This window comes from Brachybacterium sp. Marseille-Q7125 (assembly GCF_023062615.1).
Taxonomy (GTDB): Bacteria; Actinomycetota; Actinomycetes; order Actinomycetales; family Dermabacteraceae; genus Brachybacterium.
Genome location: NZ_JALLAL010000015.1, coordinates 1 through 56,692 on the forward strand (window position 1 = coordinate 1; position 56,692 = coordinate 56,692).

Annotated in this window: 53 protein-coding genes and 1 tRNA gene; 6 read left to right on the forward strand and 48 right to left on the reverse strand. The window is 70.8% G+C overall.

The features are described 5' to 3' along the window. Positions 1-443: 443 nt before the first annotated feature. The 8 genes from tpiA to uvrA form a co-directional block, all read right to left on the reverse strand. Complete coding sequence (gene tpiA / locus MU407_RS05505; protein WP_246956008.1) at positions 444-1,217, reverse strand: triose-phosphate isomerase; 774 nt, start codon at positions 1,215-1,217, stop codon at positions 444-446. Then, complete coding sequence (locus tag MU407_RS05510; protein ID WP_102235945.1) at positions 1,214-2,416, reverse strand: phosphoglycerate kinase; 1,203 nt, start codon at positions 2,414-2,416, stop codon at positions 1,214-1,216. Before MU407_RS05510 ends, tpiA begins: the two co-directional genes overlap by 4 nt. A gap of 148 nt (positions 2,417-2,564) precedes the next feature. Next, positions 2,565-3,569, reverse strand: coding sequence for a type I glyceraldehyde-3-phosphate dehydrogenase (gene gap, locus MU407_RS05515; protein ID WP_246956010.1), 1,005 nt, complete (start codon positions 3,567-3,569; stop codon positions 2,565-2,567). A 105-nt stretch (positions 3,570-3,674) separates the two neighbouring features. After that, entirely contained in the window at positions 3,675-4,673 is a 999-nt protein-coding gene (whiA, locus tag MU407_RS05520; protein WP_102235943.1) for a DNA-binding protein WhiA, read from the reverse strand. Then, positions 4,657-5,772, reverse strand: a complete 1,116-nt coding sequence (locus tag MU407_RS05525) for a gluconeogenesis factor YvcK family protein (RefSeq protein WP_102235942.1) — start codon at positions 5,770-5,772, stop codon at positions 4,657-4,659. Before MU407_RS05525 ends, whiA begins: the two co-directional genes overlap by 17 nt. Further along, positions 5,769-6,662, reverse strand: coding sequence for an RNase adapter RapZ (gene rapZ, locus MU407_RS05530; RefSeq protein WP_246956012.1), 894 nt, complete (start codon positions 6,660-6,662; stop codon positions 5,769-5,771). The genes MU407_RS05525 and rapZ overlap by 4 nt, the downstream gene beginning before the upstream one ends. Positions 6,663-6,713: 51 nt before the next feature. After that, complete coding sequence (uvrC, locus tag MU407_RS05535) at positions 6,714-8,651, reverse strand: excinuclease ABC subunit UvrC (protein WP_246956014.1); 1,938 nt, start codon at positions 8,649-8,651, stop codon at positions 6,714-6,716. Positions 8,652-8,659: 8 nt separating this feature from the next. Next, positions 8,660-11,515 (reverse strand): excinuclease ABC subunit UvrA, encoded by a 2,856-nt coding sequence (uvrA, locus tag MU407_RS05540; RefSeq protein WP_246956016.1) that lies wholly within the window; start codon positions 11,513-11,515, stop codon positions 8,660-8,662. Between the two features lie 71 nt (positions 11,516-11,586). Between uvrA and MU407_RS05545 the strand changes: the two genes are divergently transcribed. Both MU407_RS05545 and MU407_RS05550 read left to right on the forward strand, forming a co-directional pair. Then, entirely contained in the window at positions 11,587-12,273 is a 687-nt protein-coding gene (locus MU407_RS05545; RefSeq protein WP_246956018.1) for an MBL fold metallo-hydrolase, read from the forward strand. Next, positions 12,267-14,030, forward strand: coding sequence for a bifunctional 3'-5' exonuclease/DNA polymerase (locus tag MU407_RS05550; RefSeq protein ID WP_246956020.1), 1,764 nt, complete (start codon positions 12,267-12,269; stop codon positions 14,028-14,030). Before MU407_RS05545 ends, MU407_RS05550 begins: the two co-directional genes overlap by 7 nt. A 5-nt stretch (positions 14,031-14,035) precedes the next feature. Here MU407_RS05550 and MU407_RS05555 read toward each other — a convergent pair whose 3' ends face one another. The 4 genes from MU407_RS05555 to MU407_RS05570 all read right to left on the reverse strand — a co-directional run bounded on the left by MU407_RS05555 (position 14,036) and on the right by MU407_RS05570 (position 15,924). Then, the gene (locus MU407_RS05555; RefSeq protein ID WP_102235936.1) at positions 14,036-14,293 is read right to left on the reverse strand and encodes a Txe/YoeB family addiction module toxin; all 258 of its coding nucleotides are present in this window, start codon (positions 14,291-14,293) and stop codon (positions 14,036-14,038) included. Position 14,294: 1 nt separating this feature from the next. Next, positions 14,295-14,552, reverse strand: coding sequence for a type II toxin-antitoxin system prevent-host-death family antitoxin (locus MU407_RS05560; RefSeq protein ID WP_102235935.1), 258 nt, complete (start codon positions 14,550-14,552; stop codon positions 14,295-14,297). 177 nt (positions 14,553-14,729) lie between these two features. Continuing rightward, complete coding sequence (locus MU407_RS05565; RefSeq protein WP_246956022.1) at positions 14,730-14,978, reverse strand: transposase; 249 nt, start codon at positions 14,976-14,978, stop codon at positions 14,730-14,732. 244 nt (positions 14,979-15,222) lie between these two features. After that, positions 15,223-15,924: a hypothetical protein gene (locus MU407_RS05570; RefSeq protein WP_246956024.1), complete on the reverse strand. Its 702-nt coding sequence runs from the start codon at positions 15,922-15,924 to the stop codon at positions 15,223-15,225. A 143-nt stretch (positions 15,925-16,067) separates the two neighbouring features. Between MU407_RS05570 and MU407_RS05575 the strand changes: the two genes are divergently transcribed. Beyond that, on the forward strand, positions 16,068-16,550 hold the full coding sequence (locus MU407_RS05575) for a pyrimidine dimer DNA glycosylase/endonuclease V (RefSeq protein ID WP_102235933.1): 483 nt from the start codon (positions 16,068-16,070) through the stop codon (positions 16,548-16,550). 212 nt (positions 16,551-16,762) lie between these two features. Here the strand turns inward: MU407_RS05575 and uvrB are convergent, their stop codons facing one another. From uvrB to MU407_RS05590, 3 genes are all read right to left on the reverse strand, one after another. Next, positions 16,763-18,874 carry an excinuclease ABC subunit UvrB gene (gene uvrB / locus MU407_RS05580; RefSeq protein WP_246956026.1) on the reverse strand — a complete coding sequence of 704 codons (2,112 nt, stop codon included), beginning with the start codon at positions 18,872-18,874 and terminating at the stop codon, positions 16,763-16,765. A 10-nt stretch (positions 18,875-18,884) separates the two neighbouring features. Next, the gene (gene coaE, locus MU407_RS05585; protein ID WP_246956028.1) at positions 18,885-19,532 is read right to left on the reverse strand and encodes a dephospho-CoA kinase; all 648 of its coding nucleotides are present in this window, start codon (positions 19,530-19,532) and stop codon (positions 18,885-18,887) included. A gap of 203 nt (positions 19,533-19,735) precedes the next feature. Next, on the reverse strand, positions 19,736-19,885 hold the full coding sequence (locus MU407_RS05590) for a hypothetical protein (protein WP_246956029.1): 150 nt from the start codon (positions 19,883-19,885) through the stop codon (positions 19,736-19,738). Positions 19,886-19,972: 87 nt separating this feature from the next. Here MU407_RS05590 and MU407_RS05595 point away from each other — a divergent pair, with 87 nt between their 5' ends. Beyond that, positions 19,973-20,881, forward strand: coding sequence for a TRIC cation channel family protein (locus MU407_RS05595; protein WP_246956031.1), 909 nt, complete (start codon positions 19,973-19,975; stop codon positions 20,879-20,881). Between the two features lie 16 nt (positions 20,882-20,897). Here MU407_RS05595 and aroD read toward each other — a convergent pair whose 3' ends face one another. From aroD to polA, 6 genes are all read right to left on the reverse strand, one after another. Further along, positions 20,898-21,674: a type I 3-dehydroquinate dehydratase gene (gene aroD, locus MU407_RS05600; RefSeq protein ID WP_246956033.1), complete on the reverse strand. Its 777-nt coding sequence runs from the start codon at positions 21,672-21,674 to the stop codon at positions 20,898-20,900. A 73-nt stretch (positions 21,675-21,747) separates the two neighbouring features. Beyond that, positions 21,748-22,830, reverse strand: coding sequence for a 3-dehydroquinate synthase (aroB, locus tag MU407_RS05605; protein ID WP_246956035.1), 1,083 nt, complete (start codon positions 22,828-22,830; stop codon positions 21,748-21,750). Beyond that, positions 22,827-23,441, reverse strand: coding sequence for a shikimate kinase (locus MU407_RS05610; protein ID WP_246956037.1), 615 nt, complete (start codon positions 23,439-23,441; stop codon positions 22,827-22,829). Before MU407_RS05610 ends, aroB begins: the two co-directional genes overlap by 4 nt. Then, positions 23,438-24,682, reverse strand: coding sequence for a chorismate synthase (gene aroC / locus MU407_RS05615; RefSeq protein WP_246956039.1), 1,245 nt, complete (start codon positions 24,680-24,682; stop codon positions 23,438-23,440). The genes MU407_RS05610 and aroC overlap by 4 nt, the downstream gene beginning before the upstream one ends. Before the next feature lie 198 nt (positions 24,683-24,880). Next, entirely contained in the window at positions 24,881-26,353 is a 1,473-nt protein-coding gene (gene rpsA, locus MU407_RS05620; RefSeq protein WP_246956041.1) for a 30S ribosomal protein S1, read from the reverse strand. Positions 26,354-26,696: 343 nt separating this feature from the next. Beyond that, the gene (gene polA / locus MU407_RS05625; RefSeq protein ID WP_246956043.1) at positions 26,697-29,417 is read right to left on the reverse strand and encodes a DNA polymerase I; all 2,721 of its coding nucleotides are present in this window, start codon (positions 29,415-29,417) and stop codon (positions 26,697-26,699) included. A gap of 65 nt (positions 29,418-29,482) precedes the next feature. Here polA and MU407_RS05630 point away from each other — a divergent pair, with 65 nt between their 5' ends. Beyond that, on the forward strand, positions 29,483-30,049 hold the full coding sequence (locus MU407_RS05630; protein WP_102235921.1) for a hotdog fold thioesterase: 567 nt from the start codon (positions 29,483-29,485) through the stop codon (positions 30,047-30,049). Between the two features lie 5 nt (positions 30,050-30,054). On the opposite strand, the gene MU407_RS05635 is transcribed toward MU407_RS05630, so the two are convergent. Both MU407_RS05635 and MU407_RS05640 read right to left on the reverse strand, forming a co-directional pair. Next, the gene (locus MU407_RS05635; RefSeq protein WP_246956046.1) at positions 30,055-31,434 is read right to left on the reverse strand and encodes an amino acid ABC transporter substrate-binding protein; all 1,380 of its coding nucleotides are present in this window, start codon (positions 31,432-31,434) and stop codon (positions 30,055-30,057) included. Positions 31,435-31,495: 61 nt separating this feature from the next. Beyond that, positions 31,496-32,155: a response regulator gene (locus MU407_RS05640; RefSeq protein WP_102236008.1), complete on the reverse strand. Its 660-nt coding sequence runs from the start codon at positions 32,153-32,155 to the stop codon at positions 31,496-31,498. A 104-nt stretch (positions 32,156-32,259) separates the two neighbouring features. On the opposite strand from MU407_RS05640, the gene MU407_RS05645 reads away from it, so the two are divergent. Beyond that, positions 32,260-32,342, forward strand: a tRNA-Leu gene (locus MU407_RS05645). A 95-nt stretch (positions 32,343-32,437) separates the two neighbouring features. On the opposite strand, the gene pyk is transcribed toward MU407_RS05645, so the two are convergent. The 25 genes from pyk to MU407_RS05770 all read right to left on the reverse strand — a co-directional run bounded on the left by pyk (position 32,438) and on the right by MU407_RS05770 (position 56,463). Further along, complete coding sequence (gene pyk, locus MU407_RS05650) at positions 32,438-33,907, reverse strand: pyruvate kinase (protein WP_102235919.1); 1,470 nt, start codon at positions 33,905-33,907, stop codon at positions 32,438-32,440. Between the two features lie 214 nt (positions 33,908-34,121). Continuing rightward, positions 34,122-35,048 carry a prolipoprotein diacylglyceryl transferase gene (lgt, locus tag MU407_RS05655; protein WP_102235918.1) on the reverse strand — a complete coding sequence of 309 codons (927 nt, stop codon included), beginning with the start codon at positions 35,046-35,048 and terminating at the stop codon, positions 34,122-34,124. Between the two features lie 56 nt (positions 35,049-35,104). Then, positions 35,105-35,941, reverse strand: coding sequence for a tryptophan synthase subunit alpha (gene trpA / locus MU407_RS05660; protein WP_102235917.1), 837 nt, complete (start codon positions 35,939-35,941; stop codon positions 35,105-35,107). Beyond that, positions 35,938-37,158 carry a tryptophan synthase subunit beta gene (gene trpB / locus MU407_RS05665; RefSeq protein WP_246956063.1) on the reverse strand — a complete coding sequence of 407 codons (1,221 nt, stop codon included), beginning with the start codon at positions 37,156-37,158 and terminating at the stop codon, positions 35,938-35,940. Before trpB ends, trpA begins: the two co-directional genes overlap by 4 nt. A gap of 46 nt (positions 37,159-37,204) precedes the next feature. Then, positions 37,205-38,038, reverse strand: a complete 834-nt coding sequence (trpC, locus tag MU407_RS05670) for an indole-3-glycerol phosphate synthase TrpC (RefSeq protein ID WP_102235915.1) — start codon at positions 38,036-38,038, stop codon at positions 37,205-37,207. Positions 38,039-38,104: 66 nt separating this feature from the next. After that, complete coding sequence (locus tag MU407_RS05675; RefSeq protein ID WP_233190678.1) at positions 38,105-38,539, reverse strand: DUF2752 domain-containing protein; 435 nt, start codon at positions 38,537-38,539, stop codon at positions 38,105-38,107. A gap of 32 nt (positions 38,540-38,571) precedes the next feature. Next, complete coding sequence (locus MU407_RS05680; RefSeq protein ID WP_102235913.1) at positions 38,572-38,871, reverse strand: HGxxPAAW family protein; 300 nt, start codon at positions 38,869-38,871, stop codon at positions 38,572-38,574. 53 nt (positions 38,872-38,924) lie between these two features. Next, on the reverse strand, positions 38,925-39,653 hold the full coding sequence (locus MU407_RS05685; RefSeq protein WP_246956048.1) for a Trp biosynthesis-associated membrane protein: 729 nt from the start codon (positions 39,651-39,653) through the stop codon (positions 38,925-38,927). After that, entirely contained in the window at positions 39,650-41,245 is a 1,596-nt protein-coding gene (locus tag MU407_RS05690) for an anthranilate synthase component I (protein ID WP_102235911.1), read from the reverse strand. The genes MU407_RS05685 and MU407_RS05690 overlap by 4 nt, the downstream gene beginning before the upstream one ends. Then, positions 41,242-41,643 carry a phosphoribosyl-AMP cyclohydrolase gene (gene hisI / locus MU407_RS05695; protein WP_102235910.1) on the reverse strand — a complete coding sequence of 134 codons (402 nt, stop codon included), beginning with the start codon at positions 41,641-41,643 and terminating at the stop codon, positions 41,242-41,244. The genes MU407_RS05690 and hisI overlap by 4 nt, the downstream gene beginning before the upstream one ends. Continuing rightward, positions 41,640-42,848: a methionine adenosyltransferase gene (gene metK, locus MU407_RS05700; RefSeq protein ID WP_246956050.1), complete on the reverse strand. Its 1,209-nt coding sequence runs from the start codon at positions 42,846-42,848 to the stop codon at positions 41,640-41,642. The genes hisI and metK overlap by 4 nt, the downstream gene beginning before the upstream one ends. Further along, positions 42,845-44,119 carry a bifunctional phosphopantothenoylcysteine decarboxylase/phosphopantothenate--cysteine ligase CoaBC gene (gene coaBC / locus MU407_RS05705; protein ID WP_102235908.1) on the reverse strand — a complete coding sequence of 425 codons (1,275 nt, stop codon included), beginning with the start codon at positions 44,117-44,119 and terminating at the stop codon, positions 42,845-42,847. The genes metK and coaBC overlap by 4 nt, the downstream gene beginning before the upstream one ends. 32 nt (positions 44,120-44,151) lie before the next feature. Beyond that, a complete protein-coding gene (gene rpoZ / locus MU407_RS05710) occupies positions 44,152-44,514 on the reverse strand; it encodes a DNA-directed RNA polymerase subunit omega (RefSeq protein ID WP_246956052.1) in 363 nt (120 codons plus the stop codon). Between the two features lie 82 nt (positions 44,515-44,596). Beyond that, complete coding sequence (gene gmk, locus MU407_RS05715; protein WP_102235906.1) at positions 44,597-45,196, reverse strand: guanylate kinase; 600 nt, start codon at positions 45,194-45,196, stop codon at positions 44,597-44,599. Next, complete coding sequence (mihF, locus tag MU407_RS05720) at positions 45,193-45,519, reverse strand: integration host factor, actinobacterial type (protein ID WP_102235905.1); 327 nt, start codon at positions 45,517-45,519, stop codon at positions 45,193-45,195. Before mihF ends, gmk begins: the two co-directional genes overlap by 4 nt. 214 nt (positions 45,520-45,733) lie before the next feature. Next, positions 45,734-46,579 carry an orotidine-5'-phosphate decarboxylase gene (gene pyrF, locus MU407_RS05725; RefSeq protein ID WP_102235904.1) on the reverse strand — a complete coding sequence of 282 codons (846 nt, stop codon included), beginning with the start codon at positions 46,577-46,579 and terminating at the stop codon, positions 45,734-45,736. Beyond that, positions 46,576-49,941 (reverse strand): carbamoyl-phosphate synthase large subunit, encoded by a 3,366-nt coding sequence (gene carB, locus MU407_RS05730; RefSeq protein WP_246956054.1) that lies wholly within the window; start codon positions 49,939-49,941, stop codon positions 46,576-46,578. Before carB ends, pyrF begins: the two co-directional genes overlap by 4 nt. Beyond that, positions 49,941-51,140, reverse strand: a complete 1,200-nt coding sequence (carA, locus tag MU407_RS05735; protein WP_246956056.1) for a glutamine-hydrolyzing carbamoyl-phosphate synthase small subunit — start codon at positions 51,138-51,140, stop codon at positions 49,941-49,943. Before carA ends, carB begins: the two co-directional genes overlap by 1 nt. Further along, positions 51,137-51,640: a hypothetical protein gene (locus MU407_RS05740; RefSeq protein ID WP_246956057.1), complete on the reverse strand. Its 504-nt coding sequence runs from the start codon at positions 51,638-51,640 to the stop codon at positions 51,137-51,139. The genes carA and MU407_RS05740 overlap by 4 nt, the downstream gene beginning before the upstream one ends. Beyond that, on the reverse strand, positions 51,637-52,962 hold the full coding sequence (locus MU407_RS05745; protein WP_246956059.1) for a dihydroorotase: 1,326 nt from the start codon (positions 52,960-52,962) through the stop codon (positions 51,637-51,639). The genes MU407_RS05740 and MU407_RS05745 overlap by 4 nt, the downstream gene beginning before the upstream one ends. Then, positions 52,959-53,915 carry an aspartate carbamoyltransferase catalytic subunit gene (locus MU407_RS05750; protein ID WP_102235899.1) on the reverse strand — a complete coding sequence of 319 codons (957 nt, stop codon included), beginning with the start codon at positions 53,913-53,915 and terminating at the stop codon, positions 52,959-52,961. Before MU407_RS05750 ends, MU407_RS05745 begins: the two co-directional genes overlap by 4 nt. Continuing rightward, positions 53,912-54,499, reverse strand: coding sequence for a bifunctional pyr operon transcriptional regulator/uracil phosphoribosyltransferase PyrR (gene pyrR / locus MU407_RS05755; RefSeq protein WP_246956061.1), 588 nt, complete (start codon positions 54,497-54,499; stop codon positions 53,912-53,914). Before pyrR ends, MU407_RS05750 begins: the two co-directional genes overlap by 4 nt. Before the next feature lie 168 nt (positions 54,500-54,667). After that, positions 54,668-55,210 (reverse strand): transcription antitermination factor NusB, encoded by a 543-nt coding sequence (nusB, locus tag MU407_RS05760; protein ID WP_102235897.1) that lies wholly within the window; start codon positions 55,208-55,210, stop codon positions 54,668-54,670. Further along, positions 55,207-55,767 carry an elongation factor P gene (efp, locus tag MU407_RS05765; protein ID WP_102235896.1) on the reverse strand — a complete coding sequence of 187 codons (561 nt, stop codon included), beginning with the start codon at positions 55,765-55,767 and terminating at the stop codon, positions 55,207-55,209. The genes nusB and efp overlap by 4 nt, the downstream gene beginning before the upstream one ends. Positions 55,768-55,845: 78 nt before the next feature. Continuing rightward, the gene (locus MU407_RS05770) at positions 55,846-56,463 is read right to left on the reverse strand and encodes a helix-turn-helix domain-containing protein (protein ID WP_102235895.1); all 618 of its coding nucleotides are present in this window, start codon (positions 56,461-56,463) and stop codon (positions 55,846-55,848) included. Positions 56,464-56,692: the final 229 nt, after the last annotated feature.

The following is a 56,692-nucleotide window of genomic DNA, read 5'->3' on the forward strand; positions in this document are numbered from 1 at the left end:
AGCCGCGCAGCGTTTCGGAGTTGACTCCGAGTTGCTCGCCGACCCGGCGGAAGACTCCGCGCTGGGAGCCGGGGTCGTCTTCGAGCGCATCGAGAACCATACGAACCGCTCGCTCACGCAGCTCGTCAGGGTACTTGCGTGGTGCAGGCATGACAGGGAAGTCCTTTCCGTGGCTTCACTGCCTCCATCATCCCCGGGGCGATCCACTCGGCTTCCGCAACCTCACCCACTACATCGCCCGCAGCCTCCTCGAAGCAGGCGGCTTCAGACCCCACCTACACCCTCAAATGTGAAGAGCCACAAAACGGCGGATTCGCCGGGGTGGCGGGCGCAGGGCACCGCGGGGCCGGCAGGGCACCGCGAGCGCGGGGCGCAGCACCCCTGCGCACACAAACAGGGCGGGCGCGGCGTGTGCCGTGCCCGCCCCGTCGGGGTCAGGGAGCTCAGCCCTGGAAGCCCGCGATCTTCGCGAACTCTTCGGCCTTGAGCGAGGCGCCGCCCACGAGGGCGCCGTCCACATCCTGCTTCTCCATGAGCTCCGCAACGTTCGCGGACTTCACGGAGCCGCCGTACAGCACGCGCACCGCCCCGGCGACCTCCGCGCCGTAGATCGCCTGCAGCGCCTCACGGATCGCGGCGCACACCTCCTGGGCGTCATCCGGGGTGGCGACCTCACCGGTGCCGATGGCCCACACCGGCTCGTAGGCGATGACGATCTGCTTCGCCTGCTCCACGTCCAGGCCCTCGATGCCGCCCTCAAGCTGCGCGAGGGTGTACTCGACGTGCTTGCCGGCCTTGCGCTCCTCGAGCGGCTCGCCGACGCACAGGATCGGGGTGAGGCCCGCCGCGAAAGCAGCCTTGACCTTGTTGTTGGTGATCTGCTCGGTCTCGCCGTGGTACTGGCGGCGCTCCGAATGGCCGACGGCCACGTATGTGCAGCCGAGCGCCGACAGCATCGGCCCGGAGACCTCACCGGTGTACGCCCCGGACTCGTGCTCGGAGATGTCCTGCGCGCCGTAGGCGATCGGCAGCTTGCCGGCCTCGACCGCGGTCTGCACGGTGCGGATGTCCACGAACGGGGGCAGCACGACGGTCTCGACCTTGCTGGTGTCGACGTCCTTCAGCTGCTCGCCGAGCTCCTCGACCAGGGCCAGTCCCTGCTTCCAGTCGAGGTTCATCTTCCAGTTGCCCGCCATCAGCGGGGTGCGGGTGCTCACTTGGTGCCCTCCTCAAGGATCGCGATGCCCGGCAGCTCCTTGCCCTCGATCAGCTCGAGGCTCGCACCGCCGCCGGTGGAGATGTGCGAGAACAGGGACTCGTCGAAGCCCAGGTTGCGGACCGCGGAGGCGGAGTCGCCGCCGCCGACCACGGTGTACCCCTCGGCCTGCGAGAGGTGCTCGGCCACAGCCTTGGTGCCGCCGGCGAACGCCTCGAACTCGAACACGCCCATCGGGCCGTTCCAGAACACGGTCGCGGCATCGGCGATCTTCTCGCCGAAGAGCTTCGCGGTCTCCGGGCCGATGTCCATGCCCTCCTGGTCCGCGGGCATCTGATCCACGGGGACCGCGGTGGCCGGCGCATCGGCGGAGAACTCGGGGGCCACCAGGGTGTCCACCGGCAGCACCAGGTCCACGCCCTGCTGCTTGGCACGCTCCATGTACTCGGCGACGACCTCGACCTTCGACTCATCCAGCAGAGAGTTGCCGACCTCGTGGCCGAGGGCCTTCTGGAAGGTGTAGGCCATGCCGCCGCCGATGAGGATGCGGTCGGCCTTGCTCAGCAGGTTGTCGATCACGGCGAGCTTGTCGGCGACCTTCGCGCCTCCGAGCACCACCACGAAGGGGCGGGCCGGATCATCGGTGACCTTGCGCAGGGACTCGACCTCGCGCAGCACCAGCTCTCCGGCCGCGGCCGGCAGCTCGGTGGCGAGCTCGTAGACGGAGGCCTGCTTGCGGTGGACCACGCCGAAGCCGTCGGAGACGTACGCATCGCCCAGGGCGGCGAGCTCGGCGGCGAAGGCGCGGCGCTCGGCCTCATCCTTCGAGGTCTCCCCCGGGTTGAAGCGCAGGTTCTCGAGGATCGCGACCTGGCCATCGGCCAGCGCCGCGACGGTCTCCTTCGCGGAGGCGCCGACGGTGTCGGTCGCGAAGGCGACGTCCTGGCCCAGCAGTTCGCCCAGGCGCGCCACGACGGGGCGCAGGGAGTACTTCTCCTCAGGGGCGCCCTTGGGGCGTCCCAGGTGGGAGATGACGACGACGCGCGCGCCGGCCTCGACCAGACGGGTCAGGGTGGGCAGGGCGGCGCGGATGCGGCCGTCGTCTGTGATGGTGGTCCCGTCCAGGGGGACGTTGAGATCGGCGCGGACCAGGACGCGTTTGCCGCGCAGGTCGCCGAGGGAATCGATGGTCTTCAGCACCGGGTGCTCCTAGCTGTCAGCTGACATGGGGGCCGCACTGTGCGCGGCCTGCGGTGGAACGGGCCGGAGCCCGCCGGAGGCCGACCTCGCAGGTGGCGTCCGACGGGCTCCGGGATGATCCGTGTCGTCGCGGGCGACGAGGCGGGAATCAGAGGGACTTGCCCACCAGGGCGGCGAGGTCCACCAGGCGGTTGGAGTAGCCCCACTCGTTGTCGTACCAGGAGACGACCTTCACCTGGTTGCCGATCACCTTGGTGCAGCCGGCGTCGAAGATCGAGCTGGCCGGGTCGCCGACGATGTCGGCGGAGACGATCGGGTCCTCGGTGTAGGTCAGAACACCCTTGAGCGGGCCCTCGGCGGCCTTCTTCACCGCGGCGTTGATCTCCTCGACGGTGACCTCACGGGAGGCCTCGAAGGTGAGGTCGGTGGCGGAGCCGGTGGGGACCGGAACGCGCAGGGCGTAGCCGTCGAACTTGCCCTTCAGCTCCGGCAGCACCAGGGCCACGGCCGCGGCGGCACCGGTCTTGGTGGGGATGATGTTCAGGGCGGCGGCGCGGGCGCGACGCAGGTCCTTGTGCGGGCCGTCCTGCAGGTTCTGGTCCGCGGTGTAGGCGTGGACGGTGGTCATCAGGCCCTTGACGATGCCGAACTCGTCGTTGAGGACCTTCGCCAGCGGCGCCAGGCAGTTGGTGGTGCAGGACGCGTTGGAGACGATGTGGTGCTTCTCGGCGTCGTAGTCGCCGTCGTTCACGCCGATCACGAAGGTGGCGTCCTCATTCTTCGCCGGAGCGGAGATGATGACCTTCTTGGCGCCGGCCTCGATGTGGGCCTTGGCGGCGGTCGCGTCGGTGAAGCGGCCGGTGGACTCCACGACGACATCGGCACCGAGCTCGCCCCACGGCAGCTTGGCGGGCTCCTTCTCGGCCAGGGCCTTGAAGGTCATGTCGCCGACAGTGATGGAGTCCTCGGAGTAGGTGACCTCCTCTGCCAGACGACCCGAGATGGAGTCGTACTTCAGCAGGTGCGCGAGGGTCTTGTTGTCGGTGAGGTCATTGACGCCGACGATCTCGATGTCAGCCTTCTGCTCGAGCGCGGCGCGCAGGAAGTTACGGCCGATACGACCGAATCCGTTGATTCCGACCTTGATGGTCACGAGTTCCTCCTCGATCCGCAGTGGTGTTGCGGAATTATGGATATGGCGCGCACGCCCTCGTACGCTCGGACGGCGCCGGTCGGACCGGCGTCCTGCAAAAGCCTATCAATGATGCGGATCGGGCGACGGAGGAAGATGGTCCTCATCCACCCCGTCTTCGGTGCCTGGGATCCCCATCTCCTCCGCGCGCTTGTCCGCCATGGCGAGCAGGCGGCGGATCCGCCCTGCGACAGCGTCCTTGGTCAGCGGCGGATCGGCCAGGCGCCCCAACTCCTCGAGCGAGGCCTGTCGGTGCTCGAGGCGCAGATTCCCCGCGGCACGCAGGTGGTCGGGCACGTCATCGCCGAGGATCTCCAGCGCCCGCTGGACCCGCTGTCCGGCGGCGACCGCCGCTCGGGCGGAGCGGCGCAGGTTCGCGTCGTCGAAGTTCGCGAGCCGGTGCGCAGTGGCCTTGACCTCGCGGCGGGAGCGGCGCTCTTCCCAGGTGCGGGCCGTCTGCACCGCCCCCATCCGGGTCAGCAGCAGGGAGATCGCATCGCCGTCGCGCAGGACCACGCGGTCCGCCCCGCGGGCCTCGCGGGCCTTGGAGGCGACGCCCAGACGACGGGCGGCGCCGACCATCGCGAGCGCCACCTCGGGGCCGGGGCAGGACAGCTCAAGGGCGGAGGAGCGACCCGGTTCGGTGAGCGTGCCGCGGGCCAGGAAGGCGCCGCGCCAGGCGGCTTCCGCATCGACCATCGCCCCGCCGACGACGACGGGCGGCATGCCGCGCACGGGTCGGCCGCGGGCATCCAGCAGCCCGGTCTGCCGGGCCAGCATTCCGCCTTCGCGCTCGACCCGCACGATGTAGCGGGTGGTGCGGCGGATGCCGGAGGGCTGCATAACCGCGAGCTCGGCGCGGTGCCCGTACATCTCGGCGATCACAGCGTGCAGGCGCCGAGCCACCGCCGCGGAGTCCAGCTCGGCCTCCACCACGATCTTGCCCGCCACCAGCTGCAGCCCGCCGGCGAAGCGCAGCATCGCAGCGGCCTCGGCCTTGCGGGCCGAGGGCCGGGTGATCTCCAGATGGCTGAGCTCCTCCTTGGCCTCACCGGTCAGCGCCATGGGTGTCCTCCTCGGATGCGGGGTCGGTGGTCCCGGCGGGACGGTCCTCCGTGGCGGGGGCAACGGAGGGGACATCGCCGTAGACGTCGTCGAACAGGTCACGGTACGCGGCGGCCAGGCGCACCGGATCGTGGAGCGGCTGGCCGTCGCCGACGCTGACCTGTCGCAGCAGGGTGCGGATTCCCATCTCCGTCGCGAAGTCGACGAGCTCCAGGGAGTCGTGCAGGACGGTGGGGTCCGCGACGAGGGCGTCGAAGCGGCAGCCGGGCGCGTACTCGGTCAGCACTCGCAGCAGGTCCGTGCTGGTCATGCCTTCTGCTTCCTGCATGCCGACGGACAGGTTCGCGGTGATGCAGCGCCGGGCAGGGCTGGTGCGGATCGCCTCGGCGATCTCGGGGATCATGAGATGGGGCAGCACGGAGGTGTACCAGGAGCCGGGGCCGACGATGATCCAGTCCGCGCGGCCGAGCGCCTCGATGACCTCCTCGGATACGCGCGGCCGCGGCGGGTCCAGGCGCACGTCGAGGACCTCCCCATCGGCGGTGGCGACCTGCCACTGGCCGCTCACGGTGCGTTCGGTGCCGTCCGCATTGCGCACGGTGGCCTCGATGTCCAGCGGCTCGAGCGCCATCGGCAGAACGCGTCCGCGGGCGCCCAACAGCTCAGCCATCTGGTCCAGGCCCTCCACCGGGTCCTCGAGGATCTGCCACAGCGCAACCATGAGGAGGTTCCCGAGGGCGTGACCGTTCAGCTGGCCGTCGGTGCGGAAGCGGTGCTGGATGACCTCGCCCCAGATGGTGCCCCACTCGGAGTCTTCGCACAGGGCCGCGAGGGCCATGCGCAGGTCCCCCGGGGGCAGCACGGGCATCTCGGTGCGGATGCGGCCGGAGGAGCCGCCGTTGTCGGCGACGGTGACAATGGCGGTGAGATCGTCGGTCAGCAGCCGTAGGGCCCGCAGGTTCGCAGCGAGGCCGTGGCCGCCGCCCAGAGCAACCACGCGGGGTGGCCGATGGGCGTCGTCCCGGCGGCTGCGGCGCCCGCCGATGGCCCGCTCACCGGAGGGGCGGGGATGGCGCTGGGGGCGGGGCACGATGCTCATTCGCGCCCCAGATCTCGGTGACGCACCCGCACCGGATGCCCGGCTGCACGCAGCGCCTCCCCGAGGCGTTCGGCGATCGCGACGGAGCGGTGCTTGCCACCGGTGCAGCCGATCGCAAGGGTGGTGAAGTGCTTGTTCTCCTCGCTGTAGCCGCGCAGGACGGGTGTGATCATCTCCAGGTAACGGTCGAGGAACTCCGCGCCGTTGGCGTCGGCCAGCACGAACTGGGCGACCTCGGGGTCGGTGCCGCGTTGGGGGCGCAGCTCGGGCACCCAGTACGGGTTGGGGATGAAGCGCACATCGCTCACGTGGTCGGCTTCCAGGGGGATGCCGTACTTGAAGCCGAAGGACAGCACGGTGACGGTCAGGCGCTGCTCGTCGTGGCTGCCGAAGGCGGCGCGCAGCTTCATGGTCAGCTCGTGGACGTTCAGCGGGGAGGTGTCCACCACGAGGTCTGCCATCCGCCGGTACGGGGCGAGCATCTCGCGTTCGCGGCGGATGCCCTCGAGGACCCCCTCCTCGCCCTGCAGGGGGTGGGGGCGGCGCACCGAGTCGAAGCGGCGAACCAGGGTGGATTCATCGGCGGTCAGGAACAGCACGCGCAGCCGCACCTCGGCCTGCCGCAGCTCGGCGATGACGTCGGGCAGTTCGGAGAAGAACGGTCCGGAGCGCGGGTCCACGACGACGGCGAATCGGGTGTCCTCCCCGTCGGCGCTCGCGCGCAGCTCGTAGAGGGTGGGGATGAGCTGGGGGACGATGTTGTAGCTGACGTACCAGCCCATGTCCTCCAGCGCGTGCGCGGCGGTCTCCCGTCCGGCGCCGGCCAGGCCCGTGATGATCACGACGTCGCCCTGCGGCGGTGCGCTGGAATTCTCGCTCCCGTGGGACACGTGTGCTCCTTCTCGGTGGCGGGCTCGATGGCGGGGTGCTCGTGCGGTCGCTCAGGGATCGAGGATCTCGCCGGTGGCGGTGTTGACCGCGACCTCGGACGCCCCGTCCGCGGCGGTATCCGCGGAGGTGGTGGCCTCCGGGGCCTGCTGGGATCGTAGCGCGGTGCTGATCTGCTGGGCGAGCGCAGGCCCGATCCCCGGCACGTCGGTGAGCTCTTCGACCTCGGCCTCGCGGATCGCGCGCACGGTCACGAAGCGGTCCAGGAGGGCGCGGCGCCGGGCCGGTCCCAGGCCCGGGATGCCGTCCAGGGCGCTGGCCTGCATGGCGCGGCCGCGCTTGGTGCGGTGGTAGGTGATGGCGAAACGGTGGGCCTCATCGCGCAGGCGCTGCACGAGGAACAGGGCTTCGCTGGTGCGCGGCAGGATGATCGGGTAGTCCTCGCCGGGCAGCCAGATCTCTTCGAGGCGCTTGGCGATCCCGGCCAGGGCGATATCGGTGATGCCGAGCTCGTCAAAGGCCCGCTGGGCGGCGGCGACCTGGGGCGGCCCGCCGTCGACGAGGATCAGCGCGGGCGGGTAGGCGAAGCGGCGCGATTCCTCCTCGGTCTGCTCGGGCGGGTCGAGATGGTGGCGCAGGCGCCGCGAGATGACGTCGTACATCGAGGCGGTGTCATCGCGCGCCGCCTCGCCGCGCACGGAGTAGCGGCGGTATTCGCTCTTCTTGGGCAGCCCGTCCTCGAACACCACCTGGGAGCCGACGACGTTCGTGCCGTGGGAGTGGGAGATGTCAAAGCATTCGATGCGCAGCGGCGGCTCATCCAGTCCCAGCGCCTCCCCCAGGTCCTCGAGGGCCTTGGTGCGGGCGGTGAGGTCGCCGGTGCGTTTCAGGCGGTGCAGCCGCAGGGCCTCCTGGGCGTTCTCCCCCACGGTGGCCAGCAGGTCTCGTTTCTCGCCGCGCTGCGGGACACGCAGATCCACGCGCGGGCCCAGCAGCTCCTGGAGCTGTGCGCGGTTGCTGGGCAGGACCGGGACGAGCACTTCGCGGGGCGCGTCGGCGTCGGTGTACAGCACGGTCAGGGCACGTTCGATGAGGTCCGGGGCGGTGGATTCATCGAGGATCTCCGCGGTCCAACCGCGCTGACCGCGGATCCGGCCGCCGCGCACGTGGAACACCTGGATCGAGGCCTCCAGCTCGTCCTGGGCGAGAGCAATCAGGTCCGCGTCCGTGGCGTCGGAGAGCACCACGGAGTTCTTCTCCATGACGGTGGTGAGGGCCTGCAGGTCATCGCGCAGGGTCGCGGCGGTCTCGAAGTCGAGGGCGGCGGCGGCCGCGCGCATGCGCTGTTCGATGCGGCGGGTGTACTTCTGGGTGTTCCCGGCCATGAAGTCGCCGAACTGCTCGGCGAGCTGGCGGTGCTCGTCCTCGGAGATCTCTCCGGTGCAGGGAGCGGAGCATTTGCCGATGAAACCCAGCAGGCAGGGGCGGCCGGAGCGTTCGGCCCGGCGGTACACGCCGGCGCTGCAGGAGCGGATGGGGAACACCCGCAGCATGAGGTCCAGGGTCTCGCGGATCGCGCCCACCTGCGGGTAGGGCCCGAAGGTGCGGTCACCCTTGGCGCGGGGCCGACGGGTGATGTGCACCCGCGGCACCCGCTCCCCCATCGTGATCACGAGGTACGGGTAAGACTTGTCGTCACGGAACTTGACGTTGAACCGCGGGTCGTACTCCTTGATCCACGTGTACTCGAGGGTGAGGGCCTCCACCTCGGTGCTCACCACGGTCCATTCCACGCTCGCGGCCGTGGTGACCATCCGCCGAGTGCGCTCATGCAGCGCGGAGAGGTCCTGGAAGTAGCTGGTCAGACGCTGGCGAAGGCTCTTCGCCTTGCCCACGTAGATGACGCGGCCGTGCTCGTCGCGGAACCGGTACACCCCCGGGCGGGTGGGGATGGAGCCGGTCGCGGGACGGTAGGTCGCGGGATCTGCCATGGCTGCGGTCAGCCCTCAGCGCCGCGCCCGGCGAGCATACGGGCCAGGAACTGGCCGGTGTAGGAGCCCTCCACCGCCGCCACCTGCTCGGGGGTGCCGGTGGCGACGATCTGCCCGCCGCCGGCGCCGCCCTCGGGGCCCAGGTCGATGACGTGGTCGGCGGATTTGATGACATCGAGGTTGTGCTCGATGACGATCACGGAGTTGCCCTTGTCCACGAGCCCGCCGAGGACCTCGAGCAATTTGCGTACGTCCTCGAAGTGCAGGCCCGTGGTGGGCTCATCGAGCACATAGATGGTGCGGCCGTTCGAGCGCTTGTGCAGTTCGGAGGAGAGCTTCACGCGCTGCGCCTCGCCGCCGGAGAGGGTGGTGGCGGACTGGCCGAGCTTCACGTAGCCGAGCCCCACATCCACGAGGGTCTGCAGCTGGCGGCGGATGGCGGGGACGGCATCGAAGAACTCGAGGGCCTCGGAGATGGACATGTCCAGTACCTGGGCAACGTTCTTGTCCTTGAAGTGCACCTCGAGGGTCTCGCGGTTGTAGCGCTGTCCCTTGCACACCTCGCACTGGACGTACACGTCGGGCAGGAAGTTCATCTCGATCTTCAACGTGCCGTCACCGGAGCAGGCCTCGCAGCGCCCGCCCTTGACGTTGAAGGAGAAGCGTCCGGCGGTGTAGCCGCGCACCTTCGCTTCGTGGGTCTGGGCGAACAGGGTGCGCACCCGGTCCCACACGCCGGTGTAGGTGGCGGGGTTGGAGCGGGGGGTGCGGCCGATGGGCGACTGGTCCACATGCACCACCTTGTCCAGGTGCTCGAGGCCCGTGACGCGCTTGTGCTTGCCCGGGAGGATGCGGGCGCGGTTCAGCTCCTTGGCGAGGACCTTGTAAAGGACCTCATTGACCAGGGACGACTTCCCCGAGCCGGAGACGCCGGTGACGGCCGTCAGCACGCCGAGGGGGAAGGAGACGTCCTGTCCGGTGAGGTTGTTGGCGCGCGGACCCACCACGGTGAGCATGCGGTCCTTCTGGACCGGGCGGCGCGTCTTCGGCAGCGGGATCGTGAGCTCCCCGGAGAGGTAGCGCCCGGTGAGGGAGTCGGGGTTGCGCTTGAGCTCGGCGACGGGCCCGGAGTGGACCACGCGGCCGCCGTGCTCGCCGGCCAGGGGGCCGATGTCCACGATCCAGTCGGCAGCTTCGAGGGTGTCCTCGTCGTGCTCGACGACGATGAGGGTGTTGCCCAGGTCCCGCAGCCGTTCGAGCGTGGCGATGAGGCGTTCGTTGTCACGCTGGTGCAGGCCGATCGAGGGCTCATCGAGCACGTACAGCACGCCCACCAGGCCCGATCCGATCTGGGTAGCGAGCCGGATGCGCTGCGCCTCGCCGCCGGAGAGGGTCGCGGCGGCGCGCGCGAGGGTCAGGTAGTCCAGGCCCACGTCGAGCAGGAAACCCAGGCGCGAGCGGATCTCGCGCAGCACCTCATCGGCGATCACCTTCTCCCGTACGCCCAGCTCGAGGTTCTCGGCGAAGGCGAGGGCGTCGGCGATGGACATCTCGCAGACTTCGGCGATGGACTTCCCGCCGACGGTGACGGCCAGCACCTCGGGCCGCAGGCGGGCGCCCTGGCAGGCGGGGCAGGGGACCTCGCGCATGAACTGTTCGTAGCGTTCCTTGGCCCAGTCGGACTCGGTGTCGCTGTGGCGACGCTCGAGGAAGTGCATGACGCCCTCGAAACCGGTGGAGTACGTGCGCTCCCGGCCGAAGCGGTTGCGGTACTTGACGTGGACCTTGAAGTCCTTGCCGTGCAGCAGGGCGTGCCGGGCGCGCTGCGGCAGGGCCCGCCACGGGGTGTCCATCGAGAAGCTGAGCTCCTCGGCCAGGCCAGCCATGACCTCCTGGTGGTGGTCGGAGTGCCCCATGGTCCAGGGGACGATCGCACCGTCGGCGAGCGAGAGGTCCTCATCGGGGATGACCAGTTCGGGGTCGACTTCGAGGCGCTGGCCGAGGCCCGTGCATTCCTGGCAGGCGCCGTAGGGGGCGTTGAAGGAGAAGGTGCGCGGTTCGATGTCGTCGATCGCGAGGGTGTGGCCGTTCGGGCAGGCGCGCTTTTCGGAGAAGCGACGTTCCCGGCCGGGGTCCTCGGAGTCGAGGTCCACGAAGTCCGCCACGAGGATGCCCTCGGCGAGCCGCAGCGCGGTCTCCACGGAGTCGGTGAGGCGACGGCGGGCATCGGGCTTGACGGCCAGGCGATCCACGACCACCTCGATGGTGTGCTTGTAGCGCTTGTCGAGGGTGATGTCCTCATCCAGGCGGCGGTTGGTGCCGTCCACGCGGGCGCGGGCGTAGCCCTGGGAGCGCAGGGAGCTCAGCAGGTCCGCGTGCTCGCCCTTGCGGCCCTGCACCACGGGGGCGAGCAGCTGGAAGCGGGTGCCCTCGTTCTCTTCGAGGAGGATGTCCACGATCTGCTCAGCGGAGGTGGAGGAGACCGCTTCCCCGCAGGTGGGGCAATGCTGCTGGCCGGTGCGGGAGAACAGCAGGCGCAGGTAGTCGTAGATCTCGGTGATGGTGCCGACGGTGGAGCGCGGGTTGCGGTTGGTGGACTTCTGGTCGATCGATACCGCTGGGGACAGGCCTTCGATGAGGTCCACGCTGGGCTTGTCCATCTGCCCCAGGAACTGGCGGGCGTAGCTGGAGAGGGACTCGACGTAGCGACGCTGACCTTCGGCGAAGATGGTGTCGAAGGCCAGGGAGCTCTTGCCGGAGCCGGACAGGCCGGAGAACACCACGAGCTTTCCGCGGGGGATGTCGATGTCGATGTTCTGCAGGTTGTGCTCGCGTGCACCACGCACTACCAGGGAATCAGTCACCGGGCCATCCTAGGGGCGCACCCCCACATCGAACAGTTGTTCGGACGTGGGGTGGGACTCATACTGGGGTCATGGCTGATCACGAGTACACCGGACATGTTGAGCCGGGCGGCGAGCCCGTCGCCCGCGACCTCGAGCATCTGCAGATCCGCAAGCTCTCCGTCGGCTCCATGGACAACAACGCCTATCTGCTGACCTGTCGGTCGAGCGGGGCGCAGTTGCTGATCGATGCGGCGGCGGATCCGGATGCACTGCGGCGGATGATCGCCGCGGGCTCGGAGCACAATGCCGTGGACATGGTGCTGACCACGCATCAGCATCACGACCATGTGGGGGCGCTCGCTCCGATCGTGGAGGCGACGGGGGCGCGCACGGCAGCGGGCGCCGCGGACGCGACGGCGATCACCGAGCAGACGGGGGTGCGGATCGACGAAAAGCTGGCCGACGGGGATGTGCTGCGCGTCGGCGAGGTGGAGCTGGAGATCATCGCGTTGCGCGGCCACACCCCGGGCTCGGTCGCCGTGCTCTACCGCGGCGGGGCCGACGGCGATCACCTGTTCACCGGGGACTCGCTGTTCCCCGGCGGCGTGGGCAAGACGAGCGGCCCCGAGGACTTCGCGCAGCTCATCGATGATGTGGAGCAGCGGATCTTCGACCGCCTGGAGGATTCGACCTGGGTGTATCCGGGGCACGGGGATGACACGACGCTCGGCGCGGAGCGCGGGTCCCTGCCTGCGTGGCGCGAGCGGGGATGGTGACCTCTCCCCCGTCGGGCGCCGCCGCGCCCGCCCCGGCGCGGTGCGTGCTCGGCCGCGCGGCGGGCGGAGCGGTCGTGCTGCGCGAGCTCGCGGCCGACGGCTCCGCCCTCGGCGAGCGGACCCGCGCCGTCCAGGAGCTCCCCTCCCTCGTCGCTGAGCTCGAGGCCGCGCACCGGCCGCGCTGGGTCTGGAGCGACGCCACCGCTTGGTACCCGCGTCTGCTCGGGGCCGGGGTCACCCTCGAGCGCTGCCACGACCTGCGCCTGGTGCACCGGATCCTGCGCCATTCCGAGCTGGTGACGGAGCCCGGTCCTCTGCGCGAGGCGACGGGGTGGGACACACAGCTCGAGCCGGAGGAGACGCGACGCGACCTCGGCGCGACCCTCTTCGACCTCGACGCCCGGCCATCGGCCGCCCACGGCGTGCCCGACGGGATCGAAGAGACCTGTGCGGAGCTCGAGCGGCAGCTCTCGGCGATCGCGAGCGCCGAGGACCCGGCGCGGCTGCGCCTGCTGCTGGCGGCGGAATCCGCCGGGGCACTGATCGCGGCCGAGCTGCAGGCGGCGGGGATCCCCTGGGACGTGGCCGAGCACGACCGGATCCTCACCGAGGCCCTGGGGCCGCGCCCCTCCCCCGGGACGCTCCCCGCGCAGATGGCGCAGGTCGCCGCCGAGGTGCGCACCGCCCTCGGGGACCCGACCGTGTCGCTGGACTCGCCGCCGAAGCTGCTGCGCGCCCTGCACCGCGCCGGCATCGACGTCTCCTCCACCTCCCAGTGGGAGCTGCAGGAGCACGAGCATCCCGCGATCGGGCCGCTGCTGCGGTACAAGAAGATGTCCCGCCTGCTGACCGCCAACGGCTGGACGTGGCTGGACGAGTGGGTGCGGGAGGGCCGCTACCGGCCCGTCTACGTGCCGGGCGGCGTGGTCACCGGGCGCTGGACCTCCAGCGGCGGTGGGGCGCTGCAGATCCCGCGTCGGCTGCGGCCCGCGCTCCGTGCCGATCCTGGCTGGCTGCTGGTCAGCGCCGATGTCTCGCAGCTTGAGCCGCGGGTGCTCGCGGCGATGTCCGGCGATCGCGCGATGATCGAGGCGGCGGCCGGGAAGGACCTCTACTCGGGCATCGTCGAGGCGGGCGTGGTCGCGAGCCGACAGGAGGCGAAGATCGGGGTGCTCGGCGCCCTGTACGGCGGGACCACCGGGGACAGCGGTCGCGTCGTGCCTCGGCTCCGCCGCACCTTCCCCGAGGCGATGGCGCTCGTGGACGGCGCGGCTGCGACCGGGGAGCGCGGCGGGACGGTCACGACCTGGCTCGGCCGCTCCTCCCCCGCCCCCGAGCCCGGCTGGGTGCAGGCGCAGCGCTCCGCGAACGGTCCCGACGCGGGCGCCGGCGAGCAGGAGCGGGCTCGTCGCTCGGCCCGCGACCGCGGCCGGTTCACCCGCAATTTCGTGGTGCAGGGCACCGCCGCGGAATGGGCGCTGTCCTGGATGGCGGCGCTGCGGCTGCGGCTCGCGCAGCTCCCTGAGGTCGCCCCCGACGAGCGGGCCGGCGCCTCGGGACCGGTGTTCGCCCCCCGCGCACACCTGGCGTACTTCCTGCACGACGAGGTGATCGTCCACGCCCCCGCCGAACAGGCCGAGGCTGCGGCCGCGGCGATCCGCGAGAGCGCCGACGCCGCGGGACGGTTGCTCTTCCCCGGTAGCGCGATCGACTTCCCGCTGGACCTCACCGTCACCGAGCACGCCGGCGAGGTGTGAGCGGTTCAGCCGTAGTGATAGCGGCAGGCGGCGATGCGGATGTCTTCGCCCGCGATCTTGTAGACGAGGCGATGTTCGTCGGTAATACGCCGTGACCAATACCCGGCGAAGTCGTGCTTCAGGGGTTCCGGCTTTCCGATGCCCTCGTTGCCGTTACGGCTGATGTCCCGCAGGAGGAGGTTGATCCTTTTCAGCACGCGGCGGTCCTGCGCCTGCCACCACAGGTAGTCCTCCCAGGCAGCCTCGCTCCACACCAGAGGCATGTCACTCCTCGTCGATCAGATCTCGGACCGTCCCCTCGCCGCGCTCGAGCTCCTCCATCGCCGTGAGCAGCCGCCGGGCATTGGCGGGCGAGCGAAGGAGATACGCCGTCTCGCGCAGCGACTGGTAGTCCTCGAGCGACACGATGACCGCGGACTCACGACCGGACCGGGTGATCACGACCTCCTCACGGTCATCGACGACTCGATCGAGCACCTCGGCATACCGTGCCCGAGACTCGCTATAGCTCATGGTCTGCATCGGGGACTCCTTCCAGCTGTCACCTACACATCACATACGTACAGAATATTGTACGCCATGACGTCAAGAGGTCGATGCTCAGCATCCTCTTACCAGCGCCCACGAGCACGGCGGTGCGTCCACCCTCGAACCCACGGGCGAGGCGTGAGGGTCCGTGCACAATGGCGCTGTCCCGTGTCACGTTGTTGGCAGGATTATGGGGCCAGCAAAGTTGGGGGTGTCGGGGCTGGCGTGCCCAAGGTGGACGTCCAGGGGCCGGTTCCAGGCGATGGCCTCGTGGGGCCGCACCGTGTTGTACTCCAGCCTGTACTCCTCGGAGTAGCAGGTCAGCTCCAGGGAGTCGTGGATCTCTTCTCGGTAGAGCCGTTCGTACTTGAGGGATCCGAATCCGCGTTCTCGTGAACCGTTCTGCCCGGGAGACTTCACGCGGGTGCGGACGTGCCGCCACCGAGGCCGCCGCCGTCGGGGTGATCTGCGGGCCCCTCACCATCGGGCTGATCCCCACCGTCACGGCGCTGGACGTGCCCGCGGTGCGCGAGGCGCGCCGGCGTACTCGGGATGACGGCAGGATCGAGATGCGTGCCGTGCGAGGTCTGCGAGGATACGCTCGACCATCTGCTCCTCGTCGAGCTCTTCGCTGAGGACCTGCTCCCCCGGGACGCCGCGGGTACTACGCGCCGGGATCCTCAGGGGCCAGCGCGGCGAGCTCCTCGAGCAGGGAGTCCATGCGTCGAGCGCCCAGCAGCGGGCTGAGCGGCTCGGAGAACCAGTGCTCCCAGAGCTCGTCGAGCTGTGCCGCCGTGGGCGCGACACCGGTGTCCAGCAGCTCCGCGATCGACTGCGCCTCAGGCTCGTACTCGTCCTCGGGCATGCCGTCCGTGCCCGGGGCGAGGCCCATCGGATCCTCGCGGGTCAGGAGGGCGAGGACTCGCGCCTGCGTCGACGTGGTGCCCGGCGCGGAGCCTCGCTCGTCGAGCAGGGTCGAGGCCAGGGTCACCGCGCCGGTGGCGAGGCCGATCCAGACGCGCGGCGCGGGTACGCCGCGGCGCCGGAGGAAGCTCTCTGCCCCGCGGTCCAGTCGCAGACCCGCCACACCCGCCCCGGCCATCAGGCCGCCGAGGGCGAGCGAGAGCGCGGTCTCGAGCCCCGTCGGCGGCCGCAGGGCGTGAGCACTCGGCTCGTCCTCGGCCGACAGGTCCCGGCGCCGTTGCTGCGCCAGGAGGCTGACGCCGGTGGTCAGCACCGCAGGGAGCACGACATAGCCAGCGCGCACCAGGCGCGGGAGACGGTGCACAGGGATCATCCCGAGGCCGGACGCGGCAGCCGTGCCGACGACCAGGGACACGATGCGGGAGCGCTGGGACTGTGTCACGGGGTCCTCCTTCTCTCGCCGCGGGCCCAGCCGCGCGCCACGGGGCGTGGCGTGCCCTCTACGCTATCGGGCGACGGACGACGATCGTCGGTGCCCGGGGGTGACCTTCGACCGTGCCTCGGCAGATGAGGGAGGATGGACCGATGCGCCTCTGGTCACTGCACCCCCGCCACCTCGACCGCCAGGGCCTCACGGGCTGCTGGCGGGAATCGCTGCTGGCGCAGGCCGTGCTCGCCGGGCGCACTCGCGGGTACCGCTCCCACCCGCAGCTCGAACGGTTCCGGGCCCAGCCCGCCCCGCTCGATGCCGTGGGCACCTACCTCGAGGTGCTCGCCCGGGAGGCGACCGCTCGCGGCTACCGCTTCGACCTCTCGCGGATCGACCGCCGCCCCGAGGAGCTCACCGGCTACGCGCCGACGGATGCCGCAGCCGGCGTGCCACGGATCCCCGTGACCCGGGGACAGGTCGACCTGGAATGGCGTCATCTGCTCGCCAAGCTCGCGCAGCGCAGTCCCGGGAGTGAGGCGCTCACCGCAGCGCATTCCGCGCCGACGGTGCATCCGCTGTTCACCGTGGTGCCGGGTCCGGTCGAGAGCTGGGAGCGCGCGGCGGATCCGGAGGGCTGAGCGCGATCCGCAGCCAGCGCGAGAGGGGCGCCCCATCCGGGACGTCCGCGAGATCGGTGCGCAGCCACCGGGCCTCGCGCAGCTCGGGGTGGTGCAGCAGCACCTTCACTCCGAAGGTGCGCGGCCAGCGCACCCGCCACCAGACCCGGCGCAGCCGGTGCCCGGCGGTCAGCGCGGCGCCCAGAGCCCGCCCGCGCCTCGTCGTGATCGGCTCAGGACCGCTGCACCGCCCGCAGCTCCTTCTTCAGCTCCTGCACCTCATCGCGCAGCCGCGCCGCAACCTCGAACTGCAGGGATTCGGCGGCCTGGTGCATCTGGGCGGTCAACTCGTCGATCATCCCGGTGAGAGCACCGACGGGGTCATCGCCGAGGTCCACTTCGCGGCCGCTGATCGCATCGAGCGCATGGGCGCGGGCCTCGTCGCGGCGCACCCGGTCCCGCCCCTCCTTCCCGGCGCGGTAGTCGGTGGCCATGAGCGTTTCGGTGTCGATGTCCTCGCGGGCCAGCATGTCGGTGACGTCCGCGATGCGTTTGCGCAGCGGCGTGGGGTCGATGCCGTGCTCGGTGTTGTACGCGATCTGCTTCTCGCGGCGGCGGTTGGTCTCGTCGATCGCCTCCTGCATCGAGTCGGTGATCGTGTCGGCGTACATGTGGACCTGGCCGGAGACGTTACGCGCCGCCCGGCCGATGGTCTGGATGAGGGAGGTGCGTGAGCGCAGGAAGCCTTCCTTGTCGGCGTCGAGGATCGACACGAGGGACACCTCCGGCAGGTCCAGGCCCTCGCGCAGCAGGTTGATGCCCACCAGGACGTCGAACTCCCCCAGCCGCAGGGAGCGCAGCAGCTCCACGCGGCGCAGGGTGTCCACATCGGAGTGGAGGTACTGCACGCGCACCCCGTTCTCCAGCAGGAAGTCGGTGAGGTCCTCGGCCATGCGCTTGGTGAGGGTGGTGACCAGGACGCGTTCATCGCGCTGGACGCGCTGCTCGATCTCTTCGCGCAGGTCATCGATCTGACCCTTCACGGGCTTGACGATCACCTCGGGGTCCACCAGGCCCGTCGGGCGGATGATCTGCTCGACCACGCCGTGGGAGCGGTCCAGCTCGTATTGGGCGGGCGTGGCCGAGAGGTAGACGGTCTGGCCGGTGCGCTGGGTGAACTCCTCGAAGGTCAGCGGGCGGTTGTCGAGCGCGCTGGGCAGGCGGAATCCGAAGTCCACCAGGGTGCGTTTGCGCGAGCGGTCTCCCTCGTACATCGCGCCGATCTGCGGGACGGCCACATGGGACTCGTCGATCACCAGCAGGAAGTCTTCGGGGAAGTAGTCCAGCAGCGTGTTCGGCGGGGTGCCGGGGCCGCGGCCGTCGAGGTGGCGGGAATAGTTCTCCACCCCGTTGGTGGTGCCCATCTGGCGCAGCATCTCCAGATCGTGGGTGGTGCGCATGCGCAGCCGCTGGGCCTCCAACAGCTTGTTCTGCCCTTCGAGCTCCGCAAGCCGCTCGGCGAGCTCGTCCTCGATGGTGCCGATCGCGCGGGCGAGCCGTTCGGGGCCGGCCACGTAGTGGGAGGCGGGGAAGACGTGGATGTGGTCCTCTTCCCGGATGACCTCCCCCGTCATCGGGTGCAGGGTGTACAGGGCGTCGATCTCATCGCCGAAGAATTCGATGCGCAGCGCGAGCTCCTCATACATGGGGATGATCTCCACGGTGTCGCCACGCACCCGGAAGGTGCCGCGCTCGAAGGCGATGTCGTTGCGGTCGTACTGCATGTCGACGAAGCGGCTGAGCAGCTCATCGCGGTCCAGCTCGTCGCCGCGCTTGAGCTGCACCATGCGGTCCACGTACTCCTGCGGGGTGCCCAGGCCGTAGATGCAGGAGACCGAGGAGACCACCACGACGTCGCGGCGGGTCAGCAGGGAGTTGGTGGCGCTGTGGCGCAGTCGCTCCACCTCGGCGTTGATCGAGGAGTCCTTCTCGATGTAGGTGTCCGACTGCGGGACGTACGCCTCTGGCTGGTAGTAGTCGTAGTAGGAGACGAAGTATTCGACCGCGTTGTGGGGCAGCAGCTCGCGGAACTCGGCGGCCAGCTGGGCGGCGAGCGTCTTGTTGTGCGCCATGATCAGCGTGGGCCGCTGCACCTGTTCGATGAGCCAGGCGGTGGTGGCGGATTTGCCGGTGCCGGTGGCGCCCAGCAGCACCACGTCCTGCTCGCCGTCGTTCAGACGCTGGGCGAGCTCGGCGATCGCCTGCGGCTGGTCCCCGGAGGGTTGGTACTCGGAGACCACCTCGAAGGGGTGCTCGGCACGGACAAGATCGGTGACAGGGCGCATGGTCTCGATGCTACGTCCGGGGGCCGACGGTGAGCTCATCGATGCGCTCGAGCGCCCGGGCGGCGCGGTGGCGCAGATCCTCCAGGGTGCCGGTGTTGTGCAGCAGCAGGTCCGCGCGGCGGATCCGCTCCAGGTCCGTGACCTGCGCTGCCATGACAGATTCGGTGTAGGGGCGGTCGCGGCCGCGGTTCTGCTCGACGCGGGCGATGCGGTCCTCGCGCCGGGCGAGAACCGCGACCACGAGGTCGTAGTCGCGTTCGCGGTGCTTCTCGAGCAGCAGCGGGTTGTCGTGGACGATGATCCGCTCCCCCGCGGCGAGCGCCGCGGCCTCGGCAGCGCGCACGGCCTCGTCCACCCGCCCCAGCACGATCTGTTCGAGGTCCGCGCGGGCCTGCGCATCGGCGAAGACGAGCCGGGCGAGGGCCTGGCGGTCGATCGTGCCGTCCTGCGTGCGGTACTGCTCGCCGAAGCGGGCCACCGCCTCCTCCACGCCCGCGCCCGGCACGTCCAGGAGGCGACGGGAGTGTGCATCGAGGTCGATGACGGTGAGCCCCGCCTCCCGCCACAGCTCGGCGACGGTGGATTTCCCGGACCCGATGCCGCCGGTGAGACCGATGCGCCGCAGGGATGCGGGTGATGCGGTGCGGGGCGATGCCATCGAGGTCCTTTCGGGGCGGGCGATGCGGGCACGGGATGCACATCGCGGGGTGCAGGTCCACGGTAGTCCCCGCAGCCCGTCGGCCACGGGTACCCGTCGGCCCGGCACCCGGCACCGGATGTATGGGGGCGCGGGGTGCCCAGGGCGAGCGGGGTGCCCAGGGTGAGCGGGGTGCTTGTGGGGTCGATGGGTGGGCGCTGGGTTCAGCGAGCGTAGGGGCCGTAGGGGACCGCGAGGTACAGCACGTGCTGCAGGGCGCTTTGCTGACCGCCGCTCGAGGCCAGATGCGGGATGGTGAAGGCGATCGCAGCGATGATCACCGCCAGGCGCGGACGCCGGGCGAGCGAGGTCATGAGGTAGCCGCTGGCCTGTGACTGACCTGCCGTGACGTCCGTGACGCGCAGTGTGCCCGCGGGGTGTGCAGCCAGTACCGTGAAGAGGTGGATCCCCTCGACCTGCTGGTGAACAACGACCTGCTGCGCGTGCTGGACCTGCTGGGTGTGTTCATCATGGGCGTGGCCGCGGGGGCGCTGGCCTCCCGCCTGAACTTCGATGCCGTGGGCTTTGCGGTCATCGGTATCGCCGCGGGGCTCGGCGGCGGCCTGGTGCGCGATCTGATCCTCGACTATGGGGTGCCGGCCGCGTTCTCCGGGCCCTGGTATCTCGCCTGCGCGCTCGGCGGGGCGATGTTCACCTTCTTCATCAACGCCGACAGTTCCTGGTGGCGGCGCATGGTCACCGTCCTGGACATCCTCGCGATGGGCCTGTGGGCAGCGACGGGCACCGCGAAGTCCTTCGGCTTCGGCCTCGATGTGCTGCCGGCAGTGCTGCTGGGCGTCACCAGCGCCGTCGGCGGCGGAGTGATCCGCGACGTGCTCGTGGGACGGATCCCCGCGATCTTCGGCGGCGGGCCGCTGTACGCCACGGGCGCCCTCATCACCGCCCTGCTGACCTGGGGCGTGTTCGGGCTGCAGCTCCCCTCGGCCACGGTGCTCATCGCGGTGGCGGCCGGTTCGCTGCTCGCCGGGGTGGCGGCCTGGCGGCGCTGGAGCCTGCCCGCCCACAGCGAATGGCAGGTCACCATGTCCGCCACCCAGCTCAAACGGCTGGTGCGTCGGACCCGACGGGACGAGCGCCACCGTGTGGCCCTGGAGACCGGGGCGATCCCGGTGGTCGATGCGACCGTCGATGACCTCGCCGAAGACACCGTGACCCGGGATGAAGACGCGATGGATTTCGAAGACCGCGTGTTCCATGAGGATGACCCGGTGGTGGGCCTGGACGAGGAACCGTCCCCAGAGCGCGAGGAGGGGGACGACCCCGAAGCGGGGCAGACGGCACCTCGCTGAGTCCCCGCGGTCCTGCTCAGGGCCGCAGCAGCTCCAGCAATCGCGCCACATCCGCGACGTCGAGCTGACCGGGCGCGGATGCCTCCCCCACCTGGGCGAACGTCGCGGCGGAGCCGAAGGTCTCCGCAGCCGCGCGGCTGACCGCTCCGAGCGTCCCCATGGAGATCGCGATGTGGGGGCCCTCCCCGTCGGCGGCGATCTCACTGCTTGCGGCGAGCAGGGTCAGCACCTCTTCCGGGCTGCGCGGCGTCACCGCGATCTTCGGGATGTCCGCGCCGCGACGCCGCTGCTCCCGCAGGATCCGCGTGATCTCTCCGAGGGGCGGGGTGGCGTGGAAGTCATGGAAGGAGCCGACGACGGGGATGTGCCGTGCATGCGCTGCCGCGGTCACCTGCGCAACCGTCTCGGCGCCGCGGGCCATCTCGATATCGACCAGATCCACGAGGGGCTCATCCTGCGCCGTGCTGGCCTCAATGAGAGCGCACAGCAGCGCGGCAAGCTCACCGTCGGGCAACTCCCGCTGCCCGCCTTCCGCGGCGGTGCGCACCGTGACCAGCAGCGCCCGCTCCTCCCCCATCTGTGCGCGCAGCTGCGGCAGCATCGCGAGCACCCGTTCTCGATGCTCCGCAGCGTCGGCCTGCGGTGCGAAGCAGTCCACCCGCCATTCCAGGATCCGCGCGGGGCTCGCACAAGTGGCAATAGCCTGCGCGCGCAGCGCGTCGTCGTCGGCTCCCACCAACGGGACGATGATCTTAGGGCGCCCGGCACCGAGCTCGAGACCGCGGACGCTCACGGCTGTGTTCCTGCGGTCCGCGGCGGTGGGCACAGCCGCTGTGGGAGTGGAACGGGCGGTCATAGCGCTCCGATCAGTCCGCGGTGACCGCGGCATAGGCGGCCAGCAGCAGCGCCGGATCCGGTCCCTCGAGCCGCGTGACGGCGCCGATGCGGTCCAGCACCACGAAGCGCAGCAGTCCGGCGCGTGTTTTCTTGTCCCGCTTCATGGCGTCCTCGAGCTTGGGCCACTGGCGATCCCGATACGTGGTGGGCAGCCCGAGGGAGGTGAGGACCGCCCGGTGCCGGTCCACCTCCGTCTCGGAGAGCTTTCCGGCCAGGTGGGACAGCTCCGCGGCGAACATCATGCCCACCGCGACGGCGGCGCCGTGACGCCACTGGTAGCGCTCATTGCGCTCGATCGCGTGCGCGAGGGTGTGGCCGTAGTTGAGGATCTCGCGCTGCCCCGACTCCTTGAGATCCGCGGAGACCACCTCGGCCTTTACACGGATCGCCCGCTCGATCACCTCGTGGAACGCAGCGCTGGTGACGTCCAGGACGGCTGTCGGGTCCTCCTCGACAAGCTCGAGAATCCGCTCATCGGCGATGAAACCGGTCTTGACCGCCTCGGCGAGGCCCGCCGCGATGTCGTTCCCGCCGAGCCCGGCGAGGACGTCGAGATCCGCGAGAACCGCGATCGGCGGGTGGAAAGCACCCACCAGGTTCTTGCCCTCGGCCGTGTTGATGCCGGTCTTCCCACCCACCGCGGCATCGACCATCGCCGCCACGGTGGTGGGGATCTGCAGCACGTCCACGCCGCGCAGCCAGGTCGCCGCGACGAAACCGGCCAGGTCCGTGGCGGCGCCGCCGCCGAGGCCCACGACGAGATCCTGCCGGCCCAGGCCCGCCTGGCCGCAGACACCCCACAGGAACCCGGCGACCTGCGCGGTCTTGGCTTCCTCTCCATCGGGCACCTCGGCGGCGAAGGCCTCCCGGCCGGTGTCCGCGATCGCGGCGCGCACCTGCTCGGCGACGTCCCGCAGGCTCGGCTGGTGGATGATCAGGATCTTGCGGGCGCGATCGGGAATGGCTGCAGGCACCTGGCCCAGCAGGCCGCGGCCCACCTGCACGTCATAGCCGCCGGTGGGGGTGGTCACGGGGATGGTGGTGATGCTCACGATGTCTCCTCCTCGTGGCTGGGCGTGATGCGAGGCCCGGTCGTGGGGTCGCTGTTGGGCTCGGGGCGGTGGTCGGCACTGTGCTTTTGAGCGGGTGCGGTGCTGCGGCCCATGGTCTCGATGATCGCCCGGGCCACGGCGGAGGCCGCGCCGTGGCCGGCATCGACCCGCCAGCGGGCCAGCTTTCGGTGCACGGGGTCGCGCTGGGCAGCGAGCTCGCGCCAGCGGGCCATGGGATCGGGGCCGGTCAGCATGGGGCGGCCGCGGCCGTGACCGATCCGCCGGCGGGCAGTGCGCTCGTCGACGTCGAGCCACACCACGGGGTGTCCGGCCAGCAGTGTCTGGGAGCGCGGGTCCATGGCCGCTCCCCCGCCGAGGGCGAGCACCCCGGGGCATTCCTGCAGTGCACGCTCCAAGGCAGCATGCTCGATCTCTCGGAAGGCCTGCTCTCCATCGACCGCGAAGATCTCGGGGATGCGCCGGCCCTGCTGCTGTTCGATGAGATGGTCGAGGTCCGTGAAGGGGATCTGGAGGCGGCGGGAGAGCTCCCGGCCCACGCTCGTCTTCCCTGCTCCCATGAGCCCCAGCAGGATGATCTGGGGGCCGTTCACGAGGCGGGCGCTTCGCCGGGGCCGACGATGCGGCGCTGGCGCTGGACGGTCGCGGCGAGGTGCTCGCGGATCTCGGCGACGCTGTCACCGCCGGTCTTCTCCAGCAGCGCGTCAGCCAGGGTCAGGGCCACGACAGCCTCGGCGATCACAGCAGCGGGAGCCACGGCGCAGGTGTCCGAGCGCTGGTGGTTGGCGCTCGCCTGCTCACCGGTGGCGACGTCGATGGTGCGCAGGGCGCGCGGCACGGTGGAGATCGGCTTCAAGGCGCCGCGCACGCGGATCACCTGCCCGTTGCTGATGCCGCCTTCGATGCCCCCGGCTCGGTTGGCTGCGCGGGCAGTGCCGAGCTCCGCGGCCGGATCGGCAAGGATCTCATCGTGCGCCACAGAGCCGCGTCGAGCCGCGGTCGCGAAACCGTCGCCGATCTCCACGCCCTTCATCGCCTGGATCGACATGATCGCCTGGGCGAGACGGCCGTCCAGGCGCCGGTCCCACTGCGTGTGGGATCCCAGGCCCACGGGCACCCCGTACGCGAGGACCTCGACCACGCCGCCGAGGGTGTCGCCGTCGGCTTTCGCCGCGTCGACCTCCTGCACCATGGCCGGGGAGGTGGCGGCATCGAAGCACCGCAGCGGGTCCTCATCCAGGCGCGGAGCATCATCCGGGGTGGGCAGCGCAGCATCCTCCGGCACCCGCACCGCGCCGACGGACAGGGTGTGGGAGACCAGGCGAATCCCAGCGGCCTGCTCGAGCAGGGCGGCGGCGATGCGTCCGGCGACCACGCGAGCGGCGGTCTCGCGGGCGCTCGCCCGCTCCAGCACGGGGCGTGCCTCGGTGAGGTCGTACTTCAGCATCCCGGCGAGGTCCGCATGGCCGGGGCGCGGGCGGGTCAGCGGGCGGTTACGGGCGATCTCCCGCTCATCCCCGGTACCGGCGTCGATCAGCAGGTCCTCCGGCGGCACCGGATCGGCGCTCATGACCTTCTCCCATTTGGGCCACTCCGAGTTCGCGATCTCAATGGCGAGGGGGGAGCCGATGGTCCTGCCGTGGCGCAGGCCGCCGTGGATGCTGATGACGTCCTGCTCGAACTTCTGGCGGCTGCCGCGGCCATGCCCCAGGCGCCGACGGGCGAGGGCCTGTCGAAGGTCCTCGCTGGTCAGCTCGATGCCGGAGGGGACGCCGTCGAGCAGAGAGATGAGGGAGGGGCCGTGGGATTCCCCGGCCGTGAGCCAGCGCAACATGCCCCCGATCCTCTCACGCTCCCGCCCTGGCCTGCGGCCCCGTCCCGCACCCCGAGCCCTGCGCCACGTGACCAGTGCCCGCAGCGAGGGGCGCCCCAGACAGCGCTGCAGGCGCCCCCAGACAGCGCTGCGGCCCGGCCCCTCGGTGGGGGCCGGGCCGCAGCGGGATGCTCAGGGAGCGATCAGTCGGCGCTCAGATCAGTTGCCGGTGAGCTTGGCGCGCAGGGCCGCCAGCGCCTCATCAGAGGCCAGGGTGCCCTCATCCGAGGAGCTCGACTGGTAGGAGGCCTGCGTGGGCGTGGACTGGCCACCACCGGCCGGGGACGGAGCGTTCGCGGACTCCTCGTCGGCCTTGATGGCCTCGGCGACCTGGGCCTTGTGAGCGGTCCAGCGCTCGTAGGCGGCCGCGTACTGGGCCTCCCACTCCTCGCGCTGCGCCTCGTAGCCCTCGAGCCACTCGTTGCTCTCCGGGTCGAAGCCCTCGGGGTACTTGTACTCGCCGTTGGCGTCGTACTCCGCGGCCATGCCGTACAGGGCCGGATCGAAGGTGGTGTCGTCGCCCTCGGGGTCCACGCCCTCGTTCGCCTGCTTGAGCGACAGAGAGATGCGGCGACGCTCGAGGTCGATGTCGATGACCTTGACGAACACGTCCTGATCCACGGTGACGACCTGCTCGGGCAGATCCACGTGGCGCTGGGCCAGCTCGGAGATGTGCACCAGGCCCTCGATGCCGTCCTCGACGCGCACGAACGCACCGAAGGGCACGAGCTTGGTGACCTTGCCCGGGACGACCTCGCCGATGGCGTGGGTGCGGGCGAACAGCTGCCAGGGGTCCTCCTGGGTGGCCTTCAGCGACAGGGACACGCGCTCGCGGTCCATGTCGACGTCGAGCACCTCGACGCTGACCGGCTGGCCCACCTCGACAACCTCGGACGGGTGGTCGATGTGCTTCCAGGACAGCTCGGAGACGTGCACCAGGCCGTCGACGCCGCCGAGGTCCACGAAGGCACCGAAGTTGACGATCGAGGAGACGACGCCGTCGCGCTTCTGGCCCTTCTGCAGGGTCTGCAGGAAGTCGGAGCGGACCGCGGACTGGGTCTCCTCCAGGTAGGCGCGGCGGGAGAGGACCACGTTGTTGCGGTTCTTGTCCAGCTCGATGATCTTGGCCTCGATCTCCTGGCCCACGTAGGGCTGCAGGTCGCGCACGCGGCGCATCTCCACCAGGGAGGCGGGGAGGAAGCCGCGCAGGCCGATGTCCACGATGAGGCCGCCCTTGACGACCTCGATGACGCGACCGGTGACGACGCCGTCGTCTTCCTTGATCTGCTCGATCGAGCCCCAGGCGCGCTCGTACTGGGCGCGCTTCTTGGACAGGATCAGGCGGCCTTCCTTGTCCTCCTTCTGGAGGACCAGGGCCTCGATCTCGTCGCCGACCTCGACCACCTCACCGGGGTCGACGTCGTGCTTGATGGACAGCTCGCGCGAGGGGATGACGCCCTCGGTCTTGTAGCCGATGTCCAGGAGGACCTCGTCGTGATCGACCTTCACCACGGTGCCCTCGACGATGTCGCCATCGTTGAAGTACTTGATGGTGGCATCGATGGCGGCCATGAGATCGTCGGCGCCGCCGATGTCGTTGATGGCGATCTGGGGGGTCGTGGTGTCGGTCATGTAGGTAAGGACTCCGTCGGGACAGGAAATGAGTAGGGTCAATGGACGTGCAGGCCCGGAGGGCCGACCGGCGCCAGGGCGCACGGGGGCGCACTCGCAACAGGCCGTTGGTCAGCCTACCAGGGGTGCCCTGCCCATGCGAGGCCTCGGGGCCGATGGGGACGACGCCGCGGTGTGAGATCCGTCCCGGTCGCGGGCCCTAGGCCGCTGCGCCCTCGAATCAGCCTGATCAGGCCGAGCCCACGCGGGTTGCGGACTCCATGATCGCGGGGACCCAGATGGCATGGGCTCAGTGCCGCAGCGACGTCATGGCTCAGGGCCTACAGGTTTCAGTGCGCTTGCCTCAGTGCGCGGCCTCGAGCCAGCTGCGACCCACCCCCACGCCCACCTCGAGCGGAACCCGCAGCTCGTACGCCGAGCCCATCGACTCCTCGACGATCTTCCGCACCTGATCCAGCTCCCCGGGAGCCACCTCGAGCACGAGCTCGTCATGGACCTGCAGCAGCATGCGGCTGCTCAGCTCGGCCTCGCGCAGACGCTGCTCTACGGCGAGCATCGCGAGTTTGATGATGTCGGCGGCGCTGCCCTGGATCGGGGAGTTCAGCGCGACCCGCTCGGCATTCTCGCGGCGCTGCCGGTTGTCGCTGGTGAGGTCCGGCAGGTAGCGGCGCCGCCCCAGGATCGTCTCGGTGTAGCCCGTGGAGCGGGCACGCTCGACCGATTCGTGCAGGTAGTCGCGCACCCCGCCGAAGCGCTCGAAGTAGCCGTCGCGCAGCCGCGTGGCCTCCGCCCGGGAGATGCGCAGCTGGCGGGAGAGCCCGAAGGCGCTCAGCCCGTAGGCGAGGCCGTAGGAGACCGCTTTGGTCTTCGACCGCATCGCCGGGTCGACCGCATCGGGGCTGACGTCGAACACACGCGAGGCCACAAAGTTGTGGAGGTCCTCGCCGGAGCGGAAGGCCTCGATGAGCCCCTCGTCCTGGGACAGGTGCGCCATGATGCGCATCTCGATTTGGGAATAGTCGGCGGTGAGCAGCGACTCATAGCCCCGGCCGGCCACGAACACGCCGCGGATCCGGCGGCCCTCCTCGGTGCGCACCGGGATGTTCTGGAGGTTCGGGTCGGTGGAGGCCAGACGCCCGGTGGCGGCGGCGGTCTGCTGGAAGGTGGTGTGCACCCGCGAGGTCTCATCGACCACCTTGTCGAGGCCCACGAGGTACCCGGTGAGCTTGCTCATCTCCCGGAAGCGCAGCAGCCAGGCGAGGAAGCGGTGCCCGGCGCTCTCCGGCTCGAGGGTCTCCATCAGGTCGGTCAGCGACTCCGCATCCGTGGAGTGACCGGAGGAGATCTTGCGGGTGGTGGGCAGGCGCAGGGTCTCGAACAGCACCACCTGCAGCTGCTTGGGGGACGCGAGGTTGACCTCCTCCCCCACGATCTCACCGGCCTCGCGGCGGGCCTGCGCGACGAACCCCTCGAACTCCTCACGCAGTGCCGCGAGCGCTTGGGTGTCGATCGCGATGCCGCGCTCGTGCATCGTCTCGAGCACCCTCTGCAGGGGCCGCTCGAGGTCATCGAGCAGTTCGCGCGCCCAGGCCGCGTCGCCGAGCTGCGCATCGAGCGCCGCGGCGGCCGGGTGCAGGGCGGCGGAGGACTGGGCGAGCCGGGCCCCAGCCCGGTCGATGTGCTCGGCGCGCTGCTCAGCGGTCTCCTTCTTGAGGGTGGTGGCGGCCGGCTTGCGAGGGCGCGGCTCGAAGCTCGCCCCTCCCAGGTCTGTACCGATCGCCTCGGCGTCGTAGCTGCGCGCCCCGGGGCGCAGTACAAAAGCTTCGAGCGCCAGATCGCGCAGGGGCGCCTCGGGATCCAGCGGGTAGCCGTTCTCCTGCAGCCACTGCCGCACGGCAGGGACATCGGCCATGAGCAGCTGGGGTGCAGCGGCCAGGGCGTCCGCGAGAGCGGTCGAGGTGTCGGAGTCCAGCTCAGCCAGCGCCACCCAGCCGCGGGCGGTCTCACTCGCCAGCCCCAGCAGGGGGCCGCCGCGCACATCGTCCGCACCGTCGACGGCGAGCACGCCACCCCCGTCGAGCAGCTGCGCGAGCTCTTCCGCGCCGGTGACCTGGAGGACCTCGGCCTCCTGCGCGAGGGTCTCCTGCTCGGCCTCGGCGAGGCTCTCGCCCAGCAGGGCGGCCGGCAGGTCGCGGCGGATCGTATCGCCGAAGGCGAGGTCGTCGAAGACCTCGAGCACGCGGGTGCGGTCGCCGTGCCCCAGCTCGTAATACGCGGGATCAGTGGGCAGGTCGAGGTCCGTCACCGCGGCGTTCATCTGCCGGTTCCGGCGCACGGCCTCGAGGTTGTCCCGCAGGGACTGGCCGGCCTTGCCGCGGATCTCGTCGGCGCTCTCGAGCAGGGTCTCCAGGTCGCCGTGCTGGGTGAGCCATTTCGCGGCCGTCTTGGGGCCCACCCCGGGCACGCCAGGGAGGTTGTCGGCGCTCTCCCCCACCAGGGCGGCGAGCTCCGGGTACTGCTCCGGCGGGACGCCGTACTTCTCCTGGATCGCGGCGGGGTCCATGCGGCGCATCTCGGTGACGCCCTTGACGGGCTGCAGGAGGGTGACCTGCTGGCCCACCAGCTGAATGGCATCACGGTCGGAGGAGACGATGAAGGTCTCGTGGCCGTCGCCCTCCGCGCGGGTGGCGAGGGTGGCGATGATGTCGTCGGCCTCGTAGTCCTCGTAGGTCAGCCAGCGCACCCCGAGGGCGTCCAGGACCTTCTGGATCAGGTCGATCTGGCCGTGGAAGGCCTCGGGGGTCTCCTCGCGCCCGCCTTTGTACTGGTCGTAGATGCGGTCGCGGAAGGTCCCGCCCGGCAGGTCGAAGGCGACCGCGAGGTGGGTGGGCCGCACGGAGGCCACCACGTTGATGATCATGCGGGTGAAGCCGTACACCGCGTTGGTGGCCTGGCCACGGCCGTCGCTGAACCCGTCGGCGGGCAGCGCGAAGAAGGCGCGGAAGGCCATCGCATGGCCGTCGATCAGCAGCAGGCGCATCTCATCGGGGTCGCTCGCAGTCATGCTGGCCATCCTCCCATGCCCGGTGCGCGGCGCAGGGGTCCGACGGGGCATGAGATCCTGCCGGCATGCCGAACTCCGATGCCCACCACGCTTCCTCCAGCAACCCCGCAGACGCCACCGAGGCCACCGCTGCTGCCCCCGATGCGCCGACGACCGGCGCCGCTGCCGCGCCCCACCGCACCACGGGAGCCGCTGCCGCGGCGAGCCCGGAAGAGCTCACGGCGCTGCAGGCGCAGTGGGCGCCGCTGCTCGAGGACACCCTGGTGGAGCGCTGCGGAATGCAGGTGCTGTCCCTCGGGGCCGATGGGGGCGTGATGACGATGCCGGTGGCAGGGAACACGCAGCCGGCCGGGCTGCTGCACGGTGGGGCGACGATCGCACTGGCCGAGACCGTCGCCTCGCTCGCCGCGACCCTGCACGCCCGCGCGGTCCACGGTGAGGGTGCCCATGCCGTCGGCACCTCCGTCTCGGCGCTGCATCATCGCTCGGCCCGCCAGGGCGAGGTGCGCGCCACCTGCACGGCACGGCAGCTGGGCGGAAAGGTCGCCTCCTACCTCGTGGATGTGCACGATGAGGCGGGGGTGCTGATCAGCACGGTGACGGTCTCGACGATGCTGCTCGCCCCGCGCTGAGCCGGTCAGGCGCCGGGATCCTCGAATCCCGTGGCGTTGCCCGGCGCGAGGACGTTCGCCTCGGTCCAGCTGTACTCGCGCAGCTCACCGGTGCGGATATCGGCCTGCGGGCCCAGCTCCACGGCCCCCATCCGCCCGTTGTAGGCGATGGTGGTGCGGTCCTTGCCGGACAGGCCCTGGCGCAGGTGGCTGCGGCACATCTCGTAATCCGTGCATTTCTCACTGCCGGTGAGGATGGCCGGCAGGCCCGCTGCGATCGCCGTGCCCTCCACGGACAGCGCATGCTGCGCGGCCAGACAGATCATCATCACGGCGTCATAGCCGTGCTGGGAGTAGCCGTAGCCGGTGCGCAGGAACTCCCTGCTCTGGCGCAGCATCATGTTCTCGTGGTCGGCGGTCAGCGCCGCCCCCGGCTCGAAGGCGGTTGCCTTGGTCAGACACTCCGGGGCGAGGTCCTTCGCGATCGGCTCGCGGGAGAAGTCGATCACAGAGCCCGGGGACAGGCGCGTGGGGATCTCGATCTTCGGGCGCTGCCCCTCATCGAGAGTGGCCTTGTACAGGGCGGAGAGGAACGGCGCAGCCTCGGCCCCGCCGTTGAGCACCAGCAGCGCCGGCGGCTTCTTGAGCACCTTCTTGACCCGCGCACCCACGTCGCCGAAATCGCCGGGGGCGTAGAACTGCTCGGAGACGAGCTTGCCGTTGTTGGGCTGCAGCCGCTGCTGCAGCTCATAGGCGAGGCTGCGGCCCTGGGCGGTGTCCTCGGAGATCAGCGCGACATGCCCGGCGGTCCCCCCGCGGTCACCACCGCCGTCCAGCGCCATCTCCGCGTACCACGCGGCGAGGGTGCGCTCATTGGGAGACAGGCGCACCAGGAGGTTCGCGGTCTGCACCTCGGCGTCACGCACCGTCATCCCGGAGCTCATGAGATCCACGACGGCCATGCCCCGCTCGACGAAGGTGGGCATCGCGCCGATCAGTGATTCTTCGTCGATGCTCGTGATGACGACGGTCGCGCCCCGGTCGGCGAGGTCCTCGATGATCGGGGCGAGATCCTGCCCGGGCTCGGTCATCACCTCGCGGCCCAGGATCGAGATCTCGTTGCCGAACAGCCCCTTCCAGCGGGAGTTGACGTCGATGCGGGCCTCGTCGATCGCGATGCGGATGGCGTCCTCGGCCTTGCCCATCCGGCCATAGCTCGCGCCGATCTGGCCGATCACCAAGGTGGCGTCCGGCTCCTCGAGTTTCGTCGGCTCCGGTGCGGTGGTGGTCGTCCGACGGCGACCGCCGCGGCCGCGCACCGGCATGTTCCCGCAGGCGCTCAACAGTCCAGCACCCAGCACACCGACGCCGAGCGAGCGCACGAGGTCACGTCGCCTGACCGTCATCCGCTCTCCCCTCCCCGCCCGCCGCAGGTCTCCGCTCGGAGCCGCGATGCGCCGTACGTCCTCAGTCCTTGGTCTGCCCCAGCTGGTCGATCACCGCATCGGCGACCTCACGCATGGTCAGACGGCGGTCCATCGACGTCTTCTGGATCCACCGGAAGGCCTCGGGTTCGGTCAGCCCCATGTTGGTCTGCAGCAGGCCCTTGGCGCGGTCCACCCGCTTACGGGTCTCGAAGCGCTCACCGAGATCCTGGATCTCGGCCTCCAGCTGGGTGATCTGCTGGTAGCGGGAGATCGCGATCTCCACCGCGGGCAGCAGGTCGGCGGGGGTGAAGGGCTTGACCACGTAGGCCATCGCACCGGCATCGCGGGCGCGTTCGACCAGCTCGGCCTGCGAGAAGGCGGTGAGCATGACCACCGGGGCGAGGTTCTCCTCGCCGATCCGCTCGGCGGCGGTGACCCCGTCGGCCTGCGGCATCTTCACGTCCATCACCACGACATCGGGACGCAGCTCCCGGGTCTTGGCCACGGCGCTCTCCCCGTCGCCGACCGCGGCGACGACCTCGTAGCCGGCCTCGGTGAGGGTCTCGACGATGTCCATGCGGATCAGGCTCTCGTCCTCCGCGACCACGGCGGTGCGGTGGACGGGCGCCTCGGAGACAGCCTCGGGGGCGTCCTCGGGGGCAGCGGAGTCGTCGGGAAGGGGTGCGGTGTTGTCGGTCATGTCGCCCTGTACGTCATAGGGGTCCGGTCGCAGGTGCCGGGCACCCGCGGCGAGGACCATACGGTCATCAGCGGTATCCTAGTCCAGCCCACCGTGGTGGGCTGGCCGGGTTGGCGGAATGGTAGACGCGGCGCACTCAAAATGCGCTGTCCGCGAGGGCGTGCGGGTTCGAGTCCCGCACCCGGCACCGCTCCCTCCGGGGAAGACGGCGCCTCGCCCCCATCCCGGGGGCGAGGCGCCGTCGTCTGTGCGCCTGCGCGAGTCGTCTGTGCGCCTGCGCGATCAGCCCTGCGGGCCCGAGGCGATGGAGTCGGCCTCCATGCGCGCGGACTCGGTGCCGTCGAGGTCACCGATGCGGTGCACGCGCAGCGAGTTGGTGGAGCCGTGGACACCGGGGGGCGAACCGGCCGCGATCACCACGAGGTCGTTCTTCTGCAGGCCCTTGTGCTCGCGTAGCAGCTCGTCGACCACGCGGACCATCGCGTCGGTGTCCTTCTGCATGGGCACCAGGTGCGCCTCGATGCCCCAGGTGAGGCCGAGCTGGCGGGCGACCTCGGGGTACGGGGTCATCGCCAGCAGCGGGATGGTAGGGCGCAGGCGGGCCAGCCGGCGCGCGGTGTCCCCGGACTCGGTGAAGGTCACGAGGTACTGGGCGGAGAGCTGGTCGCCGATCTCGGCCGCCGCGCGGGTGATAGCACCGCCGCGGGTATGCGGAATGGTGCCCAGCGGCAGGATGCGATCCGCACCGTTCTCCTCGGTGTTGGTGACGATGCGGGCCATGGTGCGCACGGCCTCGAAGGGGTAGGAGCCCACGCTCGTCTCGCCGGAGAGCATGACCGCATCGGCGCCGTCGAGAATCGCGTTGGCGCAGTCCGAGGCCTCCGCACGGGTGGGGCGCGGGTTGGTGATCATCGACTCGAGCACCTGGGTGGCGACGATGACGGGCTTGGCGTTGCGGCGGGCCAGTTCGATGGCGCGCTTCTGCACCAGCGGCACCTGCTCGAGCGGCAGCTCCACACCGAGGTCGCCGCGAGCGACCATGATGCCGTCGAACGCGCCGACGATGGAGCGCAGAGCACGCACGGCCTGCGGCTTCTCGATCTTCGCGATGACGGGGACGCGGCGGCCCTCCTCATGCATGATGCGCAGCACGTCGTCCATGTCGTGGGCGTCGCGCACGAAGGACAGGGCCACGAGGTCGCAGCCCAGACCCAGGCCGAAGCGGAGGTCCTCGATGTCCTTCTCGCTCATGGCGGGCACGGACACCGCCACGCCCGGCAGGTTGATGCCCTTGTTGTCGGAGACGGGGCCGGGCACCTCGACGACGGTGGTGACCTCGGTCTCGGAGACGTCGGTGACGCGGACCGAGACCTTGCCGTCATCGATCAGGAGCACGTCGCCCGGGCGGCAGTCGCCCGGCAGGCCCTTGAACGTCGTGGAGACGCGCTCGCGGGTGCCCTCGATGTCCTCAGTGGTGATGACGAAGGTCTCGCCGATCTCGAGGTCGTGGGGACCGTCGGCGAACTTGCCCAGGCGGATCTTGGGGCCCTGCAGGTCCACGAGGACAGCCACGTTGCGGCCCAGATCCTCGGCGGCACGACGGATGTTCTCGTACACCGCGGCGTGATCCTCATGGGTGCCGTGGCTGAAGTTCATCCGGGCCACGTTCATGCCGGCCTCGATCAGTGTGCGGATCTGCTCGTAGGTGTTGGTCGCCGGTCCGAGCGTGCAGACGATCTTCGCTTTGCGCATGTCAACCCATCTGTTGTTCCGAAGGCGGGTCGCAGGGCCTCGGCGCCGCGTCGATGCGCGGCCTGCTGCGGGCCCCGCGACATCGCGTGTGCTGCCCCCTAGTGTTTCACACCGAGACGGGTATCTCACCGGGACCCACGGGACGGCACGGCGCAGTGGTCCCAGCAGGCGGTTGGCCCATCAGGTGGTGAGCTCTCCGCGGGCTCAGCGGACCTCAGGTGTCGGAGGTGGGCGGCGCAGGGTCTGTGGGCGGGGTCCCGGACTTCTCGACCTCGTCGTCGGGGCCGTTGCCCGCGGTGTGGGCGGGCAGCGTGAAGGAGCCGTCGGCCGCGCGGACCTCTCCCCCACGGCGTGCGCCGCGCCGGGTCAGCGCCACCACGATCGCGACGCCCACGAGGGCCATGACGATCGCGACCAGCGTGTGGATGCGCAGCGGTCCGACCATGAGCACGGGCTCGGAACGGATCGCGTCGATCCCCGCGCGGCCGGTCGAATACAGCGCCACGTACAGCCAGAACACACGGCCGCCGCCCAGGCGGAAGCGGCGCTCCAGAAGCAACAGCACAGCGAGGGCCGCGAGGTTCCACAGCTGCTCGTACAGGAAGGTGGGATGGTAGGTGCCCGGGGTGCAGCCGCCGATGGTCACGCCGTTGGTTACGCACGTGACGTCCCAGGCCCACCAGGCATCCAAGGGCGGGCCGTACAGCTCTTGGTTGAACCAGTTGCCGAAGCGGCCGATCACCTGGGCGATCAGCAGGGTGGGGGCGATGGTGTCCGCAAGCGCGGTGAAGGACACGCCCTTGATGCGCGCCATGATCCACACCGCGAGGGCACCACCGGCGACGGCGCCGTAGATCGCGAGGCCTCCCTGCCAGATGTACAGGGCGGACAGCGGGTCGCCGTCGGGTCCGAAGAACGGGGCGGGGCTGGTCAGGACATGCCAGATGCGGGCCCCGATGATCCCGGCGATCACAGCGGCGAAGACGATGTCGAACATCGTGTCACCGTCGCCGCCGCGGCGCTCCCAGCGTTTTGTGGCCCACCACAGGGCCACCCCGATGCCGGTGAGGATGCACAGGGCATAGAAGTGGATCGTGAGCGGTCCGAGGGAGAGCGCGGAGATCGAAGGACTGGGGATCATGCGCGCGCTCCTTGCTTCGCCGGTGCCATCAGGGGGGTCATCGCTGCCGTGTCCGCTCAGGCGCGGGCGCGCTCGACGCCGGAACGCAGATCCTGCGCGACCGCGGCGAGGGCGCTGCGGGCTCCGGCGGGATCGTGAGCGTGCTCCAGCAGGGTGCGCACGAAGGCGGAGCCGACGATCACTCCGTCAGCGTAGGCGCCGACCTGCGCGGCCTGCTCACCGTTCGAGACACCGAGACCCACGCAGACGTTGCGGGCTCCGGCCTCGCGGGTGCGGGCGACAAGGCCCTCGGTGGCCGCGGAGACGCTCGCGCGGGTGCCGGTTACGCCCATCGTGCTGGCGGCGTAGACGAAGCCGGTGGTGTGGGAGACGACGTGCACGAGGCGATCGCGCGGTGAGCTGGGGGCGACCAGGAAGATGCGGTCCACCTGGTGCTGTTCGCTCGCGGCGATCCACTCCCCCGCCTCATCGGGGATGAGATCCGGGGTGATGACGCCCGCACCGCCGGCGGCGGCGAGGTCGCGGGCGAAGGCCTGAGGGCCATAGGCGAGCACGGGGTTCCAGTAGCTCATGACGGCGATCGCGGCGCCGCGTCCGGCGAGGGCCTTGACGGCCTGCAGGACCTGGCCGGTGCGGGTGCCGCCCGCGAGCGCTGCCGCGGCGGCTTCCTGGATGACGGGACCGTCCATGACGGGATCGGAGTAGGGAAGGCCCAGCTCGATCATGTCGGCGCCGTGGTCGATGAGGGTCTTCGCGGCGTCGATCGACCCCTCGAGGTCCGGGTAGCCGACGGGCAGGTAGGCGATCAGGGCGGCGCGGTTCTCGCCGCGAGCGCGCTCGAGCACCTCTCCGGTGCGCAGGCGGGCGGTCTCGGCGGCGCTGGCGGGGCTCATCGCGTCTCCTCGGGGGTCGGGGTGCCGGTGGTGCGGGCGGCCTCCCGCAGGGCGGCGAGGTCACCGCGGGCGGGGTCATCGCCGACGAGGCCGAACCAGCGTGAGGCGGTGTCCACGTCCTTGTCGCCGCGCCCGGAGAGGCTCACGAGGATGATGGCGTCCTCCCCGAGCTCGCGGCCGAGCTCGAGAGCCCCGGCCAGGGCGTGCGCGGACTCGATCGCGGGCATGATGCCCTCGGTCATGGACAGCAGCGCGAAGGCGTCCATGGCGGGGCCGTCGTCGATCGCCCGGTACTCGGCGCGGCCGGTGTCGGCCAGCCACGCATGCTCGGGGCCGACGCTGGGGTAGTCCAGGCCCGCGGAGACGGAATGGGATTCGATGGTCTGTCCGTCCTGGTCCTGCATGACGAAGCTGCGAGCGCCGTGCAGCACGCCGGGGGATCCGCCGGTGATGGTGGCGCTGTGGCGGCCGCTGGCGATGCCGTCTCCCCCGGCCTCGCAGCCCAGCAGCCGCACCTCGGCGTCATCGAGGAAGGCGTGGAAGATGCCCATCGCGTTGGAGCCCCCGCCCACGCACGCCACCACGGCATCCGGCAGGCGGCCGGTGCGCTCGAGGGTCTGGGCGCGAGCCTCTTCGCCGATGATGCGGTGGAAGTCGCGGACCATCTGCGGGAACGGATGCGGTCCGGCGACGGTGCCCAGCAGGTAGTGGGTGGTCTCGACGTTCGCAACCCAGTCGCGGAACGCCTCGTTGATGGCGTCCTTGAGGGTGCGCGAGCCCTGCGTCACAGGCACCACCTCGGCACCCAGCAGGCGCATGCGCGCCACGTTGAGGGCCTGCCGCTGGGTGTCCTCCTCGCCCATGTACACGGTGCAGTCCAGGCCCAGCAGAGCGGCGGCGGTCGCGGTCGCGACACCGTGCTGGCCGGCCCCGGTCTCAGCGATCAGGCGGGTCTTGCCCATGCGCTGAGTGAGCAGGGCCTGGCCCAGGACATTGTTGATCTTGTGGGAGCCGGTGTGGTTGAGGTCCTCGCGCTTGAGCAGCACGCGGGCGCCGCCGGCCAGGCGGGAGAAACGCGGGACGTCGGTGAGCAGGGAGGGACGGCCGGTGTACTCGCGGGCCAGGGTGCGCAGCTGGGCGGTGAACTCGGGGTCCACCACGGCCTTCTCGTACACCTCGGTGAGCTCATCGAGGGCCGGCACGAGTGCCTCGGGCAGGAAGCGTCCGCCGAAGTCACCGAAGTAGGGCCCGGTGTGGGCGCGCTCATGCGCGGGCTCCTTCCTGCGAGGCGCGGCCGCGGCGGGGGACGGTGCGGAAAGCACGGACCGCGGCGGCGGGGTCACCGGAGGTCACGAGGGCTTCGCCCACCAGGACGGCGTCAGCGCCGGCCGCGGCGTAGGACTGAACGTCGGTGATGTCCGCGACGGCGGATTCGCCGATCGCGAGGGGACCGGCGGGGATGCGGGCCAGCAGTCCCGCTGCGCGGTCCAGGTCCACCGTGAGGTCCTTGAGGTTGCGGGCGTTCACGCCCACGATCGCGGGATCGAGGGCGAGAGCCCGTTCGAGCTCCTCCTCGGTGTGGGTCTCCACCAGGGCATGCATCCCCAGCTCCCGGGTGAGGGCGAACAGCTCGCGCAGCAGCGGATCTTCGAGGGCCGCGACGATCAGCAGCACGAGGTCGGCGCCGTGGGCGCGGGCCTCATGCACCTGGTAGGGCTCGACGACGAAGTCCTTGCGCAGCACAGGCACGTCAACGCGCGAGCGCACGGCGTCGAGGTCGGCGAGGGTGCCGCGGAAGCGCCGCTGCTCGGTCAGGACGCTGATGGCGCTCGCGCCGGCATCGGCGTAGGTGGCGGCCAGCTGGGCGGGCTCGGGGATCTCCGCGAGGGCGCCCTTGGAGGGGCTCGAGCGCTTGACCTCGGCGATCAGTCCCATGGTGCTGCCATCCCCGGCGAGGTGGGCGCGGGCGTCCAGGGCGGGGGCGGCCTCCTGGGCGAGGCGGATGATCTGGGGCTCGTCGATCGTGGCGCGGCGGGCGGCGAGGTCCTCGCGCACTCCGGCGATGATGTCGTCGAGCACGGTTCCGGTGGTTCTCACGCGGTCCTCCTGGGGCGGGCGGATCGAGCGGACGGCGCTGCGGGCTGCGGCGCGTCCTGGCGGTGGTCAGCCGCCGACGTACGAGACCGGGGCGAGGAACCAGAAGGCCGGGAGGTTCCGCGCGATGGTGAAGAGCAGGACGACGCCCAGCAGCACGAGCAGGGTGGTGCGCGAGGGCAGCAGATCCAGGGGGCGGCCCTGGACACGACGGATGGTCCACAGCACGAACCCGGCAGCGACGAGCGGCAGGGCAAGAGTGGTCAGTGCATTGGAGCGCAGCGCCATGAGCAGGTCCCCCGCCAGCACCGCGTGGACGGCGCGGATCGCTCCGCAGCCGGGGCATTCGATGCCCGTGAGGTGGTTGATCAGACACAGGGGCACATGCGTCGTGAAGGGGTTGAATACCGCCTGCACTCCGAGGGCGAGGGCGACTGCCCCGCCGACGATGCCCAGGGGCAAAAGGGCCCGGTGGATGCCTCGCCGCGGCGCGGGCGAGGTCACGGGCGCGCCGTGCTCCGTCCGCGCCGTGAGGGTCACTTGTGCGCGGCTTCGGTCCGAGCAGCTGCCGGGGCGACGGCGGGCTTGCCGTACTCCTTGGGCTGGCCCATACCGGCCCGGGACATGATGATGCCGACGATGATGGACAGCGCGATCAGTCCGGCACCCACCCACAGCAGGAAGCTGAGGTCCGTGCCACCGGCCATGTCGCCGCCGACCATGCCGACGGCGATCACCACGGCACCCAGGACGATCCCGATGTTCATGGTCCAGCCCGCGGCAGTCTTGCCCTCGTTGTGGTGGGGCGGGGGCGGCACGGCGTAGCTCTTCGGCATGGTCCTTCTCCAGTCGGGGGCCCGGTCGGGCCTATTGTGCCATGACGCGCCGGTCAGCGCGCTGTGGGTCCAGGCCCGTCGGTGTCGTCATCGGGGTCGTCCGCGCTGGGGTCCTCTCCGCGGGTGAGGGCATCCCAGGCGGCCGCGGGATCTGTCGCGGGGTCCGCCGCAGCGGGGGCGGTGGTCGCGGCGCGGTACCGGGAGCCGACGGGCCAACGGGATCCGGCCACAAGCACGAGCACGCCCATGCCCGCGAGCGCGAGCGCCGGGATGAGGCAGATCCACGGCCAGGCGGTGGCTGCGGCGGTGGCGTCAGCCCCGAGCACCCCGGTGGCCTGGGCGAGGGCTCCGCGGACGGCCTGCAGCGGGCTGCGCAGGGCGCTGATCGCGGCGACAGCGGAGCCGAGGCCCGTGAGGATGAGCACGGGACCGGTGAGCAAGCGCAGCCAGCGGGAGGACAGGGACGTCGCGAGCGCCGCGGCGAGGCCGGCCAGGGCGAGAGCGAGCACGGCGGGCGCGGCCTCCGTGCCGGAGACCGGGACCTGCTGCACCGTGCCGGCGAGGTCCGGGCCGCTCGCGAGAAACCAGGTGGGGCGGGTGGTGCCGGCCAGCGCCCCGGCGAGCAGCGCGGAGGCGAGCACGGTCAGGCGCCGCGAGGGCAGGCGGGTGGCATGCGGCGTCGCAGCCGCCCCCTCCCCGTATCGCGCGGTCGGCGCCGGGGATCCGGCGGAAACGGACGGTGCAGGCGGCTGCTCGGGAGTGGGATGCGGGGAGCGGGTCATGCCGGGCGCAGGGTGTCGGCGGAGGCCACGGCGCGCAGCGCTGCAGCAGCTTTGGACTGGCTCTCGCGGTGCTCCATGGTGGGGTCGGAGTCGGCGACCACTCCCCCGCCGGCCTGCACATGCGCGGTGCCGTCCTTGATCACCGCGGTGCGGATAGCGATCGCCATGTCCATATCCCCGGCAAAATCGATGTACCCGACGGTGCCGCCGTAGATGCCGCGGCGCACCGGTTCGAGACGGTCGATGATCCGCATCGCCGAGGGTTTCGGGGCTCCGGAGAGGGTGCCGGCCGGGAAGGTTGCGCGCAGCGCGTCATACGCGGTGGCGTCCTCGGTCAGGTGGCCGGTGACGGTGGAGACGATGTGCTGGATGTGGCTGTAGCGCTCGATATGCATGAAGTCGCGCACCACAACAGTGCCGGGCTCGCAGAACTTCTGCAGGTCGTTGCGGGCAAGGTCCACGAGCATGAGGTGCTCGCTGCGCTCCTTGGGGTCGGCCAGGAGCTCGGTCGCGAGCTGCTCGTCCTCGTCCGGGGTGGCGCCGCGGGGGCGGGATCCGGCGATGGGGTGAGTGGTGGCACTGCGGCCGCGGACGGTCACGAGCGCTTCGGGGCTCGCGCCGACCACGTCGATAGCTGTGCCGTCGGCATCCCGGGTGCGCAGCAGATACATGTAGGGGCTGGGGTTCATGCGGCGCAGCACCCGGTAGATGTCCAGCGGATCCGCCGCCGTGGGCAGGGAGAAGCGCTGTGAGGGCACCACCTGGAAGATCTCACCGTCGACGATGTCGCGCACGGCCTCGGCGACTGCGCGCTCGTACTCCAGCTGGCTGGAGCGGCTCTTCGGGGAGACCTCGCTGACCGTGTCATAGGCCATCGCGGCGCCCTCCCGCGGGCCGGTGAGCGTGGCGCGCAGCGCCTCCAGGCGCGCCAGAGCGTCGTCGTAGGCGGCATCCACGCCCTCATCGGTCGCATTCAGATTCAGGGCGTTCGCGACGAGCACGACGGTCGCGTCGTGAGCATCGTGGATGAGAACGTCCTGGGCCAGCAGCAGCGAGAGGTCCGGCAGGCCGATCTCATCGGGCGGGGCGTCCGGCAGCTTCTCCCAGTGCCGCACCGCGTCGTAGGCGATGTAGCCGACGAGCCCGCCGGTGAAGGGCGGCAGGTGGTCCTGGCGCGCTGCCCGGAAGGCGTCGGCGACCGCGGCGAGAGCGTCGACGGGGCTGCCGGAGGTGGGCACACCGGCGGGGGCATCGCCCAGCCAGCAGGCCTCACCGTCGCGGGAGGTGAGGATAGCGCGCGCAGGCGCGCCGATGATCGAGTAGCGGGAGGCTTCGCCCTCTCCGGCGGATTCGAGCAGGAAGGTGCCCTCTGTGCCGCCGGCGGCGGTCAGGCGCCGGTAGAGGGAGATCGGGGTGTCCTCATCGGCCAGCAGGCGCATGCTCACGGGGACGACGCGCTGCGAGGCGGCGAGGGCGCGGAAGGTCTCACGATCCGGAGTGACCACGCCGAGAGCTTCACCGTCACGGCCGGTGACCAGCTCGGGGTAGGCCTCGCGGAGGCGCGGGGAGTCGGACTGTGCGGGAGTGGTCATGCGATGCGCTCCGAAGGGTCCAGGGCGGTGGCCTCGAGGTCGCCGTCCTCGAAGCACGTGGGGGTGCCGCGGTGGCAGGCCGCACCCACCTGGTCCACCTGGACCAGGAGAGTGTCGCCGTCGCAGTCCAGCGCCACCGAGCGCACCCACTGCACGTGCCCGGAGGTGTCGCCCTTGCGCCAGTGCTCCTGGCGTGAGCGAGACCAGAAGGTGACGCGGCCCGTCGTCAGGGTCCGATACAGAGCTTCGTCGTCCATCCAGCCCACCATGAGGACCCGCTGGTCGGTGGCGTCCTGGATCACGGCGGTCAGCAGTCCGTCCGCATCGTGCTTGAGGCGGGCGGCGAGCTCGGGGTCCAGGCTGCTGCGGCCCGGCCCGTGAGGCCGGGGGGTGCTCACAGGGCGCGCTCCAGCTCCTCGGCGCGGTCGGTGCGCTCCCAGGTGAATTCGGGCAGCTCCCGGCCGAAGTGGCCGTGCACGCTGGTCAGCGCATAGATGGGGCGCAGCAGGTCCAGGGCGTCGATGAGTGCGGCGGGCCGCAGGTCGAAGACCTTCCGCACCGCGGCTGCGATCTGGTGGGCGGGCACCTTCCCGGTGCCGAAGGTCTCGACGTACAGGCCCACCGGCTCGGCCACGCCGATCGCATAGGCGACCTGGACCTCGCAGCGGTCGGCGAGTCCGGCGGCGACGATGTTCTTGGCCACCCAGCGCATGGCGTAGGCGCCGGAGCGGTCCACCTTGGAGGGATCCTTGCCGGAGAAGGCGCCACCGCCGTGGCGAGCCATGCCGCCGTAGGTGTCGACGATGATTTTGCGTCCGGTCAGGCCCGCATCGCCCTTGGGACCGCCGAGCACGAAGCGGCCTGAGGGGTTGATGTGGGTGACGACGTCATCGGTGTTCAGTCCCAGGCCCGCGAGTTCCTCGAGCACCGGGGCGATGACCACCTTCGAGATGGCGGGGGCGAGCTGGCTGTCGAGGTCCACGTCCTCGCGGTGCTGGGTGGAGACCACGACCGCCTCGACACTGCGGGCCACGCCGTCCTCGTCGTAGCCGATGGAGACCTGCGTCTTGCCGTCAGGACGCAGGTAGGGCAGGACGCCGTCGCGGCGGGCGGTCGAGAGGTTCTGGGTAAGACGGTGCGCAGCATGGATGGGCAGCGGCATCAGCTCGGGGGTGTCCCTGCAGGCGTAGCCGAACATGAGGCCCTGATCCCCGGCGCCGAGGCGGGCGAAGACCTCCGCATCGCTGCGGCCGCGGGCCTCGAAGGAGGTGTCCACGCCCTGGGCGATGTCCGGGGACTGCGCGCCGATGGAGACCTGGACGCCGCAGGAGTCCGCGTCGAAGCCCTTCTCGGAGGAGTCGTAGCCGATCTCGCGGATCACATCGCGCACGATCGTCGCGACGTCGCTGTACCCGCTGGTGCGCACCTCCCCGGCCACATGCACCAGCCCCGTGGTCACGAGGGTCTCCACCGCCACCCGCGCTCCGGTGTCCTGCGCCAGGAGGTCATCGAGGATCGCATCGGAGATCTGGTCGCAGATCTTGTCGGGGTGCCCTTCGGTGACCGATTCGGACGTGAAGGTGCGCAGTTCGCTGGTGGTCATGGGGTACAGGGTACGTCCGGGAGCCGACGGGCGAGCTCATCGATCACCGCATGGGCCACCAGGATCTTGCTGCCTTCGCACGCGGTGACCTCATCCCCCTGGGCGTCGAGGATCTCCACGGCGTTGTCCTCTGCGCCGAACACCCCGCGCGTGAGGTCGTTGAACACCAGCAGGTCCGCGCCCTTGCGACGGGCCTTGGCCTGGGCGAGCTCGCGGGCGTTGGCGTCCTGCCCGCCGGTCTCCGCGGCGAAGCCGACGATGAGCGGCCGCTGCTCCTCACCGCGGGCGAGCACGCTGGCGCGCAGCACATCCTCGGTGCGGGTCAGCTGGAGGGTGGGCACGGCCTCCGGGGCGGATTCGTCCTTCTTGATCTTCTGCTCTGCGCGTCCTGCGGCGGTGAAGTCCGCGACGGCGGCGGCCATGATCAGCGCGTCGATCTCCGTGCGGTGCGTGGCCACGCTCGCGGCGAGGTCCGCGGCGGAGACCACGTCCTCGCGCTCGACCCCGGGCGGGGTGTCCAGCTGCACGTTCGCGGCGATGAGGCGGACGCGGGCGCCGCGGACCAGAGCGGCGTGCGCGAGGGCCCAGCCCTGTTTGCCGGAGGAGTGGTTGGCGAGGAACCGGACGGGGTCGAGCTCTTCGCGGGTGCCACCGGCGGTGATGAGGATCTCGTGACCGGCGAGGTCCCGGAGCGCTCCCCCGCGCTCATTGCGAGGCGCGGCGATCGCTGCGCGCGCGGCCTCGAGGATCGCGGCGGGTTCGGGCAGGCGGCCGGGGCCCGAGTCCGGTCCGGTCAGGCGCCCCACGGCGGGCTCGAGGACGGTGATGCCGCGTTCGCGCAGCACCCGCACGTTCTCGACCGTGGCGGGGTGCTCCCACATCTCGGTGTGCATCGCAGGCGCCACGACGACGGGGCAGCGGGCCACCAGCACGGAGGCGGTGAGCATGTCATCGGCCCGCCCCGCACGCAGGCGGGCCAGCAGGTCCGCGGTCGCCGGGGCGATGACCACGAGGTCCGCCTCCTGGCCGTAGCGCACATGGGCGACCTCGTCGACGTCCTGGAATACGCTCGTGAGCACGCGATGGTGGCTGAGAGCCTCCCAGGTGGCGCGGCCCACGAACTCGAGCGAGCTCGCGGTGGGCACGACGTGCACCTCGGCGCCGGATGCGACAAGACCGCGCACCAGGTGCGCGGTCTTGTAGGCGGCGATCCCACCGCCGACGCCCACCAGGACGCGGGCACCTTCGAGGGTGCGGGGCGCGGGGCTCATCGGCTCCTCCGGCGGGACGGGATCAGCGGGGATCAGAGAGTGAAGTCTGCGGGCGGAGCCTCGGGGGCGTCATCGCCCAGCAGCAGCGGGGCGGGCGCGTCGGGGTCCGGCTCGTTCTGAGCGGCCAGCTCCTCCTCGTCCACCTCGCGGACGGTCAGCAGGCCCTCATCGATCTCGCGCAGGGCGATGGACAGGGGCTTCTCCTGGTTCTTCACGTCCACCAGGGGGCCGACGAACTCCAGCAACCCCTCGGAGAGCTGGGAGTAGTAGGAGTTGATCTGGCGGGCGCGCTGGGAGGCGTAGAGCACCAGGGCGTACTTCGAATCGACGGTCTCCAGCAGACGGTCGATCGGGGGGTTGGTGATGCCCTCGGGCTGCGCGACAGTTCCGGCCACGGATGTCCCTTCCTGAGTTGAGGCGTGCAACGATCCAGCATACGCGCCCCGTGCGCGTGAGGCGAGGGGCGCGACCGACGGGTCAGGTGATGTCTCGCACGCCCATCAGGGTCGCGAGCTCGTCGGCGGCACGGTCCACCTCGTCGTTGACGATGGTGACGTCGAACTCGCCTTCGGCGGCGAGCTCCACACGCGCGGTCTCCAGCCGCCGCTCACGCTCCTCGGCGTCTTCGGTGCCGCGGCCCACGAGGCGCTGGACGAGGGTGTCCCAGTCCGGCGGGGCGAGGAACACGAACCGCGCATCCGGCATGGTCTCGCGGATCTGCCGGGCACCGGCCAGATCGATCTCCAGCAGCACGGGACGCCCCTGGGCGACGGCCGCCTCGACCGGGCCGCGCGGCGTGCCGTACGTGTTGCGGCCATGGACCACGGCCCATTCGAGCATCTGCCCGCTGTCCGCGAGCTCGCGGAAGCGCGGCTCGGGGATGAAGTGGTAGTGCACGCCGTCCACCTCGCCCGGGCGCGGAGCGCGGGTGGTGCACGAGACCGACAGCCAGATCTGCGGGTAGCGCTCGCGAATGGCGGCGGAGACGGTCCCCTTGCCGACGGCGGTGGGGCCCGCCAGAACGGTGACCGGGGTCGGCGCCGCTGCTGCGCCGACCCCGGGATGCGAAGAGGTCACTCGGAGAAGTGGGCGACCAGCTTCTCCGCCTGGTGGGAGCCGAGGCCGCGTATCTTGCGGGACGGGGAGATGCCGATCTCCTCCATGATCTGCTGGGCCTTGACCTTGCCCACGCCGGGCAGGGCCTCCAGCAGCGCGGACACGCGCAGACGGCCGACGATCTCGTTGGTCTCCGCCTCGGCGAGGACCTTCTTGATCTCCTCGCCGCGGCGGCCGGCGCTGTCCTTCAGACGGGCCTTGATGGCCGCACGCTCGCGACGGGCCTCGGCGGCCTTCTTGAGGGCCTCAGCGCGCTGTTCGGGGGTGAGGGGAGGGAGAGCCACGGTTCTTACCTCTTGTTCTCTTGCTGATGACGGCGAGATCCGGGAGGACCTCGGTAGTGGGTAGAGCGTAACCCCATAAGGGTGACGCCGTGCACGTTCGACACATCTTTTGCCAGGTCCGATGCGAATCAGCACCCGCCGGGGCGGCCTGGGCGACGGTCTTGGGCTCCGGAGAACGGCCACCGGCACGCGGCGAGCGGACCGGTGGCGCGCCTCAGGCGTAGGCGGCACGCAGCTCGGCAGCACGGCGCTGCAGCAGCTCGGCCTCGGGGCCCGCCGCGAGCAGCCCACGAGACAGCGAAACCAGCACGTGACCTGCACTGTCACCGAAGACAGCGGTCCTTTCGAGAGGCCCCGCGCCCTGCGCTCCGAAGCCCGGTGCGAGCAGCGGAGCTGAGGGGGCCGCGCGGTCCAGTCCCAGGCGCTGATAGGCGTCGCCGACGGTCGCGCCGACCACCAGACCGATGCTGGACCAGCGGTCCTCTCCCCCACCGCCGCGTTCCTGCGCATATCGCGCGATATGACACGCCACCGGCGTGCCGTCGTCTGCTCTGGCGTGCTGGACCTGCGGTCCATCGGGGTTGGAGGTGAGGGCCAGGACGAACAGACCCTTGCCGTGCTCGAGCGCGAGATCCACGGCGGGGTCCAGCGATCCTGTGCCGAGGAAGGGGCTGACGGTGATCGCATCGGCCTCCAGCGGGGCGCCGGGGCGCAGGTGCGTTCGCGCGTAGGCGCCCATGGTGGAGCCGATGTCCCCGCGCTTGACGTCGAGGATCGTGAGGATCCCGAGCTCCCGGGCGGCGGCCAGCAGCTCCTCGAGCACCGCGACGCCGGCGGAGCCGTGCCGTTCGAAGAAGGCGGACTGCGGCTTCACGGCGGCGACCTCGCCGTGCACGGCCAGGAGGGTGCGGCGGGAGAATTCCCGCAGCCCCGCAGCATCATCGCTCAGCCCCCAATCGGCCAGCAGGCTCGCATGCGGGTCGATGCCGGCGATGATCGGGCCCTGGGCGGCGACAGCGGCCTGCAGCCGCGTTCCGAAGGTCTGGGGCACAGTGCTCATCGGCCCGCTCCCGCCGCGCTGTGCGGTTCCCGGGCGGCGGTCAGCTGGACGGTGAGGTCCTGCAGGCTGCGCACCTCGAAGGGCTCCACGGGCCTCGCCTCGATCGCCTGGACCGCCGCCTGGAACTCCTGCAGCGTCGTGATCATCGGCACGTCCATGCTGGTGGCGGCCGCGCGGATGGCGTAGCCGTCCACCCGAGCGTTGGAGCCCGAGGGCGTGTTCAGCACCAGATCCACCTCACCGGATTCGATGAGGTCGATGACGCTCGGCGCATCCCCGGCCTCGGAGGCCTTGCGCAGCACGCGGGCCGGGATGCCGTAGCGCTGCAGCACCTTGCCGGTTCCGGCGGTGGTGAGGATCTCGAAGCCCAGGGCGGCCAGACGCGCCACCGGCAGGGGCAGGGAGCGCTTGTCGCGGTCGGACACGGACACGAAGGCCCGGCCAGAGGTGGGCAGGCCCTGCCCCGAGATCGCCAGCTGGGACTTCGCGAACGCGAGCGGGAAGGTGGAGTCCAGTCCCATCACCTCGCCGGTCGAACGCATCTCGGGCCCCAGGATGGAGTCCACGGCCCGTCCCTCGCGGGTGCGGAAGCGTTTGAAGGGCAGCACCGCTTCCTTCACGGCGATCGGGGCATCGTCCGGGCAGGTGGTGCCGTCGCCTTCAGCGGGCAGCACCCCGCCGCGCCGCAGATCAGCGATCGAGGTGCCGGCCATGAGCAGCGCGGCGGCTCGGGCGAGCGCCACTCCGGTGGCCTTGGCGACGAACGGCACGGTGCGGGAGGCGCGGGGGTTCGCCTCGAGGACGTACAGGGTGCCCTGGGAGAGGGCGAACTGGACGTTCAGCAGGCCGCGCACCCCCACGCCCTCGGCGATCGCGCGGGTGGAGGTACGGATCCGCTCGATCATCGCCGCGGACAGGGTGATCGGCGGCAGGGTGCAGGCGGAGTCACCGGAGTGGATGCCGGCCTCCTCGATGTGCTCCATGACGCCGGCGAGGTACAGCTCGGTGCCGTCGTACAGGGCGTCCACGTCGATCTCGATCGCCGTATCGAGGAAGGAGTCGATGAGGATCGGAGCCTCGGCGCGCCCGCCGTCGGGCAGATTCCGCGAGACGTAGTCCACCAGGCCGTCCTGGTCGAAGACGATCTCCATGCCGCGCCCGCCCAGCACGTAGCTGGGGCGCACGAGGACGGGGTAGCCCACGCGGGCGGCGACCTCGATCGCATCGCTGAGCGCCCAGGCGGTCCCGTACGGCGGTGCGGGCAGCTCGGCCTGCGCGAGGACCGCCCCGAAGTGGCCGCGGTCCTCGGCGTTGTCGATCGCGGCGGGGCTGGTGCCGATGATCGGCAGTCCCTCGGCCTCCAGACGGCGGGCGAGCGACAGCGGGGTCTGCCCACCCAGCTGGACGATCACCCCGGCCACGGGTCCGGCGGCCTTCTCCGCCTCGTACACCCCGATCACGTCCTCGACCGTGAGCGGTTCGAAGTAGAGCCGGCCGGCGATGTCGTAGTCGGTGGAGACGGTCTCAGGGTTGCAGTTGACCATGACGGTTTCGTAGCCGCCGCCGGGCAGCTCCGGGTCCCCGAGCGCGAGCGCCGCGTGGACGCACGAGTAGTCGAACTCGATGCCCTGGCCGATGCGGTTGGGGCCGGAGCCGAGGATGAGGATCGCGGGCCTCTCCCGCGGCTGGATCTCGGTCTCCTGGTCGTAGCTGGAGTAGTGGTACGGGGTGCGGGAGGCGAACTCCCCGGCGCAGGTGTCCACGGTCTTGAACACGGGCGTGATGCCGAGTGCCTGCCGCACGCCCTTGACCACCTCGGCGCTGCGGCCGCTGAGCGCCCCGATCTGCTCATCGGACAGACCGTGACGCTTGGCCAGGCGCAGCAGCTGCGCATCGAGCACCTCGCTGCGGCGGATCTCCGCGGCGATCTCGGCGACCAGCAGCATCTGGTCCAGGAACCAGGGGTCGATCGCGGTGGCCTCCACGAGGGCCTGCACGGTCTCCGCGGCATCCACGACGCCTTCAGCGGCGGCCCACAGGATGCGGGCGATCTCCCGCAGCCGCTCCGCGGTGGGGGTGCGCACCCCATCGAGCAGGGCGGTGATCTCCTGCGCGGTGGGCGGCTCACCGCGGTAGTCCAGCTGGGCACCCTTCACATCCACGGAACGCTGCGCCTTGCCGAGAGCCTCGGTGAAGTTCCGGCCCAGCGCCATCGCCTCCCCCACCGACTTCATGGTGGTGGTCAGCGTCGGGTCGGCGGCAGGGAACTTCTCGAAGGCGAAGCGCGGAACCTTCACCACCACGTAGTCGAGCGCCGGCTCGAAGCTCGCCGGAGTGGTCCCGGTGATGTCGTTGCGGATCTCATCGAGGGTGTAGCCGATGGCCACGCGCGCGGCGATCTTCGCGATCGGGAAGCCGGTGGCCTTCGAGGCGAGCGCCGAGGAGCGGGAGACGCGCGGGTTCATCTCGATGACGACGACGCGGCCGGTCTCGGGGTGGGTGGCGAACTGGACGTTGCAGCCGCCGGTGTCCACGCCGACCTCGCGGATGATCGCGATGCCGAGGTCCCGCAGGTGCTGCAGCTCCACGTCGGTGAGCGTCAGGGCGGGGGCGACGGTCACGGAGTCGCCGGTGTGCACGCCGACGGGGTCGACGTTCTCGATCGAGCAGATCACCACGCAGTTGTCCGCGCCGTCGCGCATCAGCTCGAGCTCGAACTCCTTCCACCCCAGGATCGACTCCTCGAGCAGGACTTCGGAGGTGGGCGAGTAGTGCAGGCCGTCCCCGCCGATGCGGCGCAGGTCCGCTTCGTCGTAGGCCATACCGGAGCCGAGGCCGCCCATGGTGAAGCTCGGGCGCACCACCATCGGGTAGCCGAGCTCGTCGGCGGCTGCGAGCAGCTCGTCCATCGTGTGGCAGATCCGGGAGCGCGCGGACTCGCCGCCCACCCGCTCGACGACCTCCTTGAACTTCTGGCGGTCCTCGGCCTTCTGGATCGCGTCGAGGCTCGCGCCGATCATCTCGACGCCGAACTCCTCGAGGGTGCCGTCCTCGGCGAGGGCGATCGCGGCGTTCAGCGCGGTCTGCCCGCCGAGGGTCGGCAGGATCGCGTCGGGTCGCTCCTTGGCGATGATCGAGCGGATGATCGCCGGGTCGATCGGCTCGATGTAGGTGGCATCGGCGATGTCCGGGTCTGTCATGATCGTCGCCGGGTTGGAGTTGACGAGGATGACCCGCAGTCCCTCCTCGCGCAGCACCCGGCAGGCCTGGGTGCCGGAATAGTCGAACTCGGCGGCCTGGCCGATGACGATCGGGCCGGAGCCGATGACCAGGACGGAGTGGAGATCAGGGCGGCGGGGCATCAGGACTCCTTGCGGCCGGCCCGATGGGCGACGGCGAGCTCGGTGAAGCGATCGAACAGGTCTACGGCGTCATGCGGGCCGCTAGCCGCCTCGGGGTGGTACTGGACGGAGAACGCCGGGATGTCCAGGCAGCGCAGGCCCTCCACGACGTCGTCGTTGAGGCACATGTGGCTGACCTGGACGCGGCCGTAGCGTCCGTCGTCGTGCGGGGCGGTGTGGATGCCCTCGATCGGCAGGTCGACGGCGAAGCCGTGGTTCTGGGCGGTAATGGACACCTGGCCGGTCTGCAGGTCCTTGACGGGCTGGTTGATGCCCCGGTGGCCGAATCGCAGCTTGTAGGTGCCAAGGCCCAGGGCGCGGCCCAGAAGCTGGTTGCCGAAACAGATGCCGAAGAACGGCAGGCCGGCATCGAGCACGCCGCGCAGCAGGTCGATCTGGGCGGTGGCGGCGGCGGGGTCACCGGGCCCGTTGGAGAAGAACACGGCATCCACGTCCAGGGCCAGCAGGTCCTCGAGGGTGGTGGTGGCCGGCAGCAGGTGGACGGCCAGGCCCCGCTCGAGCATCTGGCGCGGGGTCGCGCCCTTGATGCCGAGGTCCACGGCGGCGACTGTCGCGACCGGCTCCTGCTCGGGCTGCAGCAGGATGGGCTGGGCGATCGTCACCTCCTCGAGGAAGTTCGCGCCGGCCATGGCGGGCTGGGAGCGCACCTGCTCGAGCAGCTCGCTCTCGTCGGTCTCGAGGGCGGCGCCGGAGAAGATGCCGCCGCGCATGGCGCCGTGCTCGCGCAGACGCCGGGTGAGCATGCGGGTGTCGATATCCGCGATGCCCACCACTTCGCTGCTGATCAGCAGGTCATCCAGGGTCTGTTCGGCGCGGAAGCTCGAGGCGATACGGCTGGCATCGCGCACCGCGTAGCCGCGCACCCACACCCGGGAGGACTCCATATCCGCGGCGTTCGCGCCGGTGTTGCCGATGTGCGGGGCGGTCTGCACGACGATCTGACCGGCGTAGGAGGGGTCGGAGAGGGTCTCCTGGTAGCCGGTCATCCCGGTGGAGAACACCACTTCGCCCAGCCGTGCGCCGCGGGCGCCGAAGGCGGAGCCGTGCAGGATGGTGCCGTCCTCGAGGATCAGCAGTGCCGGTTCGGGGCGCACCCGGCGCGGCGGGGTGGAGGGGGTCAGGGGGGCCGGAGGTGTCATGCCAGCTCCTTCCGGGTCAGCAGGAGATCGTGGTCGGCGCGGCGGTCCATGCGCAGGCCGGTGTCCAGGGCGGGGGCGTCCTCGCTCAGCTGCCAGCGGATCAGCAGCAGGCCATCACCGCCCACGGCCTTGCCGGCGATGCCGGGGGTGGTGAACAGGCCGGTGACCGTGTCAGCGGGCAGGGTGAAGGAGCGGGCGCCCTCGCGGTCTATCCGCCAGGTGCCCGCACTGCCCACGCTGATGCGGGCGCGGGAGCGGGAGCCGAGGCCATGGGCGACGATGCGGTCCAGGGGGTCACCCGCGCGGACGGTGGAGACGTAGACCGCCTCGAAGGGGCCCTCGGCGAGAGTCTCGCCGAGCTGCTCGAGCGGTGCGTCCGGCGGTGGGGCGGGAACATCGGCCTGGGAGCGACCGCGCGAGCGCCACCCCAGGTACATCAGGGCCATGGCCCCGGCGAACAGGGCGGCCAGCAGCAGTACCGGCAGGATGCGGTCGCTCACCGCTGGACCACCGCCCCGTCACGCACGGTGGGTCGGCCCTTCAGGACCGTGAGCCGGTTCAGCCCCGGCAGCTCAAGGCCCGCGAACGGTGAGTTGCTGCTGCGGGAGGCATGCTCGGCCACATCCACCATGCGGCGGGGGCGCGGGTCCCACACCAGGATGTTCGCGGCCTCCCCGGCCTGCAGGGGACGGCCCTGGTCCTCATCGCGGCCGATGCGGGCGGGCTGCTCTGAGAGCACCCGGGCGATGTCTCGCCAGCTCAGGCGGTTCTCGTCGACCATGGTGTGCTGCACGATCGCGAGCGCGGTCTCGAGCCCGGTCATGCCCATCGCCGCCTGGTCCCATTCACGGTCCTTGGCATCGGCCGGATGCGGGGCGTGGTCGGTGGCGACGATGTCGATCGTCCCGTCGGCCAGTCCGGTGCGGACCGCTTCGACGTCCGCGGCGGTGCGCAGCGGAGGGTTCACCTTGTTGACGGCGTCGAAGGTGCGCACCCGTTCATCGGTCAGCAGCAGGTGGTGCGGGGTGACCTCGCAGGTCACGTCGATGCCGCGCTGCTTGGCCCAGCGGACGATGTCCACGCTCCCGGCGGTGGAGAGGTGGCACACGTGCAGCCGCGAGCCCACGTGCTGGGCCAGCAGCACGTCGCGGGCGATGATCGACTCTTCGGCGACGGCGGGCCAGCCGGCCAGGCCCAGCTCCGCGGAGACCAGGCCCTCGTGCATCTGGGAGCCCTCGGTCAGGCGGGGGTCCTGGGAGTGCTGGGCGATGACGCCGTCGAAGGCCTTGACATATTCGAGGGCGCGGCGCATCAGCACGGGGTCGTGCACGCAACTCCCGTCGTCACTGAACACGCGCACGCGAGCGCGGGAGGTGGCCATGGCGTCGAGCTCGGCCAGGCGCTCCCCCGCCAGGCCCACGGTGACGGCGCCGACGGGCCGCACCTCGCACCAGCCGGCCGCCTCGCCCTGCCGTGCCACCTGCTCGACCACACCGGCGGTGTCGGCGACGGGGGTGGTGTTGGCCATGGCGTGCACGGCGGTGAAGCCGCCGCGGGCGGCGGCGCGGGTGCCGGATTCGATGGTCTCCGCCTCTTCCCCGCCGGGTTCGCGCAGGTGGGTATGCAGGTCCACGAGGCCCGGCAGAATGATGCAGCCTTCGGCGTCGATCACCTCGGCATCCTCGGGGGCCTCGAGGTCCGGGCCGACCGCGGTGATGCGGCCATCTGCCAGCAGCAGGTCCTGGATGTCCTCGCCGTAGGGCCGGCCGCCGCGGATCAGAAGCGTCGGGATCGGGGCGGTGTTCGGGGTGGTCGTGGTCATCGGTCGGTCTCCCGGACGTCGGTGGCGAGCAGGTGGTAGAGGACGGCCATGCGCACGAACACGCCGGAGGCGACCTGTTCGACGATCACGCTGCGCGGGGAGTCCGCCACGGATCCGGCGATCTCGAAGCCGCGGTTCATGGGCCCGGGGTGCATGACGATGCTGTGGGCGGGCAGGCGGTCGGCGCGGGCGGCGGTCAGGCCGTAGCGGCGGGAGTACTCTTCGGCGGTCGGGAAGTAGCCGCCGCCGACCATGCGTTCGCGCTGCACGCGCAGCATCATCACGGCGTCAGGACCGCTGGCGAGGGCGTCATCGAGGTCGTAGCTGATCTCGCAGGGCCAGGTGGTGGCGCCGACGGGCACGAGCGCGGGCGGGGCGACGAGGGTGACGCGGGCGCCCAGCAGGGTCATCAGCAGCACGTTCGAGCGGGCCACGCGGGAGTGCAGGACATCGCCGACGATCACCACGTGCAGGCCGTCCAGGCCTCCGCGGACGTCGCCGGGGCGTAGGTGGCGGCGCAGGGTGAAGGCGTCGAGCATCGCCTGGGTGGGGTGCTCATGGGCGCCGTCGCCGGCGTTGACGATGGGCTGGTCGATCCAGCCGGCGTGGGCCAGCAGGTGCGCGGCGCCGGAGGAGGACGAGCGCACGACGACCGCGTCGGCCCCCATGGCCTGCAGGGTCAGCGCGGTGTCCTTGAGGGATTCGCCCTTGGAGAGGGACGAGCCTTTGGCGGAGAAGTTGATGACGTCCGCGGACAGGCGCTTCGCGGCGGCCTCGAAGCTGATGCGGGTGCGGGTGGAGTCTTCGAAGAAGAGGTTCACCACGGTGCTGCCCACGAGGGTGGGGAGCTTGCGGATGGAGCGGGACTGCGTCTCGGCCATGTGCTCGGCGGTGGCGAGCAGTTCGACGGCCTGTTCGCGGTTGAGATCGGCGATGGAGATGAAGTGCCTCATGCCTGCTCCGTCCCGCGCGAGGGGCGCACGATGTCCACGGCATCCTGACCATCGCTCTCCGTCAGCTGCACGTGCACGCGCTCGCTGCGGGAGGTGGGCAGGTTCTTGCCGACGTGGTCGGCGCGGATCGGCAGTTCGCGGTGCCCACGGTCCACCAGGACGGCCAGGCGCACGGCGGCCGGGCGGCCGATCGCTCCGAGCGCGTCCAGTGCGGCGCGGACGGTGCGGCCGGAGTAGAGGACGTCATCGACGAGCACGACGGTGCGCCCGTCGATGCCGCGGCGCGGGATCCGCGTGGGCCCGGGGGCCCGGGTGGGGTTCTTGCGCAGGTCATCCCGGTACAGGGTGATGTCCAGGGAGCCGTGGAGCTCGGCGATCTGCGTGGGATCCTCGATCCCTTCGGCGCGGGCGATCTGCGCGGCCAGGCGCTCGGCGAGCGGGACTCCGCGATGCGGGATGCCCAGCAGCACGAGATCCTCGGCGCCATGGTCGCTCTCGAGGATTTCGTGGGCGATGCGGGTCAGGGCCCGACGGATCTCCTCGGGGCCCAGCACCCGCGAGGTGTCGGGGGTGGGGTCGGTCATGCGGTTCTCTCCCTTCCACGCCTCACAGGACGTGCAGTTAAAGGGCTCGGATGCGCGCCGGGAGCCTCCGGCGCACCGCTCGAAGTCTAGTGCGCGCCGCATGCGGCCGCGCTGGCGGCCGCAGGGCGGACCGCGTGAGATGCGCCGCGTGAGCGCCCGAGCGGGGGCTCAGCCGAGCAGGCCGTGCAGGTCCGCAAGGCGCTGCAGCAGACCGTTGACGAAGCGAGGGGAGTCGTCGGTGGAGAGCACCTCGGCGATCTTCGTGTATTCACCGATGATCACGCCGCGCTCACTGGCATCGGCGGTGGCGTGCAGGGCTTCCGCGGCGCCCAGGCGCAGGATCGCACGGTCCACGGCGGGCATGCGGTGCAGCGGCCAGTCGCGGGCGTGGGTGGCGAGGTCCTCGTCGATGTCCTGTGCATGCGGGGCGTACAGCTCCACGAGCTCCTGCGCCCTCGAGGGCAGTGGGGTCTGAGCGGCGGTGCGTTCGCGCCGGGCCTGCAGCACCTCGAGCACGTCCTGGTCCTTGGCGTCGGCTTCGAACAGGACGTCCACGGCTCGGATGCGGGCACGGGTGCGGCTGTGGAGCTTCTGGGCCTGCGCGGGAATGGTGCGCTCGAAGGCGACTTCCTCCCCCTCCCGAGCGGGAAGGGGGAGGCCGGGGCCCTTGTCGGCGCGCGCCGCGGAGCCCGAGGTGGAGGGGTCGGTCACTTCACGCGCTCGATGTACTCGCCGGAGCGGGTGTCGACCTTGACCTTCTCGCCCTGCTCGATGAACAGCGGCACCTGGATCTCGCGGCCGGTCTCGAGGGTGGCGGGCTTGGAGCCGCCGGTGGAGCGGTCGCCCTGCAGGCCGGGCTCGGTGAAGGTGATCTCCAGCACCACAGAGGCGGGCAGCTCGATGAACAGCGGGGTGCCCTCGTGGAAGGCGACGACGACGTCCTGGCCCTCGAGCATGAAGTCCTTGGCCGCGCCGACGATCTCGGGGGTGAGGCTGACCTGCTCCCAGGTGGTGGTGTCCATGAAGACGAACATGTCGCCGTCGAGGTAGGAGTACTGCATGTCGCGGCGGTCGACGGTGGCGGTCTCCACCTTGACGCCGGCGTTGAAGGTCTTGTCCACGCCCTTTCCGGACATGACGTTCTTCAGCTTGGTACGCACGAAGGCGGGGCCCTTGCCGGGCTTGACGTGCTGGAACTCCACCACGCTCCACAGCTGCTGGTCCAGCACCAGGACCATCCCGTTCTTCAGATCATTCGTCGTGGCCATGGGTCTCCTCGGTATGTCGTGCGGGGGCGGGGCAAGGATAGCGCTCGCAGCAGGGCAAGCTGGGTGCTGGGCTGCCTCTCAGCGCGCGGAGGTGAGGTCGATCATGCTCAGCAGGTGCACGGCCAGCGGATGGGCGGCGCTCTCCTCTCGCCAGCCGCTGGTCTTCACGGCCCGGGAGATGGTCTGCTGCGTGACGCCGAGACGCTCGGCGAGCTGGCTCTGTGTCGCCTCGGGGGTCTCGCGCAGGGCGCGGACGGCCTGCCACTGGCCGCGGTTGCGGGTGCGGATCATCCAACCGATCAGGCGCAGCACCGCCTGCACCTCAGCGGCGGTGGTGGCCTGGCGCTCATCGGCGGCGTGCACGGCGAGTGGCACCTGGCTGGTGGTGCGGGCGGCGCGGGCGGCATCCGCGGCGGCGGCGACCGCTCCCCCGGCGAGGATTCGCACGCTGTCCGGCAGTGGGGCGTCCACCGGGCCGACGCCGAGGCCGATCGCGAGGGAGCCCGTCTCGAGGCTACGCAGGATCACTTCGAGGGCGTCCTCGGCGCGCGTGGTCGCGGCGAGGGCCTCGGGCCCGGCGGTGCGCTCGGCGGGCAGGGTCAGATCCAGCGGGGCGAGGGCCTCGAGCAGCTGCGGGATCGGGTCGGCCGCGGCACGGCCATGGCCGCGGGCGCCGGACAGGGAGAGGACAAACATGCCCGCAGCATGACACAGCTGTAATGGACTGTCCACTCGGATACAGCGTCATACGGCTTTCTGCGAGACGGATCTGCGGACGACTCAGTGGGGCGGTTCTGTGGGGGGGTGTCCCTATGTTCTGAGTCAAGCCGCGAGGGCGGTCGGCTCGGGAGTAGGGGCGGTGGTCGGGGGCTGGTAGTAGGTGCCGTCGCGGAGCATCGCGAAGATGACGTTGCAGCGGCGGCGG

What these genes read in the sequence shown, in the direction of transcription:
- MU407_RS05680 (WP_102235913.1), bottom strand. Translation starts at nt 38,871, where the DNA reads ATGCCGAAGAGCTACGCCGTGCCGCCCCCGCCCCACCACAACGAGGGC.
- uvrB (WP_246956026.1), bottom strand. Translation starts at nt 18,874, where the DNA reads ATGCGCCCTGTCACCGATCTTGTCCGTGCCGAGCACCCCTTCGAGGTG.
- MU407_RS05640 (WP_102236008.1), bottom strand. Translation starts at nt 32,155, where the DNA reads ATGACCGACAACACCGCACCCCTTCCCGACGACTCCGCTGCCCCCGAG.
- carB (WP_246956054.1), bottom strand. Translation starts at nt 49,941, where the DNA reads ATGCCCCGCCGCCCTGATCTCCACTCCGTCCTGGTCATCGGCTCCGGC.
- MU407_RS05590 (WP_246956029.1), bottom strand. Translation starts at nt 19,885, where the DNA reads ATGACCTCGCTCGCCCGGCGTCCGCGCCTGGCGGTGATCATCGCTGCG.
- MU407_RS05745 (WP_246956059.1), bottom strand. Translation starts at nt 52,962, where the DNA reads ATGACCACGACCACCCCGAACACCGCCCCGATCCCGACGCTTCTGATC.
- rpsA (WP_246956041.1), bottom strand. Translation starts at nt 26,353, where the DNA reads ATGACCGACACCACGACCCCCCAGATCGCCATCAACGACATCGGCGGC.
- whiA (WP_102235943.1), bottom strand. Translation starts at nt 4,673, where the DNA reads ATGGCGCTGACCGGTGAGGCCAAGGAGGAGCTCAGCCATCTGGAGATC.
- MU407_RS05690 (WP_102235911.1), bottom strand. Translation starts at nt 41,245, where the DNA reads ATGACCACTCCCGCACAGTCCGACTCCCCGCGCCTCCGCGAGGCCTAC.
- MU407_RS05555 (WP_102235936.1), bottom strand. Translation starts at nt 14,293, where the DNA reads ATGCCTCTGGTGTGGAGCGAGGCTGCCTGGGAGGACTACCTGTGGTGG.
- coaE (WP_246956028.1), bottom strand. Translation starts at nt 19,532, where the DNA reads ATGGCATCGCCCCGCACCGCATCACCCGCATCCCTGCGGCGCATCGGT.
- MU407_RS05635 (WP_246956046.1), bottom strand. Translation starts at nt 31,434, where the DNA reads ATGACGGTCAGGCGACGTGACCTCGTGCGCTCGCTCGGCGTCGGTGTG.
- MU407_RS05770 (WP_102235895.1), bottom strand. Translation starts at nt 56,463, where the DNA reads ATGTTTGTCCTCTCCCTGTCCGGCGCCCGCGGCCATGGCCGTGCCGCG.
- MU407_RS05560 (WP_102235935.1), bottom strand. Translation starts at nt 14,552, where the DNA reads ATGCAGACCATGAGCTATAGCGAGTCTCGGGCACGGTATGCCGAGGTG.
- coaBC (WP_102235908.1), bottom strand. Translation starts at nt 44,119, where the DNA reads ATGAGCCCCGCGCCCCGCACCCTCGAAGGTGCCCGCGTCCTGGTGGGC.
- MU407_RS05685 (WP_246956048.1), bottom strand. Translation starts at nt 39,653, where the DNA reads ATGACCCGCTCCCCGCATCCCACTCCCGAGCAGCCGCCTGCACCGTCC.
- trpA (WP_102235917.1), bottom strand. Translation starts at nt 35,941, where the DNA reads ATGAGCCCCGCCAGCGCCGCCGAGACCGCCCGCCTGCGCACCGGAGAG.
- pyrR (WP_246956061.1), bottom strand. Translation starts at nt 54,499, where the DNA reads ATGACCGACCCCACCCCCGACACCTCGCGGGTGCTGGGCCCCGAGGAG.
- pyk (WP_102235919.1), bottom strand. Translation starts at nt 33,907, where the DNA reads ATGCGCAAAGCGAAGATCGTCTGCACGCTCGGACCGGCGACCAACACC.
- MU407_RS05630 (WP_102235921.1), top strand. Translation starts at nt 29,483, where the DNA reads ATGCCGAACTCCGATGCCCACCACGCTTCCTCCAGCAACCCCGCAGAC.
- uvrC (WP_246956014.1), bottom strand. Translation starts at nt 8,651, where the DNA reads ATGGCAGATCCCGCGACCTACCGTCCCGCGACCGGCTCCATCCCCACC.
- lgt (WP_102235918.1), bottom strand. Translation starts at nt 35,048, where the DNA reads ATGATCCCCAGTCCTTCGATCTCCGCGCTCTCCCTCGGACCGCTCACG.
- polA (WP_246956043.1), bottom strand. Translation starts at nt 29,417, where the DNA reads ATGACTGCGAGCGACCCCGATGAGATGCGCCTGCTGCTGATCGACGGC.
- MU407_RS05525 (WP_102235942.1), bottom strand. Translation starts at nt 5,772, where the DNA reads ATGAGCATCGTGCCCCGCCCCCAGCGCCATCCCCGCCCCTCCGGTGAG.
- aroC (WP_246956039.1), bottom strand. Translation starts at nt 24,682, where the DNA reads ATGTTGCGCTGGCTCACGGCCGGGGAATCCCACGGCCCCTCCCTCATC.
- MU407_RS05575 (WP_102235933.1), top strand. Translation starts at nt 16,068, where the DNA reads ATGCGCCTCTGGTCACTGCACCCCCGCCACCTCGACCGCCAGGGCCTC.
- MU407_RS05550 (WP_246956020.1), top strand. Translation starts at nt 12,267, where the DNA reads ATGGTGACCTCTCCCCCGTCGGGCGCCGCCGCGCCCGCCCCGGCGCGG.
- MU407_RS05750 (WP_102235899.1), bottom strand. Translation starts at nt 53,915, where the DNA reads ATGAGGCACTTCATCTCCATCGCCGATCTCAACCGCGAACAGGCCGTC.
- MU407_RS05545 (WP_246956018.1), top strand. Translation starts at nt 11,587, where the DNA reads ATGGCTGATCACGAGTACACCGGACATGTTGAGCCGGGCGGCGAGCCC.
- pyrF (WP_102235904.1), bottom strand. Translation starts at nt 46,579, where the DNA reads ATGAGCACTGTGCCCCAGACCTTCGGAACGCGGCTGCAGGCCGCTGTC.
- efp (WP_102235896.1), bottom strand. Translation starts at nt 55,767, where the DNA reads ATGGCCACGACGAATGATCTGAAGAACGGGATGGTCCTGGTGCTGGAC.
- metK (WP_246956050.1), bottom strand. Translation starts at nt 42,848, where the DNA reads ATGACCACCAGCGAACTGCGCACCTTCACGTCCGAATCGGTCACCGAA.
- carA (WP_246956056.1), bottom strand. Translation starts at nt 51,140, where the DNA reads ATGACACCTCCGGCCCCCCTGACCCCCTCCACCCCGCCGCGCCGGGTG.